48 protein-coding genes and 5 pseudogenes (1 of these 53 cut by a window edge) are annotated in these 56,803 nt (G+C 67.6%); 19 read left to right on the top strand and 34 right to left on the bottom strand.

Annotated features, from left to right (window positions below):
* On the top strand, nt 1–1,483 hold the 3' portion of the coding sequence (locus B0B01_RS11640) for a thiamine pyrophosphate-requiring protein (protein ID WP_076650235.1). It extends 281 nt beyond the left edge of the window; 1,483 of the gene's 1,764 nt are visible here — the last part of the coding sequence; the start codon falls outside the window, past its left edge; the stop codon is at nt 1,481–1,483.
* Nucleotides 1,484–1,514: 31 nt separating this feature from the next.
* Here the strand turns inward: B0B01_RS11640 and B0B01_RS11635 are convergent, their stop codons facing one another.
* The 13 genes from B0B01_RS11635 to B0B01_RS11575 all read right to left on the bottom strand — a co-directional run bounded on the left by B0B01_RS11635 (nt 1,515) and on the right by B0B01_RS11575 (nt 14,574).
* Nucleotides 1,515–1,865, bottom strand: a complete 351-nt coding sequence (locus tag B0B01_RS11635; protein ID WP_076650234.1) for a cytochrome C oxidase subunit IV family protein — start codon at nt 1,863–1,865, stop codon at nt 1,515–1,517.
* Nucleotides 1,862–2,494 (bottom strand): cytochrome c oxidase subunit 3, encoded by a 633-nt coding sequence (locus B0B01_RS11630; RefSeq protein ID WP_076650323.1) that lies wholly within the window; start codon nt 2,492–2,494, stop codon nt 1,862–1,864. The genes B0B01_RS11635 and B0B01_RS11630 overlap by 4 nt, the downstream gene beginning before the upstream one ends.
* Entirely contained in the window at nt 2,491–4,194 is a 1,704-nt protein-coding gene (ctaD, locus tag B0B01_RS11625) for a cytochrome c oxidase subunit I (RefSeq protein ID WP_083946319.1), read from the bottom strand. The genes B0B01_RS11630 and ctaD overlap by 4 nt, the downstream gene beginning before the upstream one ends.
* Nucleotides 4,191–5,144 (bottom strand): cytochrome c oxidase subunit II, encoded by a 954-nt coding sequence (gene coxB, locus B0B01_RS11620; RefSeq protein ID WP_234967794.1) that lies wholly within the window; start codon nt 5,142–5,144, stop codon nt 4,191–4,193. Before coxB ends, ctaD begins: the two co-directional genes overlap by 4 nt.
* On the bottom strand, nt 5,141–5,869 hold the full coding sequence (locus tag B0B01_RS11615) for a thioredoxin domain-containing protein (RefSeq protein WP_076650233.1): 729 nt from the start codon (nt 5,867–5,869) through the stop codon (nt 5,141–5,143). Before B0B01_RS11615 ends, coxB begins: the two co-directional genes overlap by 4 nt.
* On the bottom strand, nt 5,866–6,195 hold the full coding sequence (locus B0B01_RS11610; RefSeq protein ID WP_143733091.1) for a hypothetical protein: 330 nt from the start codon (nt 6,193–6,195) through the stop codon (nt 5,866–5,868). Before B0B01_RS11610 ends, B0B01_RS11615 begins: the two co-directional genes overlap by 4 nt.
* A complete protein-coding gene (locus B0B01_RS11605; RefSeq protein ID WP_083946318.1) occupies nt 6,186–7,190 on the bottom strand; it encodes a hypothetical protein in 1,005 nt (334 codons plus the stop codon). Before B0B01_RS11605 ends, B0B01_RS11610 begins: the two co-directional genes overlap by 10 nt.
* Nucleotides 7,187–7,720, bottom strand: a complete 534-nt coding sequence (locus tag B0B01_RS11600) for a c-type cytochrome (RefSeq protein ID WP_076650231.1) — start codon at nt 7,718–7,720, stop codon at nt 7,187–7,189. The genes B0B01_RS11605 and B0B01_RS11600 overlap by 4 nt, the downstream gene beginning before the upstream one ends.
* Nucleotides 7,717–8,232: a DUF3341 domain-containing protein gene (locus B0B01_RS11595; protein WP_076650230.1), complete on the bottom strand. Its 516-nt coding sequence runs from the start codon at nt 8,230–8,232 to the stop codon at nt 7,717–7,719. Before B0B01_RS11595 ends, B0B01_RS11600 begins: the two co-directional genes overlap by 4 nt.
* Nucleotides 8,229–9,566, bottom strand: a complete 1,338-nt coding sequence (gene nrfD, locus B0B01_RS11590) for an NrfD/PsrC family molybdoenzyme membrane anchor subunit (RefSeq protein ID WP_076650229.1) — start codon at nt 9,564–9,566, stop codon at nt 8,229–8,231. Before nrfD ends, B0B01_RS11595 begins: the two co-directional genes overlap by 4 nt.
* Nucleotides 9,563–12,343, bottom strand: coding sequence for a 4Fe-4S dicluster domain-containing protein (locus tag B0B01_RS11585; RefSeq protein ID WP_076650228.1), 2,781 nt, complete (start codon nt 12,341–12,343; stop codon nt 9,563–9,565). The genes nrfD and B0B01_RS11585 overlap by 4 nt, the downstream gene beginning before the upstream one ends.
* Nucleotides 12,340–12,996 (bottom strand): cytochrome c3 family protein, encoded by a 657-nt coding sequence (locus B0B01_RS11580; protein WP_076650227.1) that lies wholly within the window; start codon nt 12,994–12,996, stop codon nt 12,340–12,342. Before B0B01_RS11580 ends, B0B01_RS11585 begins: the two co-directional genes overlap by 4 nt.
* Nucleotides 12,997–13,101: 105 nt before the next feature.
* On the bottom strand, nt 13,102–14,574 hold the full coding sequence (locus tag B0B01_RS11575) for a magnesium transporter (RefSeq protein ID WP_076650226.1): 1,473 nt from the start codon (nt 14,572–14,574) through the stop codon (nt 13,102–13,104).
* A gap of 323 nt (nt 14,575–14,897) precedes the next feature.
* Between B0B01_RS11575 and B0B01_RS13070 the strand changes: the two genes are divergently transcribed.
* The 6 genes from B0B01_RS13070 (at nt 14,898) to B0B01_RS11545 (ending at nt 23,174) form a co-directional block, all read left to right on the top strand.
* A complete protein-coding gene (locus B0B01_RS13070; RefSeq protein ID WP_076650225.1) occupies nt 14,898–15,314 on the top strand; it encodes a DUF2946 family protein in 417 nt (138 codons plus the stop codon).
* Between the two features lie 152 nt (nt 15,315–15,466).
* Nucleotides 15,467–15,991: a YcnI family copper-binding membrane protein gene (locus B0B01_RS11565; protein WP_083946316.1), complete on the top strand. Its 525-nt coding sequence runs from the start codon at nt 15,467–15,469 to the stop codon at nt 15,989–15,991.
* A 72-nt stretch (nt 15,992–16,063) separates the two neighbouring features.
* Entirely contained in the window at nt 16,064–16,615 is a 552-nt protein-coding gene (locus B0B01_RS11560; RefSeq protein WP_076650223.1) for a copper chaperone PCu(A)C, read from the top strand.
* 204 nt (nt 16,616–16,819) lie between these two features.
* Nucleotides 16,820–18,073 (top strand): efflux RND transporter periplasmic adaptor subunit, encoded by a 1,254-nt coding sequence (locus B0B01_RS11555; protein ID WP_076650222.1) that lies wholly within the window; start codon nt 16,820–16,822, stop codon nt 18,071–18,073.
* Nucleotides 18,066–21,221, top strand: coding sequence for an efflux RND transporter permease subunit (locus B0B01_RS11550; RefSeq protein WP_076650320.1), 3,156 nt, complete (start codon nt 18,066–18,068; stop codon nt 21,219–21,221). Before B0B01_RS11555 ends, B0B01_RS11550 begins: the two co-directional genes overlap by 8 nt.
* A 150-nt stretch (nt 21,222–21,371) precedes the next feature.
* Nucleotides 21,372–23,174 carry a serine hydrolase domain-containing protein gene (locus B0B01_RS11545; RefSeq protein WP_143733085.1) on the top strand — a complete coding sequence of 601 codons (1,803 nt, stop codon included), beginning with the start codon at nt 21,372–21,374 and terminating at the stop codon, nt 23,172–23,174.
* Between the two features lie 70 nt (nt 23,175–23,244).
* Here the strand turns inward: B0B01_RS11545 and B0B01_RS13195 are convergent, their stop codons facing one another.
* From B0B01_RS13195 to B0B01_RS13525, 7 genes are all read right to left on the bottom strand, one after another.
* Nucleotides 23,245–23,421: a hypothetical protein gene (locus B0B01_RS13195; protein WP_159438979.1), complete on the bottom strand. Its 177-nt coding sequence runs from the start codon at nt 23,419–23,421 to the stop codon at nt 23,245–23,247.
* Between the two features lie 228 nt (nt 23,422–23,649).
* Complete coding sequence (locus tag B0B01_RS11540) at nt 23,650–24,159, bottom strand: superoxide dismutase family protein (protein ID WP_076650220.1); 510 nt, start codon at nt 24,157–24,159, stop codon at nt 23,650–23,652.
* A 144-nt stretch (nt 24,160–24,303) separates the two neighbouring features.
* Entirely contained in the window at nt 24,304–25,026 is a 723-nt protein-coding gene (locus tag B0B01_RS11535) for an LrgB family protein (RefSeq protein WP_076650219.1), read from the bottom strand.
* Nucleotides 25,023–25,397 (bottom strand): CidA/LrgA family protein, encoded by a 375-nt coding sequence (locus B0B01_RS11530; protein WP_234967793.1) that lies wholly within the window; start codon nt 25,395–25,397, stop codon nt 25,023–25,025. The genes B0B01_RS11535 and B0B01_RS11530 overlap by 4 nt, the downstream gene beginning before the upstream one ends.
* Before the next feature lie 147 nt (nt 25,398–25,544).
* Entirely contained in the window at nt 25,545–26,210 is a 666-nt protein-coding gene (gene ric, locus B0B01_RS11525; protein ID WP_076650217.1) for an iron-sulfur cluster repair di-iron protein, read from the bottom strand.
* 517 nt (nt 26,211–26,727) lie between these two features.
* Nucleotides 26,728–31,164, bottom strand: a complete 4,437-nt coding sequence (locus B0B01_RS11520; protein WP_076650216.1) for a glucoamylase family protein — start codon at nt 31,162–31,164, stop codon at nt 26,728–26,730.
* 205 nt (nt 31,165–31,369) lie between these two features.
* On the bottom strand, nt 31,370–31,498 hold the full coding sequence (locus B0B01_RS13525) for a hypothetical protein (RefSeq protein WP_268802046.1): 129 nt from the start codon (nt 31,496–31,498) through the stop codon (nt 31,370–31,372).
* Nucleotides 31,499–31,595: 97 nt separating this feature from the next.
* On the opposite strand from B0B01_RS13525, the gene pgi reads away from it, so the two are divergent.
* Together pgi and B0B01_RS11505 are read left to right on the top strand one after the other, a co-directional pair.
* Nucleotides 31,596–33,221, top strand: coding sequence for a glucose-6-phosphate isomerase (gene pgi / locus B0B01_RS11510; protein WP_076650214.1), 1,626 nt, complete (start codon nt 31,596–31,598; stop codon nt 33,219–33,221).
* Nucleotides 33,218–34,897 carry a phosphohexomutase domain-containing protein gene (locus B0B01_RS11505; protein WP_076650213.1) on the top strand — a complete coding sequence of 560 codons (1,680 nt, stop codon included), beginning with the start codon at nt 33,218–33,220 and terminating at the stop codon, nt 34,895–34,897. The genes pgi and B0B01_RS11505 overlap by 4 nt, the downstream gene beginning before the upstream one ends.
* 10 nt (nt 34,898–34,907) lie before the next feature.
* On the opposite strand, the gene gnd is transcribed toward B0B01_RS11505, so the two are convergent.
* Entirely contained in the window at nt 34,908–35,816 is a 909-nt protein-coding gene (gene gnd, locus B0B01_RS11500; protein WP_234967792.1) for a phosphogluconate dehydrogenase (NAD(+)-dependent, decarboxylating), read from the bottom strand.
* Nucleotides 35,817–35,909: 93 nt separating this feature from the next.
* Between gnd and B0B01_RS11495 the strand changes: the two genes are divergently transcribed.
* Nucleotides 35,910–39,752, top strand: coding sequence for a GH36-type glycosyl hydrolase domain-containing protein (locus tag B0B01_RS11495; protein WP_076650212.1), 3,843 nt, complete (start codon nt 35,910–35,912; stop codon nt 39,750–39,752).
* 11 nt (nt 39,753–39,763) lie between these two features.
* Here the strand turns inward: B0B01_RS11495 and B0B01_RS11490 are convergent, their stop codons facing one another.
* The 4 genes from B0B01_RS11490 to repA all read right to left on the bottom strand — a co-directional run bounded on the left by B0B01_RS11490 (nt 39,764) and on the right by repA (nt 44,756).
* Nucleotides 39,764–41,050: a glucoamylase family protein gene (locus B0B01_RS11490; RefSeq protein ID WP_076650211.1), complete on the bottom strand. Its 1,287-nt coding sequence runs from the start codon at nt 41,048–41,050 to the stop codon at nt 39,764–39,766.
* Nucleotides 41,051–41,219: 169 nt separating this feature from the next.
* The gene (gene repC, locus B0B01_RS11485; protein WP_076650210.1) at nt 41,220–42,416 is read right to left on the bottom strand and encodes a plasmid replication protein RepC; all 1,197 of its coding nucleotides are present in this window, start codon (nt 42,414–42,416) and stop codon (nt 41,220–41,222) included.
* 175 nt (nt 42,417–42,591) lie between these two features.
* Nucleotides 42,592–43,581 carry a plasmid partitioning protein RepB gene (repB, locus tag B0B01_RS11480; protein ID WP_076650318.1) on the bottom strand — a complete coding sequence of 330 codons (990 nt, stop codon included), beginning with the start codon at nt 43,579–43,581 and terminating at the stop codon, nt 42,592–42,594.
* Nucleotides 43,581–44,756, bottom strand: coding sequence for a plasmid partitioning protein RepA (repA, locus tag B0B01_RS11475; RefSeq protein WP_076650209.1), 1,176 nt, complete (start codon nt 44,754–44,756; stop codon nt 43,581–43,583). Before repA ends, repB begins: the two co-directional genes overlap by 1 nt.
* A gap of 445 nt (nt 44,757–45,201) precedes the next feature.
* On the opposite strand from repA, the gene B0B01_RS11470 reads away from it, so the two are divergent.
* Together B0B01_RS11470 and B0B01_RS11465 are read left to right on the top strand one after the other, a co-directional pair.
* Nucleotides 45,202–45,480: a hypothetical protein gene (locus tag B0B01_RS11470; protein WP_076650208.1), complete on the top strand. Its 279-nt coding sequence runs from the start codon at nt 45,202–45,204 to the stop codon at nt 45,478–45,480.
* Nucleotides 45,477–45,794: a type II toxin-antitoxin system RelE/ParE family toxin gene (locus tag B0B01_RS11465; protein WP_076650207.1), complete on the top strand. Its 318-nt coding sequence runs from the start codon at nt 45,477–45,479 to the stop codon at nt 45,792–45,794. The genes B0B01_RS11470 and B0B01_RS11465 overlap by 4 nt, the downstream gene beginning before the upstream one ends.
* A 38-nt stretch (nt 45,795–45,832) precedes the next feature.
* On the opposite strand, the gene B0B01_RS11460 is transcribed toward B0B01_RS11465, so the two are convergent.
* Nucleotides 45,833–46,741 (bottom strand): recombinase family protein, encoded by a 909-nt coding sequence (locus B0B01_RS11460; protein ID WP_076650206.1) that lies wholly within the window; start codon nt 46,739–46,741, stop codon nt 45,833–45,835.
* A gap of 297 nt (nt 46,742–47,038) precedes the next feature.
* Between B0B01_RS11460 and B0B01_RS11455 the strand changes: the two genes are divergently transcribed.
* Nucleotides 47,039–48,064, top strand: coding sequence for a hypothetical protein (locus tag B0B01_RS11455; RefSeq protein WP_076650205.1), 1,026 nt, complete (start codon nt 47,039–47,041; stop codon nt 48,062–48,064).
* Nucleotides 48,065–48,244: 180 nt separating this feature from the next.
* Here the strand turns inward: B0B01_RS11455 and B0B01_RS11450 are convergent, their stop codons facing one another.
* Together B0B01_RS11450 and B0B01_RS11445 are read right to left on the bottom strand one after the other, a co-directional pair.
* Entirely contained in the window at nt 48,245–48,544 is a 300-nt protein-coding gene (locus tag B0B01_RS11450) for a CcdB family protein (protein WP_076650204.1), read from the bottom strand.
* On the bottom strand, nt 48,544–48,804 hold the full coding sequence (locus B0B01_RS11445) for a type II toxin-antitoxin system CcdA family antitoxin (RefSeq protein WP_234967791.1): 261 nt from the start codon (nt 48,802–48,804) through the stop codon (nt 48,544–48,546). Before B0B01_RS11445 ends, B0B01_RS11450 begins: the two co-directional genes overlap by 1 nt.
* Nucleotides 48,805–48,827: 23 nt before the next feature.
* Here B0B01_RS11445 and B0B01_RS12925 point away from each other — a divergent pair.
* Nucleotides 48,828–49,073: pseudogene (locus B0B01_RS12925) on the top strand (transposase domain-containing protein); the annotation flags it as partial.
* Nucleotides 49,070–49,699 (top strand): plasmid pRiA4b ORF-3 family protein, encoded by a 630-nt coding sequence (locus B0B01_RS13585; RefSeq protein ID WP_456107096.1) that lies wholly within the window; start codon nt 49,070–49,072, stop codon nt 49,697–49,699. The pseudogene B0B01_RS12925 and the gene B0B01_RS13585, both read left to right, overlap by 4 nt.
* Before the next feature lie 224 nt (nt 49,700–49,923).
* Here B0B01_RS13585 and B0B01_RS11430 read toward each other — a convergent pair.
* Nucleotides 49,924–50,088: pseudogene (locus B0B01_RS11430) on the bottom strand (transposase); the annotation flags it as partial.
* Nucleotides 50,089–50,116: 28 nt separating this feature from the next.
* On the opposite strand from B0B01_RS11430, the gene B0B01_RS11425 reads away from it, so the two are divergent.
* Entirely contained in the window at nt 50,117–50,377 is a 261-nt protein-coding gene (locus B0B01_RS11425) for a PIN domain-containing protein (protein WP_234967790.1), read from the top strand.
* A 121-nt stretch (nt 50,378–50,498) separates the two neighbouring features.
* Here B0B01_RS11425 and B0B01_RS11420 read toward each other — a convergent pair whose 3' ends face one another.
* The 5 genes and pseudogenes from B0B01_RS11420 to B0B01_RS13520 form a co-directional block, all read right to left on the bottom strand.
* Entirely contained in the window at nt 50,499–51,389 is an 891-nt protein-coding gene (locus B0B01_RS11420; RefSeq protein ID WP_234967789.1) for an alpha/beta hydrolase, read from the bottom strand.
* A gap of 312 nt (nt 51,390–51,701) precedes the next feature.
* Nucleotides 51,702–52,744 (bottom strand): annotated as a pseudogene (locus B0B01_RS12920) (IS3 family transposase).
* Nucleotides 52,745–52,893: 149 nt separating this feature from the next.
* A pseudogene (locus B0B01_RS11400) lies at nt 52,894–53,260 on the bottom strand (transposase family protein); the annotation flags it as partial.
* A 103-nt stretch (nt 53,261–53,363) separates the two neighbouring features.
* Nucleotides 53,364–53,531 (bottom strand): annotated as a pseudogene (locus B0B01_RS11395) (ATP-binding protein); the annotation flags it as partial.
* Between the two features lie 417 nt (nt 53,532–53,948).
* On the bottom strand, nt 53,949–54,146 hold the full coding sequence (locus B0B01_RS13520; protein WP_407675282.1) for an ATP-binding protein: 198 nt from the start codon (nt 54,144–54,146) through the stop codon (nt 53,949–53,951).
* 144 nt (nt 54,147–54,290) lie between these two features.
* On the opposite strand from B0B01_RS13520, the gene B0B01_RS11380 reads away from it, so the two are divergent.
* The 3 genes from B0B01_RS11380 to B0B01_RS13055 form a co-directional block, all read left to right on the top strand.
* Nucleotides 54,291–54,593, top strand: coding sequence for an H-NS histone family protein (locus tag B0B01_RS11380; protein WP_076650201.1), 303 nt, complete (start codon nt 54,291–54,293; stop codon nt 54,591–54,593).
* A 463-nt stretch (nt 54,594–55,056) separates the two neighbouring features.
* On the top strand, nt 55,057–56,112 hold the full coding sequence (locus B0B01_RS11375) for a c-type cytochrome (RefSeq protein ID WP_076650200.1): 1,056 nt from the start codon (nt 55,057–55,059) through the stop codon (nt 56,110–56,112).
* Nucleotides 56,113–56,312: 200 nt separating this feature from the next.
* Nucleotides 56,313–56,803 (top strand): urease accessory protein UreD (locus tag B0B01_RS13055; protein ID WP_234967788.1); only part of this gene is annotated, 491 nt, incomplete at its 3' end.

Below are 56,803 nucleotides of genomic sequence, written 5' to 3'. Positions count from 1 at the left end.
GGTGCTTGCCATCATCGGCCAGCAGGCGCGCGCCGCGCTCGGCGGCGATTACCAGCAGGAGGTGGACCTTGCGTCACTGTTCAAGGACGTGGCGCGCGATTACGTGCAGACCTGCATGGTCCCCGCCCAGGCCCGGCATCTGATCGACCGCGGCATGCGCATCGCCATGGCCCGGCGGATGCCGACGGCGCTGATCTTTCCCAATGACGTGCAGGACGAAAAGGCGGTCGAGACGCCGCCGCGCGAACATGGCACGATCCATTCCGGCGTCGGGTTCTCGGCCCCCTGCACCCTGCCGGGCGAGGCCGACCTGCTCCGCGCCGCCGAAGTCCTGAACGCCGGCAGGAAGGTCGCGATCCTCGCCGGGGCCGGGGCGCTCGGCGCCGCGGAGGAACTGGTGCAGACCGCCAATGTGCTGGGCGCCGGTGTCGCCAAGGCGCTGCTCGGCAAGGCGGTGCTGCCGGACGACCTGCCGTATGTCACCGGGCAGATCGGGCTTCTGGGGACCGAGCCGACCGACTGGATGATGCGCCATTGCGACACGCTGCTGATGATCGGCTCGCGCTTTCCCTATTCGGAGTTTCTCCCCAGGGAGGGAAAGGCCCGCGGCGTGCAGATCGACATCGACCCCTCCATGGAATCGATCCGCTTCCCGATGGAGGTGAACCTGGTCGGGGACGCCGCCGCGACGCTGCGCGCGCTAATGCCGCATCTCGAGCCGCGCGAGAACCGCCGCTGGCGCGAGGACATCGAAAGGCGGGTCGCGAAATGGTGGGCGGGGGCCGAAAAGCGCGCCCACAGCAAGGCCGACCCCATCAATCCCGAACGCCTGTTCTGGGAAGCCTCCCGGCAGATGCCGGACGGGGCCATCATCTCGGCCGATTCCGGCACCGCCGCCAACTGGTTCGCACGCGCGATCAGGGTGCGCGCAGGCATGAAGGCATCCCTGTCGGGAACCCTTGCCACCATGTGCCCGGCGGTGCCCTATTCCACCGCGGCCAAGTTCTGCCACCCCGACCGCGTGGCGGTCGGCTTCATCGGCGACGGGGCGATGCAGATGCTCGGCATCAACGGGCTCATCACCATCGCGAAGTTCTGGCGCGAATGGGAGGATCCCCGGCTGGTCATCGCGGTGCTGAACAACAACGACCTCAATCAGGTCACCTGGGAGCTGCGCGCGATGGGCAACAGCCCCCGCGTGCCGGAAACGCAGGAGGTGCCGCCCTTCGACTATGCCGCCTATGCCCGGGCGCTCGGCCTGCGGGGGATCCGCGTCACCGCCCCCGACCAGATCGCCCCGGCGTGGGAGGCCGCCTTTGCGGCGGACCGCCCGGTGGTCATCGACGCGCTGACCGATCCCGATGTGGTCACCCTGCCGCCCCATGTCACGCTGAGCCAGGCCCGCAGCTTTGCCTCGGCCATGGCCAAGGGCGACCCGGATGCGGGCGGCGTGCTCTGGCAGACCTTCAAGCGGATCACCTGAGGCACCGCAGCCCGGGGCTTTCCGCCTTTCCTCACCAGCGGCGCGGGCCCGGATCCTGGATGCCGCGATCGTCGCCAAAGCCCGGCGGAAGCTGCTGGCGGGCGCCGCGGTCGGTCATGGCAAGCGCGATCAGCAGCACGACCCAGAGCAGGCCGCAAAGGCCGGCAATCCGGGCCGCGCCCCCGGCCCGCCCGAACTCCATGAAAAGCAGGATCACGATCCCCGCCTTGACGGCCGCGATGCCAAGCGCAAGCAGCAGCTTCACCGCCTCGCCCCCCGGCCCGTAGGCGCCGATCACCGTTGCGGCCAGAAACGCCATGAGCGCGATCCACACCAGCGCCGCCCGCCGCCACGGCCGGCCGGTTTCCCGCGGCGCGCTCATGTCCCGCGCCCCATCAGGTAAAGCAGCGGGAAAAGCACGATCCAGATCAGGTCGATCAGATGCCAGTAAAGCCCGAGCACATGCAGAAGCCCGGTCCGCTGCCAGTCGAACCGCCCGGCCCGCACCCGCCAGAAGGTGATCGCGACCGCGCCGATACCGATGCAAAGGTGCACCGCATGGACGCCGGTCATCGCCCAGTAGAGGCTGAAGAACACCTGCGCGCCGGCTTCGCGGATCGGGAAGCCGGACGCGCCGGGATAAAGCGATTCACCGATGTCCTTGGCATATTCCACCCCCTTCACCCCCATGAAGGCGAGCCCGAGCAGCACCGTAAGCCCAAGCCCCAGCAGCACGTGGCGGCGCAGGCCGATCCGCCCGGCCCAGACCGCCGCCGCCATGGTCGCGCTCGAGGTCAGCAGAATGACGGTATTCGCGGTTCCAAGCCAGACCGCCGTCTGCGCCCCGGCGGCGGCGAATGCCTGTGGAAACGCATGACGATACAGCGCATAGGCCGCGAACAGCCCGCCGAAGAACACGAGCTCGGACGCCAGGAACACCCACAGCCCCAGTTCGGCGGCGCTGCGCTGGCGCGCAAGATCATGGAACGGTTCGTGGCGCGCCTCCATCATCGCGGCCACCCGGACTCGTCCTCACCCGGCGGGGGCCGGCGCCCGGGCGTGCTGTCGCGGTGCATCGGTTCGGCCGTGGCGGCGTGATAGCTGTAGGGGTCGGTATCCACCACCGGCGGAACGGTGAAATTCTCGCGCGGCGGCGGCGATGGCGTGGCCCATTCGAGCCCGGTCGCCCGCCAGGGATTGTGCCCCGCCCGCCGCCCGTAGCGCAGCGAAAGCCCCATATAGACCAGCGGGATCAGATAGGCCGCGGCAAGGATCACCGCCCCGGCCGAACTGAGGATGTTCCAGAGCTGATATTCCGGCGGGTAGGAATGATAGCGGCGCGGCATCCCGAGATAGCCGAGGATGAACTGCGGAAAGAAGGTGAAGTTGAAGCCGACGAACATCAGGATCGCCGCCAGCCGCGCCCATGTCTCGCTGTAATGGCGGCCGGTCACCTTGGGCCACCAGTAATGCAGCCCGCCGAAGAAGGCGGTCACCATGGCGCCGACCATGATGTAGTGGAAATGCGCGACCACGAAATAGGTGTCGTGCACATGCACGTCGATCGGGATCGAGGCCACGAACAGCCCGGTCAGCCCGCCGAGCGTGAACAGGCCCAGGAAGCCGAGCGCATAGAGCATCGACGCCTCGAAGGTGATGTAACCGCCATAGAGCGTCGCCGACCAGTTGAACACCTTGATCGCCGAGGGCACGGCGATGACGAAGGACAGGATCGAGAACACCAGGCTCGCCCAGGCCGACTGTCCCGAGACGAACATGTGGTGGCCCCAGACGAAAAAGCTGAAGATGGCGATGCCGAGGATCGCGAACACCATCGCCTCATAGCCGAACACGCGGCGGCGCGCGAAACAGGTGATGATCTCGGTCACCACCCCCATGCCGGGCAGGATCATGATATAGACCGCCGGGTGCGAATAGAACCAGAACACATGCTGGAAGATGATCGGGTCGCCGCCCTGCGCGGGGTCGAAGATCGCCAGCCCGAACACCCGGTCCGCCACCACCATCAGCAGCGCCACGGCGAGCGCCGGCGTTGCCAGCACGATGATGATGGAGGTCGCATAGATCGACCAGACGAACAGCGGCAGCCGCCGCCAGGTCATGCCGCGCGCCCGCAGCAGATGGACCGTCACGATCATGTTGATCCCGGTGGCGATGGTGCCGAAACCGGCGATGAACACCCCGGCCGCCGCCAGCGAGACGTAGCTGTTGGAATAGAGCGTCGAATAGGGCGTGTAGAAGGTCCAGCCGGTATCCACCCCGCCGATCAGCAGCGCCGCAAGCGCGACGATCCCGCCGCCGAGGGTCAGGTACCAGCTGAGCAGGTTGAGCCGCGGAAAGGCGACATCGCTGGCCCCGACCGCCATCGGCAGGATGAAGTTTCCGAATGTGCTCGGGATCACGGGCACCAGAAAGAACCAGACCATGATCACCCCGTGCAGGGTGAACAGCTTGTTGTAGCCGTCCGCGCTCACCAGATCGCCGGCCGGGGTCAGCAGTTCGATGCGCATCAGGGTCGCGGCGGCGCCGCCGATGAAGAAAAAGACGGTGAGGGTGACGGCGTAAAGAATGGCGACGCGCTTGTGATCGGTGGTGAACAGCCACGATGCCACCGTCGTTCCGGCGCCAAGGTAGCTTTCGCGCCGGTCGGGCACGGGCGGCGTGCCGGACAAGGGGGTGTAATCGGTCATGGGTTGTCCTCCGCGGGCGTTGCGGCCGCTCCCAGGTGGCGCAGATAGGCCACGAGCGCCGTCACCTCGCCGCTGTTCAGGATGTTGCTGAAATCCGGCATGATCGGGTCGTATCCGGCAACGATGTCGCGCTCCGGCAGCAGGATCGAATCGCGCAGATAGGCATCGTCGGCGACGACCACCCGGCCATCGGCCAGCGCCACCCGCCGCCCGGCGAGCCCGCGCAGATCCGGGGCGTGGACATTCGATCCCTCGGCGTGGCAGCCGGAGCAGCCAGCGCTGGTGAAAAGCGCGCGCCCCTCGGCGACCAGGGTTTCGCCTTCGGGGCGGTCGGCCAGCCAGCGCGCGAAATCACCCGGTTCCATCACCACGATCCGCCCGGTCATCTGCGCATGCGAGGTGCCGCAGAACTCGGCGCAGAACAGGTGATAGATGCCCGGTTCGGTGGCGGTGAACCAGGCGGTCGCGGTCCGCCCCGGCACCACGTCCTGCTTGAGCCGGAAGGCCGGGACAAAGAACGAATGGATCACGTCCTGACTGTTCAGGTAGAGCTTGACCGGCTGCCCGGCCGGCACGTGCAGGGCGTTGATCTCCCGCGCGCCGCCCGCATGGCTGGCCTTCCACATCCATTGCTTGGCCTCGACATGCACCTCCATCGCATCCTCCGGCGGGTCGAGCTGGCGCACCATGAGCGAACCCGCGACCCAGAAGAAAACCATCGCCGCGAAAAAGGTGAGCGCGATCCAGAGCGCCTCGATCTGATAGGCCAGCAGGCGCGGCACCCGCTTGCGGGACACCTTGGAGCCGCTGCGGAACCGGACCGAGAACACCACCACCAGCACCCCGACCAGCAGCACGATCCCGGAGGAAAACAGCACCAGCACGAGAAACAGCATGTCGAAGCTGCGCGCGCCCTCCGACGCCTGTGCAAGCCGGGGAAGCCAGGTCACGGGCCGCCCCCCTTCCGTTCGCGGCGCAGCAGCAGCGCGATGAAGCCGGCCAGAGCAAGCCCGAAGCCGAACATGAGCACCATGAGAATGCGCGAGATCGCCAGCGAATAGCGCCCGCTCGCCGCGTCGAATCCATAGCAGAGCAGCGCGAGCCGATCCCCGAGCGATCCGGTCCGGCCCGCGCCCGCCTCGACCAGCGCAAGGCGCAGGTCGCCCGGCTCCGCGCGAAAGGCCGGCAGCACCCGCGTCACGGCGCCCTCCCGGGTCAGGACATAGCGCGCCGCCGGATGCGCGAAGCGGTCGTTTTCCCCGTCGAACGCAAAGCCGTAGCCAAGCGCCTGCGTCATCCGGGCAAGCTCGCGCGCATCGGGCCGCAGAAGGCGGGTAGAAGCGGCGATCGGGGGCGGAAGCTGTGCGGCGGCCATGCGCTCCGCCGCCCCGGCCGGATCGCGCGGGTCGATACCGATCGCGACCAGTTCGAAATCGCGGCCGGGCGCGAGCCCCGAATCGAGCAGTTCCGCCGCCGTCTGCGCAAGGATCGCATCGCAAAGCTCGCCGCAGTCGAAATCGACGAAGACGACCACCATGGGCCGCGCCGCGCCAAGGTCGAGCGCCGCGCCCGCGGGCGGGGCCGCCGCCACCCGGTCGAGTTCGGCCTGGGTCAGCGCCGCCCCGGCGGGACGCGCCGCCAGCAGCACGATAAGGACAAGCAGCGCACGGGTCATGGCCGCTCTCCCACAGGTGCAAAGGCATCCTCGCCGCGCGCCGCGATCTGCGCCATCGCCCTGTCGATCGGCATCCGCCCCCCCGCCCCGGCCAGGTCGGCGCGCTGGCGGGCCAGAAAGGCCGCGTGACCGGCGACGGGGGCGGTCTCGAGCTCCGGTCCCGCAAAGACCTGCGGCGGGCTCCACCTCGTTGCGCCGGACGGCAGCATCAGCCAGGCCACGAGCACGCAAAGGGCGCAAAGCAGGGCAAGCCCGGCGATCACGGCCAGCACCCTGCGTTCGGGAATGGCGGCTGGTTCGCGCTCGGGGGCGTCGTTCATGGGCATGGGCACCTCCCTGTGGCGAGAATCCGCAGCCAGGCGGGGGCCAGCAGCGCCGGGACCGAGAGCGCGGCCAGCAGGCCCGCCCCCGCACCGCCGGGCGCGCAAAGCCAGACCAGGTAAAGCATCCCTCCCCCCAGCACCGGCAGGGCCGCGCGGCGCAGCCACACCGGATCCGCGCGGTTGCGCGACGGCAGCAGCAACAGGAACGGCAGCACCACCCCGCCGAACAGCGCGACCCCCGCCACCGCCGTGCCCGCGTCGTCGAGCCTTGGCAGATACCACGCCGCGTTCTGCGGCAGGTTGCCCGACCAGATCACCAGGACCTCCATCGCCACGAGGTAAAACACGCCGAGCACCGCGGCGAGCATCAGCCCGCCCCAGTCCGCGAGCGCCTGCGGATCCTCGCGCCGCAGCGCCAGCGCCGCCGCATTCAGCGCCAGCGCAAGCTGCAGCGCGGCGACAACCGCGCCGAATATGGTCGAGCCGAACTCCGGCGCGCGCGACAGGATCCAGTCGAGCCCGGCAAAGCTGACCGCCACGGCGTGAAAGATCAGCCCGATGGTCGCCGCCCCCCGCCCCATCCGCGCGGCAAACAGGCCGATGAGCGACCAGCCGCCAAGCATGACCGCCCCGCGGACCAGAAAGGCCGGCGCGTTCAGGTAAAGCGCCCCGCGCGCCGACTCCGCGCCCGGCCACCAGGGATAAAGCTGCGCCGCCGCCAGCAGCAGCGGCAGGCCGGCAAGGGCGGCAAGCGGCGTGAGCGCGGCCAGCCGGGCAAGCCCCGCCCGCCCGGCACCCAGCCAGCGCCCGCCGGTCACGGCATGGATCATCAGCCAGACCGAGGCGCCGATGCAGCAGCACAGGCAGAACAGCCACCCCGCGAGCCAGCCCGGAACCAGCGCGCGGGGGCCCAGCATCAGCGCAAGCACCGCAAGCAGCACCGCCGCGACCACGGGCGGCAGCCAGATCCGGGCGGCACCTGTGGTTGCCGTGGTCATGGCGCACCTGCGCTTTCCACCGGCACGGCGGCGCGGCCCGGATGGCCGGGGGTGGTTTCGCTCCCGGCAAGCTGCAGCGCCCGGATATAGGCGGTGATGGCCCAGCGGTCGCGCGGCGCGACGCGCGCGCCATAGGGGAACATCACCCCGTAGCCGTTCGCGATCACATCGACGAAATGCCGCGCCGGAGCGGCGCGCAGCCGGGCGGACAGATAATCGGGCGGGGCCGGAAAGCCGCGCTGCACCACCCGCCCGTCGCCGCGCCCGGTCAGCCCATGGCAGGGGGCGCAGAAGATCTCGTACCGCTCCCGGCCCCGTTCGAGCAGCGCCGCATCGACCGGCGGGGGCGTGTCGCGCTGGCGTTGCCGCGCCAGGTCGCCCCGCGCCATGGTGCCCTCGACGAAGGGCCGGGCCGAGGCATCATCTTCCCAGACCGCGGATTCCGAATAGGTGCGGTTGCTGGCCTGATCGACCATGTCCTGCCGGCAGGTCGCGACCAGAAGCAGCGGAAGGAGCACGAGCCGCATCATGATCCGACCTCGATGATGCGCAGCGCCCCGGTCATCCGTTCAAGCGCAAGCCGGTCCGGCGCATCCCCCGCCGGGAGGCTGAGCAGGAACCCGTCATCGCTCGCCGCCTCGGTCGCGACATGGGCAAAAAAGGGATGGTTGAGCCGCGGCAGCCCGCACCCCCGCAGAAAGGTCAGCAAACCGGCGAAGGCGGCGGCCAGCACTCCGGTCTCGAAGGTGGCGAACATGTAGGAGGGCCAGGAGGCAAGCGGCCGCCCGCCCGAATCGACCGGATAGCCGATGGTCGAATTCCACCATTGCAGGAACAGCATCGCACCCCCCGCCGCGAGCCCCGCCCAGAGCATCACCGGCCGGACCCGCGAACGCGGCAGGTCCAGCAGATCGTCAAGTTCGGTCACATGCCAGGGCGTATGGGCGTCGATGCCGGTGACACCGCTTTGCCGCAGCGTCCGCGCCGCCTCGATCAGCGCGTCGCAATCGTCGAACACGAGGATCAGTCGGGGGGCGCTCATGATGCGGCCTCCGCCCGGATCGCTTCCTTGATCTCGTGGATCGAGGCCGCCGGCACGATGCGTATGAACAGGAAGAACAGCAGCGAAAAGAACCCGAGCGAGCCGAACAGCACCGCCCAGTCCCAGAGGGTCGGCACATAGCTGGCCCGCTGCGAGGGCAGGAAACCGAGCGAAAGCGTCTGCGTGACGATCAGCACCCGTTCCAGCCACATGCCAAGGTTGATCAGCAGCGAAACGCCCACCACCACCGGCACCGAGCGGCGCAGCGCCCGCCGCCAGAACAGCATCGGCACCAGGCAGTTGCAGACCAGCATCGCGGCATATAGCGGCGCCCGCGGGCCGGTGAACTGCGCCCGGGTGAAATCCAGATCGGCCGGATCCTGCGAATACCAGGAATAGAACCATTCGGTCGCATAGCTGAGCGTCATGACCAGCGAACAGAACAGCAGGATCCGGGCCATCACCTCGAAATGCGCATCGGTGATCAGGAACGGGATCGACAGCGCCCGGCGGAAGATCGCCGCCAGCACCACCACCATGGCAAAGCCCGAATACATGGCGCCGACGACGAAATAGGGCGGAAAGATCGTCTCGGCCCAGCCGGGCATCAGCGCGGCCGAGAAATCCATGCCCACGACCGAATGCACCGACACCACCAGCGGCACGCCGAGCGCCGCGAGCGCGCCGTAGTAATCCCGCCAGATCCGCCAGTGCCGGGCCGAATTGCGCCAGCCCATGGCCAGCACGCCGTAGAACAGTTGCCGGCCCCGGGTGCGGGCGCGGTCGCGCAGGCTGGCGAAATCGGGCAGCGCGCCGGCATACCAGAACATCATGCTGAACAGCAGGTAGCTCGCGATGGCGAAGAAATCCCAGACCAGCGGGCTGCGCCACTGCGGCAGCAGGCCCATGGTGTCGGGATAGGGCACGAGCCAATAGAACAGCCAGGGCCGCCCCAGGTGAAGGATCGGCATGAGCCCCGCCATGGCGGCGGCGAACAGCGTCATGGCCTCGGCAAAGCGGCTGATCGAGGCCCGCCAGCGCTGCCGCGTCAGCAGAAGCAGCGCCGAGATCAGCGTGCCGGCATTGCCGATGCCGATCCACCAGACATAATTCGCGAGCGCGAACCCCCAGATGTTGGAGGTATCGACGCCCCAGACCCCGACCCCCCGATAGAACAGCCAGCCGACGGCAACGACGAACAGCAGCGTGAGCGCCGCCGACACCCCGAAGCCGAGCCACCAGCGCCAGCCCCATGCGGGCTGCAGCAGCGGGCGGGCGACGGCCGCGGTGATCGCGGCGGGTGCCATGTCGGGAAGGTAGGGGCCGCGGCTCATGTCGGCTCCTCCCCCGGGTCCGGCTGCGGGTCTGCCTGTAGGTCAGTCTCCGGGTCCGGCTGCGATTCGGGCGCCTCGTCGTGCGGGGGGATGACCCGGGCCAGATAGGTGGTGCGCGGTCGCGTGCCGAGATGCCCGAGCAGCGCGTAATGGCGCGGATCCTGCCGCTGCCGGCGCACGCGGGAACCGGGATCGAGCAGATCGCCGAAACTGATCGCCCCGGTCGGGCAGGCCGCCTGGCAGGCGGTCACCACCTCGCCGTCCCGGATCGCGCGCTGCTCCTTGCGGGCATTGATGCGGGCGGCCGAGATCCGCTGCACGCAATAGGTGCATTTTTCCATGACGCCGCGGGCGCGAACGCTGACGTCGGGGTTGCGCAGCGCCGCCAGAAGGTCGCTGCCCTGTTCCTCGACGGTCTGGCCGCCGGCGTAATCGAAAAAATTGAACCGGCGCACCTTGTAGGGGCAGTTCGCCTGGCAGAACCGGGTGCCGATGCAGCGGTTGTAGACCTGCAGGTTCAGCCCCTCGCTGTCGTGGACCGACGCGGCGACCGGGCAGACCGGCTCGCAGGGGGCCTTTTCGCAATGCATGCAGGGCACCGGCTGGAACAGCTGCGCGCCCTCCGGTGCCCCCTCCGGCGCCTCGTAACGGTCGATGCGCAGCCAGTGCATGCGCCGGCCCCGCGCCACCTCCGCCGCGCCGACCACGGGGATGTTGTTCTCGGCCTGGCAGGCGATCACGCAGGCGTTGCAGCCGATGCAGGCGTCGGTGTCGATCACCATGCCCCAGGCGCGGGCCGGATCCTCTGCTCCGGGGCGGTCGGGGTAAAGGCTGGCCGGGATGTCCCCGACGCTTTCGGCGCGGCCCTGCCGGGCGGGCACCACCTGCGCGAAATCGCGGCCCTGCTGGTCGAAATCGCTCTGCATGCGCAAAAGCGTGACCGGCGCATCCGCGCGGCGCAGTTCCGCGCGCGGGCCAAGGCCGGTGGCGCGAAAGCCGATCCCCGTGCCGATCGGACCGGCGGCCTCGCGCCCGTGGCCCCGGTGCAGGCCGACGCTGCCCGCGGCCTGCAGATCGCTGACCAGCGCCGGGCCGGTGACGCGGCGGCGCCCGGCAAGTTCCACCGCATCGCCGGTCTTTATGTCAAGCCGCGCGGCATCCGACGGCGCCAGCCGGATCGCATTGCCCCAGACCTGCTTGCTGAACGGGTCGGGGCATTCCTGCAGCCAGGCATTGCCGGCGAACGACCCGTCCCAGAGCGTCGGCGACGGCAGGAGCGCAACCTCCAGCCCGCTGTCCCCGTCCCCGCGCGCCGGCGGGCCGGTGGCCGCCGGCGGGGGCGCGGCCGGGGTAACGGGCGGGGTAACGGGTGACGCGATCTGCTCGGGCCCGGTGCCGCCGACCACCCCGTCATGCAGGGCCTGCGGCCAGCGCTCATCAAATTCCGCTTCCCAGCGGGCGCGCCAGGTGGCCTGAACCGCCCCGAGCGCATCGCCCGGTGGATCGCCCGCCACCATCCCGAGCACCTGATGCGCCGAGCGGCTGTCATGAAGCGGGGCGATCACCGGCTGCTGCAGGCCGATCGTCCCCTCGACCGCCCGCAGATCGGACCAGTCCTCGAGCGGATGATGCAGCGGCCCGTGCCAGCGGGCCGCCTCGGCCGTCTCGTCGATCTGCGTTCCGAAATGAAAGCTTTCCGGCAGGCTGCGCATGAGCTCGGCAAACCCGGGGCCGTATTCGTAGACCGGGTTGCAGCCGATCACGATCAGCCCGCGGATATCGCCCCGCTCCATGGCGGCCACCAGATCATCGACCGAACCGGGGTCGAGCCCGGGCCAGTCCCAGAACGGGCGCAGCCGGCGCAGCCGGCTGCCGAGCCGCTCGTTGAGCGCCGCGACCTGCGCCTGTGCTTGGGCGGGCAGGTCGGGCCCCGGCAGCACCAGCCCGCCCGCCTCGTGCAGCGACCGGGCAATCGCCTGCGTTTCCTGCGGCAGGTCCGCCTTTGGCACCGCATCGCCGGCCAGCGCGGCGGCCACCTGCGCAAGCACCGAGGGGCGGACCGCGAACCGCCGGTCGCTCGCCGCGCCGGTCAGCGTCGGCTGCGCCTCGAAACACGCGCTGCGCATCCCCGCCCGGCGCGCCATGGTCCATGCCCGCGCCAGCGCCAGTTGCGCCGGCCCCGGCCCGAGCGGATCGGCGCCGAGGCTGACCACCATGCCGCTGCCGGGAAAATCGGGCCAGAACTGCGCCCGGGCATCGGCCAGCGCCGGGCGCAGCGGCTGCGACATGAACCACTCCGCCCCCACAGCGCCAGGAACCGCGCGCAACTGCCGCGCCAGCGTCGGCGACCCGACCGGGCCGGTCAGCAGCGCAAGCCCGCCCTGCTGCCCCCTGCCGGCCCCGGCCAGCGCGGCCTCGAGCGCCGGCCAGCCGGCGGGGATGCCATCGCGGCGCGGCGCGCGCGAGCGATGCGGGTCGAAAAGGTCGAGCACCGCCGCCTCGGCAAAGACATCGCTCGCGCCGCCGCTGGCGGGGTGATCGGGGTTGCCGTGGATCTTGGTCGGGCGTCCCTCATGCGTTTCGACCAGCACGCCCCGCCCCGCCCCGCCAAGCGGCAGGGAGGTGGCAAAGAACACCGGGCGGCCGGGCACCAGCCCCTCGGGCATGGCGCGGTAGGGCAGGCTCGCGCCGCCCGCCGGGCGGGACCGGGCAATGAGCGCCGCCGCCCCCGCGGAAAACAGGCGCAGCGCGCCGCGGCGGGTGACCCCGCCGCTCATCGGTGACAGGCCGAACAGTCGGTGAGCCCCCGGGTGTCGATCCCGTATTCCTCGAGCAGCGCATGGCCCGACCCGGCCGATTCTCCGCCGGTGGGCGGCAGGGGGGCGAAAAGCGCGCTGCGCGGTGACAGGCGGGGTGCGGGGTCGCGGTGGCAGGACAGGCACCATTCCATCGTCAGCGGCGCCTCCTGCCGGGTCAGGCGCATCTCTCCGACCGGGCCGTGACAGGTGGTGCAGGCCACCCCGCCGGCAAGGTGCACCGAATGGTCGAAAAAGACGTAATCGGGCAGGTCATGGACCCGGGTCCAGCGCAGGCGCTCCCCGCTGGTCCAGCTCTGGCGCAGCGGGGCGAGCATGTCGGCCTCGGTGAAAAGCTGGCTGTGGCAGGTCATGCAGGTCTCGGTCGGGGGAATGCCGGCAACGGCCGATTCCTCGACGCCGCCGTGACAGTAGCGACAGTCGATCCCGACCTCGGAAACGTGGTGGCGATGGCTGAACATCACCGGCTGCGGCGGGGTCCGGTTGCGGCCGGTCATGTAATCCGACCTTGCCAGGACGAACAGCGCGGCGACCGATCCCGCAGGCACGACAAGAGCGAGCACAAGCAGCGCCCTGAACACCGTATCGGCACGGGGAAGAAAGATCTGAGCCATTGCACGTCGCTGTCCCCGAATGCGGATGCACCAGTGTCCCAACGTTCGGGGGTCGCGTTCGTTCCAGCCCGCATTGCGGGCGGCGCCGGGGCCGCCCGCCCGCGGTCAGCTGATCTTGTCCACCATCAGCGTCGCCAGCCCCAGGAACACCGCGAATCCCACCACGTCCTGAAAGGCGGTTTCAAAGGGCCCGGCGGTGGTTGCGGGATCAAAGCCCAGCCGGCGCGACACCATGGGAATGAGCGTGCCCATGAGGCCGGCGGTCAGCATCGAAAACACCATGGAAATCGCGATCACCGCCGCCAGCATCACGTGGTGCGACCAGACCATCGCGATGGTCCCGAGAAAGAGCCCGCAGACCAGCGCCATCAGCAACGCGGTGGCGGTTTCCTTCAGCAGCGCGCCGGGCAGGCTGCTCAGCCGGCCGGTGTCCAGCGCGCGCACGGTGATCGCAGCCGCCTGCAGGCCCACATTCCCCGACACGGCCGAGATGACGGGCATGAAAGAGGCCAGAAGGATCACCCGTTCGAGAACCTCGTTGAAATGCGCGATCACGAGCCCCGCGCCCAGTTCCAGGACGATGGTGCCAAGCAGCCAGGGCACGCGGGTGCGGGCGGCCTCGGCCGGGCTCATGCGGGCCATGGCCTCGGCGTCGCCGCCGACCGATTTGGCGTAAAGCCGCCGCAGGCGCGCCGCGACCACCCCGATCGCGTCGTCGGCGGGAATGATGCCAAGCAGCATCCCGTCCCGATCCGTGACCGGCAGCGCCAGGAGCTTGTCGCGCGACAGCAGCGCCGCCGCCTCGTCATCGGCGGCTTCGGGCGCAAGGGTGACCAGATCGGTTTCCATGACCTCGGACACAGGGCGCCCGGCGTCGCTCATCACCAGATCCCGCAGCGAGATCGCGCCGAGCAGACGCTCCCGCCGCACCTCCGGCGGCCCTTCGGACGGCCCCTCGGGCGCAACCACGTAAAGGTTGTTCGGCATGTCGTGAAACGGATCTGTCCGGCGCATGCGCTCGATCGCCTCGGCAACCGACATGGCCCCGTCCAGCCGCACGAAATTCGTGGTCATCAGGTGCCCCGCGGTGCCCGGCGCGTGCTTGCGGCGGCTGCGGGCATCCGCTGCCATGGTCGCCGGGACGTAATGGCGCGCCAGCATCTCTTCGGCCAGGTCGGGGGCGGCGCTGGCGATGACGCTGGCCGCATCGCGCGGCGGCATCACGTCGATCACGGCGCTGACATGTTCGGCATCCAGCCCGCTGACGGCCTCGGCTTCTTCCTCGGGGGCGAGATTGGTCAGCACCTCGGCGCAGATGTCGGGATCGAGCAACGCGCAGATCCGCTGGATCTGCTCGGCCGGCATGTTGCTGATCGCCTGGCTGATGCTGTCTGCATCCTCATCGGCCAGCGCGGCGGTGATCTCGGCGTCGTTGTCCCTGGCGGCGAGCAGCCGCTCGAGCCGTTTTCGGACCTCGCCGTCATCCCCGCCCGGGTCGCGGTCCGAATCCCGGTCCGAATTCCGGTCCGAAGCTCCGCCCGAATCCTTGCCCGATTCCTTGCCCGTCACGTTCTGCATCGCCTGCCTCCGGTTTCCGTTCGCGTAAGAACCGGGCCGGAACCGCAAAAGTTCCCCGACCCCGCACGCCCCGCACAAGGTTACGGAGGGTGCGGCCCGGGATCGGCCCCGCGAACCCGGAAATGATGCGGATATGGTCTTTGCCGGATTTCGGGTGCATCATGCCGGCAGGCGGAGGACACGAGAGAATCGTCATGCGGTTGCGGAGCGCGACAAAGTCCGGCCACCGGCGCCACGGGCGGCGGGGACATATGCCGCGCGGCCGGCCTGCGCAGCGGGGGCGCCACCCCGCCGTCCGGCCCGGCCCGGCGGGGACGTAACCGATGGCCGCACGGCGTTCCCCGCGCAGCCGTCCGCCCCGGCATTGGTGGCGGACAGGCCGGGGCGTCGCGGTCCTTTTCATCTTCAGCCTTCTGTTCAACTCCCTCGCGGTGACGGCCGGGGCCGCGGTCGCCCGTGGCGGCGGCACGGGCGCGGGGCTCGTGATCGAACTCTGCACCAACGGGCAGGTCGAACAGGTAGTGATCCGGGACGGTGTCCCCGCCCCGGCACCCGCGCATGACTGTGCCGACTGGCGCTGCATGCTCTGCGTATCGGTGCTGCCGTCCGTGGACACGGGAGAGGCGGCTGCGCGCGTCCCGGCCCCGCGGGCCACGCGCCTTGTCCTGCCGCCGGTCCCGGACCTGCCCGCATGGCGGGTGCAGGGCCGCTCTGCCAATCCGCGGGCGCCGCCGGCGTGATCTGAAACGCGCGCCCGCCCCCCGATCGGTTCGATCCGGGCAGGGCCGCGGGCGCATCCCGACAGCCACCAGATCACCGGCCGCCGATTGGCGGCGCGCGCCCTCCACCGGCCGAACCCGGCCGTCCGGCGCGATTTCAAAAGGCAGAATTGATGAAAACCACCATGACGATCGCGGCCGCTTCGGCGGCGCTCCTGCTCGGGGCCGGCGCGGCCCCGGCCCATATCACGCTCGACCCGCCGGAGGCGGCCGTGGGCACGACCCACAAGGCGGTGTTCCGCGTGCCGCACGGCTGCGCCGGCGCGGCCACCAGCCGACTGCGGATCCGCATTCCCGAAGGGGTCATCGGCGTCAAGCCGATGCCCAAGCCGGGATGGGAACTGGAAAAGCTGCACGGCACCTATGCGCAGCCCCATGACCTTTACGGCACCCCGGTCAGCGAGGGTGTGACGGAAGTCGCATGGAGCGGCGATCTGCCCGACGACGAATATGACGAATTCGCCCTGCTCGCCTATCTGAGCAGCGACCTGGAACCCGGCACCACGCTCTATTTCCCGGTGGTGCAGGAATGCCGGGACGGCAGCACCGCGCGCTGGATCGAGATCCCCACAGCGGGACATGACGCGCATGACCACGCAACCCCGGCCCCCGGGCTGGACCTTACGGCCGGCCGCTGAGGCCGGCGCGGCGCCCCGGGGCCCGGGGCGTTGCAATCCCGATGATCAACTCGAACACCAAAGGAACAGACCATGATGCCCATTCGGAGCACCTTCATCGCCGCACTCGCGGCCCTTGCCGTCACCCCGGCCCTTGCGCAGGACCATGACGCGATCACCGTCGAGGATGCCTATGCCCGGGTCTCGCCGGGCAAATCGGGCGCGATCTTCCTGACCCTTCACAATCACGGCGATCAGGACGACCGGCTTGTCGGCGCCTCGGTCGCCGGGGACATCGCGGAGCGGGCCGAGCTTCACACCCATGTCGAGGATGACGGTGGCGTCATGCGCATGATCGAGGTCACGGAGGGCTTTGCCCTGCCCGCGGGGGAATCGCTGCGGCTCGAACGCGGGGGCGCCCATGTCATGCTGATGGGGGTAAAGGATCTGCAGGACGGCGACAGCTTTCCGGTCGTGCTGAGTTTCGAACACGCCCCGGAGGCCGAGGCCGACGTGACCGTCGATAACGCCCGCGCCCCCGAGGGCGACGCGCATGATCACGACCACGACCATGACCATGACCATGACCATGACCATGACCATGACGACGATCATGATCACGAGGGTCATGGCGAAAGCCACTGATCCGGGCTGACGCCCGCGGTGCCCCCTGACGGGGCGCCGCAACCGCCCGAAAGGCGGGCGCCATCCGTTCGGCCCCTGCCCGGGTGGCGGTCTTTCCGACTGCAACAGATGATCGCGCCCATGTGATCCCCACATGACTGTTGTTCGGCTTCAAGGTATCAGAGAAAGCGCTTGAGGTGGCACCGGCACGAGGAACCGTTCGGAATGAACAGGCGCAGATGGATTTCGGGCATTCTGGTGCTGCTGGCCACCGCTGCCGTGCTGGCGTTCATCCTTTACCGGCCGGGCGAAACGCCCCCCGGCACCGCGCCGGCCGAGGATCAGGCCCCGGTCGAGGTCGGGGTGGTCACGCTCGAAAGCCGGGCGGTGCCGTTCACCAGCGAACTGCCGGGACGGGTGCTGGCCTCGGCCACCGCGGGGATCCGCCCGCAGGTCAACGGGATCGTGCGGGAACAACTGTTCCAGGAGGGGTCCGAGGTTGCCGCGGGCGATGTGCTCTACCGGCTCGAATCCGACACGTTTCAGGCCGCGCATGACCTGGCCGCCGCGACGCTGAAAGGGGCCGAGGCGGCGCTGGCCGGGGCGCAGGCGCGGTTCGACCGCACGCGGCGGCTCGCCGAGACCAACACCGTCAGCAGCCAGGCGCTCGACGATGCGCGGGTCGATCTGCTCCAGGCCGAGGCGAACGTGGCCTCGGCGACGGCGGCGCTCACCTCGGCGCAGATCGACCTCGACAACACCACCATCCGCGCACCGATTCCGGGGCGGATCGGAATTTCGGCGGTCAGCGTCGGTTCGCTCGTGACCGCGAACCAGAGCGAGGCGCTGGCGACGATCCGCCAGATCAACCCGGTCAATGTCGATCTGATGGACAGCAGCGCGAACCTTCTGCGGCTGCGGGCGCAGATCCGGGCCGGAACGCTTGGCCGCAACAGCGACGGGCGCCCCTCGGTGCGGCTGATCCTCGAGGACGGGTCGGAATACGACGAGACCGGATCCGTCTCGCTGGCCGAGATCACCGTCAGCGAGACCACCGGGAGCTTTGCGCTGCGGGCGCATTTCGCCAATCCGCGCCGGATCCTGCGCCCCGGCATGTTCGTGCGCGCAACGGTCCATGTCGGCAGCACGCCGAACGCCTTTCTCGTGCCGCAGCGCGCGGTGACGCGCAATGCCGCCGGCGAAGCGACGGCGTTCTTCGTGTCCGACGACGGCCGGGCCGAGACGCGCGTCCTTTCGGTCGGGCGGTCGGTCGGCAATGACTGGGTCGCGACGCGGGGGGTTGCCGACGGCGACCGGCTGATCGTGGACGGGCTGCAGAAAATATCGGACGGCACGCCGGTTGCGCCGGTCGAGGTCGAGATCGACAGCAACGGCGTGGTGCGGCAGGACATCGTGCTGCCGCTGGCCGGCAGCGAAGAAGGCGGTGGCGGCGCACCGGCGGGGCCCGCCGATGACTGACCGGACCCCCGCACCCCGAGCGGCCAATCCGCTTGCCAGTTTCTTCATCGCGCGCCCGATCTTTGCCATCGTCCTGGCGATCGCGACCATGCTCGGCGGGATACTGGCCATCACCATGCTGCCGGTGTCGCAGTATCCCGAGATCGCGCCGACCACGGTGCGGGTGACCGCCAGCTATCCCGGGGCCACCGCGCAGGCGGTGGAGAACTCGGTCACGCGCGAGATCGAATCGGCCATGACCGGGCTCGACGGCCTGCTTTACATGGAGGCGTCATCGAGCACCGGGCGGGCCACGGTGACGCTGACCTTCGACAACGCGGTCGATCCCGACCTCGTGCAGGTGGATGTCCAGAACAAGGTGTCGCCGATCCTGACCCGGCTGCCGGAATCGGTGCAGCGCGAGGGGGTGCGGGTGTCGCGCTCGGCCTCGGACATCATGATGATCGGCAACATCATCTCGACCGACGGGCGCTATTCCACCTTCGAGCTTTCGGACATCATGTCATCGACCATCGAGGACAATATCGAGCGGGTCGAGGGCGTCGGCGGGATTCAGGTGTTCGGCTCGGGCTTTGCGATGCGGATCTGGCTCGATCCCATGGCGCTGGCGCAGTTCCAGCTTACGCCCGCTGACGTGATCGCCGCGATCCGGGTCCAGAACGTGCAGGTGACGGCGGGGGCGATCGGCAACTCGCCCACCGGCCCGGGCCAGCAACTGCGGGCCAATATCACCGCCCAGAGCCAGTTGCAGACGCCCGAGGAATTCGGCGCCGTGATCCTCAAGTTCGACGAGAGCGGCTCGACCGTGCGGCTGCGCGACGTGGCCCGGGTCGAGATCGGGCTCGAATCCTATGGCCGCAGCTCGACCTTCAACGGCATGCCCGCCGCCGGCTTCGGCGTGCAGCTTGCCAGCGGGGCCAACGCGCTCCTGACCGCCGATGCGGTGCAGGCCGAATTCGCCCGGCTGGCGGATGCCCTGCCGCCGGGGGTCGAGATCGCCTATTCCTACGAAACCGCGCCTTTCGTGCGGCTGTCGATCCGCAACGTGATCATCACCCTTGTCGAGGCGATGGTGCTCGTCTTTCTGATCCTGCTGCTGTTCCTTCAGGATCTGCGGGCGACGCTGATCCCGATGGTCGCGGTTCCGGTGGTCCTGCTCGGCACCTTCGGGGTGCTGGCGATCTTCGGCTATTCGATCAACATGCTGACCATGTTCGCCATGGTGCTCGCCATCGGCCTTCTGGTGGATGACGCGATCATCGTGGTCGAGAACGTCGAGCGCATCATGACCGACGAGGGCCTGTCCGCGCGCGAGGCCGCCGAGGCCTCGATGGGAGAAATCACCGGGGCGCTGATCGGCATTGCGCTGGTGCTTTCCGCCGTGTTCGTGCCGATGGCCTTCTTTCCGGGGTCGGTCGGGGTGATCTACCGGCAGTTCTCGATCACCATCGCCACGGCCATGACGCTTTCGGCGCTGGTCGCGATCATCCTGACGCCGGCGCTCTGTGCGATCATGCTGAAACCGGCGCGGGGCGAAGCGACGGGCATGCGCTGGTTTTCCTGGTTCAACCGCGGATTCGACCGGATGGTCGGCGGCTATGTGCGGCTGGTCGGCATGTCCCTGCTGCGGCCGCTGCGCCTGCTTGTCCTTTTCGCGGCCTTCAGCGGCGGGGCCTATGTGCTTTACCTCCAGCTTGCCGAATCCTTCCTGCCGGTCGAGGACCAGGGCAGGCTGATGACCCAGATCACCCTGCCGCCCGGGGCGAATGCGGCCAGAACCCAGGCCGTGGCCGATATGGTCAGGGATTACTACCTGACCCAGGAAACCGAGGCGGTGGAGAGCGTCTTCATGAACCTCGGCTTCGGTTTCGGCGGCACCGGCGGCGAGAATGCGGCCATGGGGTTCGTGCGGCTCAGGGATTTCAGCGAACGCGGCGATCCGCGCCTGTCCGCCGCGGCGGTGGCCGAACGCGCGGGCGATCATTTCCGCCAGATCCGCGATGCCGAGATCTACGTGCTGATGCCGCCGACCATCCGCGGGCTTGGCCAGTCGGACGGGTTTTCCATGTATCTCGAGGATACCGGCAATCAGGGTTACGGCGCGCTGATGGAGGCCAGCAACCGGCTGGCCGACGTGGCCGCCGAAAGTCCCCGGATCGACAACCTGCGCGGCAATACGCGGACGCTGGAAAGCGAATTGCGGGTGGTCATCGACCAGGAAAAGGCCGGGGCCTTCGGCATCGACCTCCAGGCCGCCAATTCCCTGCTCGGGACCGCCTTCGCCGGCAGCTATGTGAACGATTTCATCCTGAACGGCGAGATCAAGCCGGTCCATGTGCAGGCCGATGCGCCCTACCGGATGCAGCCCGAGGACATCAACCGCTGGTTCGCGCGCAATTCGCTTGGCGAGATGGTGCCCTTCTCGGCCTTTGCCACCACCCGCTGGGAACAGGGCTCGCCCGCGCTCACGCGGTTCAACGGCTCCTCGGCCATCTCCATGCAGGGAACGGCGGTGTCGGGCGCAAGCTCGGGCGATGTCATGGACCAGATGGAGCGGTTCGTGGCCGAGCTTCCCGGTGCCTACGGCGCCTCGTGGTCGGGCCTGTCCTATCAGGAACGGCTTGCCGGTGCGCAGGCGGTGTTCCTCTACGCGGTTTCGCTCCTTGTGGTCTTTCTGTGCCTTGCCGCGCTTTACGAAAGCTGGTCGATCCCGTTTTCCGTGATCCTCGCGGTCCCGGTCGGGATCTTCGGCACGGTGCTGGCGTCATGGCTGCTCGGGCAGGACAACGACGTCTATTTCAAGGTGGGGATGCTGACCACCATGGGGCTTGCCGCGAAGAACGCGATCCTGATCGTCGAGTTCGCAAAAGCCCTGCACGAACGCGGCCAGGGGCTGATCGACTCCATCCTCGAGGCGGCGCGCTTGCGCCTGCGGCCGATCCTGATGACCTCGCTTGCATTCAGCCTCGGCGTGCTGCCGCTCGCCATCGCGACCGGCGCCGGATCCGGCGCGCAGAACGCGATCGGCATCAGCGTGCTGGGCGGGATGATCGCGACAACGGTGCTCGGCGTGTTCTTCGTGCCGATCTTCTTTTTCATCATCATCCGCCTGTCCACCCCCCGGCGCGCCCGGCCGCCCCGGAGCTGACCCCGGGCCCCGCAACAGCGCATTTCCTGCAGCGGCGGTGGACATATGCGCCGCGGTGGAAATATGAATGTCGGCAGGTTGGTCCGGTGCGGGTGGACAATGGATCGCGGGCGGCAGCGCCGTCTGCGGCGGAAACAGGGGACGAACATCATGATATTCCATGGAAAACGGATTGCCGGTGCCGCGGTCGGGGTGATCCTGTCGGCGGCGCTCGGCTGCTCGGCGGCACTGGCGCAGGGGCGGGATGCGCTTTCGCTGCAGGTGCTGCAGGCCGGGGAAACCGCAGGGCTCGTGCAGAACGATGCTTTCCTGCCGGCAGAGAACAGCACCGATGCGCACGAGCCGTTCAACGGCACCCTCACGCTCGAGGCCACGGAGATGTCCATGGAACCCGCGCTCGAGACGCGCGAGGTGATGGGGCGGGACGCGGCCGTCTTTCCGGGGGTGACGCTCGAATTCTTCAGCCACGAGGGCGAACTGGTGCCGGTGACGCAGGAGGTCATCACACCCCCCGAGGACACCGCAGCAAACAGCTTCTGGCAGATCCTCGTCCAGCCCGGCCGCATCTGGGCCGAGGAGGGCGATGACGGCTGGTCGCGGGCCTCGTTTCCCTTCCTGCTGATGAACCGGCTGGAACAGGATTCGCACAACGGCGTCGCAAGCTTCGCCTACAAGGGCGACGAGGTGACCGGCGTCACCTTCCAGATCGTCCAGCAGACCGCCCCCTATTACGTGCCCGAACATTTCCGCGCCTGGGGCACCCTGCCCGCAAGCCATGACGCCCGCGACGCGGGAACCTATGACGAGGCGCGCGAGGGCTACCGTGCCGAACTGGCCGCGCGGCTGCCCATCGAGGAGTGGGACGAACTCGCACAGAGCGGCGACGGCGAGGCGATCGAGGGTTTCGAGGGCGAGACCAGCGACGACTGGGTGGTGATGCACGCGCTGGTGAAGGACGGCACCATCTATTACCAGCCCTCGCAGACCGGACAGGGGCCCTATCCCTATCCGGCCGCGATGCGTTTCGGCGTCTGGTCGGTGACGAAATCCATCGGGCCCGGCATCGGCATGCTGCGCCTTGCCGAGAAATACGGCGACTGGGTCTATTCGCTCAAGCTGCTCGATTATCTGGACATCGACCCGCCCCATGACGGCTGGACCGGGGTGACCTTCGGCGATGCGGTCAACATGGCCACGGGTCTCGGCGGCAAGGAATTCCACGCCAATCCGAACGATTTCTTTGTCGATTACGACTTCACCGGCACCTATGACGACTGGTATGTCGCCCGTTCCGCCGCCGAAAAGGTCGCCATGCTGAACGAGGTCGGGAATTACCCCTGGGGGCCGGGACTGGTTGCCCGCTACCGGGACCGGGACATGTTCGCGCTCGGCGTGGCGATGAACAACTTCCTGAAATCCATGGAAGGCGAGGATGCCGACATCTGGGACATGATCGCGGAGGAGGTCTTCGCCCCGATCGGCATTTCCCATGCGCCGATGAACCGCACCTTCGAGGAGGACGGCTCGCCCGGGCAGCCGATCATGGCCTGGGGCTGGTTCCCCACGCTCGACGACATCGCCAAGGTCGCGACGCTGCTGCATGAGCGCGGCGCACATGACGGCGTGCAGATCCTGCACCGCGCCCGCACGCAAGCGCTGTTCTCGGTCGAGGGCACGCTCGATCAGGGCCCGGCGAACGCGCTGAAATACGGCAATCCGCGCTACAAGATGGGCACCCATTACATGCCGTTCCGCCCCGCCGAGGATGCCGCGACCATCTGGATGCCCTTCATGAACGGCTATGTCGGCAACCGGGTGGTGCTGGTGCCGAACGGCATGACCGCGATCCGCATCTCCAAGGCCTGGCCCGCGCCGGACGAAGCCGTGGCCGCGGTGGAAGATCCCTCCTCCATGGTCGAGGCCCTTTATCGGCTCGAACCGTTCGGCGAATGAGGCAGACGCCCTTGCCAGGACACACCGGTCGGCCGGATCAAATCCGCCGGCCGGTGCTGTCGTTGCAGGGTCAGGGATAGAATACCCCGCCAAGGGCCCGCCGCGGCTTCGTGCCGTTTGCGGGCAGGGGGAATTCGGCCTCGTCGTCCGGCACGGTTTCGAAGCGCCCTTGCCGCCAGTCCTCTTTGGCCACGTTCCCCGCGCCGCCGGTGCCGGTGTGGGCCGCACCGGCCGCGCGGGGACTCAAACGGGCAACGCCTGGGCCGGTGCATGGTTCCAGGGCGCCGAAATGTGCCTTCCCGCCCCACCCGGGAGCGCATATCCGCGCAGGACGGGAAGACCCGGGCTGTGCCGGTGGCAGCGGCCCGGCTTGCGGGCCCCTTCGGCACGTGTCGATCAAAGGACGATAAGCGGCCTTGGCCCGGGTTCAGCAGAACCCGCGGGCAGGAAATAGGTTCCCGGCCCGCGCGGTCCTTTATTCCGCCGCCTGTTCGGTGAACTCACCGCAGGCGAGCCGGTCTCCGGCATCGCCGGAGGGCTGGCTTTCGTAATCGTCCGTGCCGTCATGGATGACCAGCGCCGCCCCGTCCTCGTCCAGAAGGTCACGGCTCACGTCCAGATTGGGCAGGAACACGTCACCCTGCGCGATGCCGTCGGACCTCACCGTAAGGTTCGGCATGTCGCCGGGATGCGGGCCGCCCTCGACAAGAACGCCATGTTCACGGTCCCCGGCCACATGCCCGCCCGCCGATTCGAAATCATCGGCCGAGCAATCCCCGGTTTCATGCAGGTGGATCGCATAGTCGCCCTCGGGAAGGCCTTCGAGCGCGAGCGTCGCCAGCGCCACCCCGGAAGGCGTATCGCGCACGGTGACGGTGCCGAGCGGGTCTCCCTCGCGGTTCTCGACCTGCGCGGACACCTCGGCGGCGTGAAGAGCGGGCGCGGCCAGACTGACGAGAAGAGCGGTTGCAACAAGTGTCTTCATCTCATCCCCTATCGGTTGCAGAGCGTGGAAAATGTCTGTGCCTGCTCAACGACGCCCCGCGGGGAATGTTCCCGGTCAATTCCGCGCCCGCCGCCGCGGCCGGCCGGAAACCGCGCGACTGCGTGCCCCGGCACGGCCCCGCCCTCACCGCAGTCCGAGCAACCCGAGCGGCAGCAGCACCGCGGTCAGGACCGCGCTCAGCGCCATGGCCATGCCGGCATAGGCTCCGGTGCGCGCGCTTTCATCAAAGGCGGTCGCCGTGCCGATGCCGTGGGCGCTCACCCCCATGGCCAGGCCCCGGGCCCGCGGATCGCGCACCCGGCAGAGATCAAGCACCGGCCCCGCGATCACCGCCCCGAAAATCCCGGTCAGAATGACTATGATCGCCGTCAGCGTGGGTTCGCCGCCGATCTTTTCCGAAATGCCCATGGCGATCGGCGTCGTCACCGATTTCGGCCCGAGCGACAGGATGGTCGACAGCGATGCCCCCATCATCGCGGCGGCACCCATCGCCACGGTGCTGGCGGTGGCCGACCCGAGCAACACGCCCAGCAGGATCCGCCGCCAGTGCCGGCGCAGGTCGGCAAGCTGCTGATACAGCGGAACCGCAAGCGCCACCGTCGCCGGGCCGAGCAGGAAATGCACGAACTGCGCCCCCTCGAAATAGCGCCCGTAAGATGTATCCGTCAGCCAGAGCACGAGGATCAGCAGCGCGACGGCCAGCACCACCGGATTGAGCAGCGCCCGGCGGCCGAAGCGCAGGTGGATCCAGTCCGCGGCGATGAAGGCAAGCAGCGTGAGCGTCAGCCAGAGCAGCGGCGTCCCGGCAAGATAGACCCAGAGATCATGAACATTGCCGGGGGTCATGGCGCGTCCTGCGGTGCCGGGCGGCGCAGCAGCCATTGCAGCGCCAGGCCGGTGACGATGATGGCCAGCACCGTGCTTGCCACCACCGCAACCGCGATCGCCACCCCGTCGCTGCGCAGGTCGGCAAGATACTGGATGATGCCGACACCGGCGGGGACATACAGCAGGCTGAGCCGCGCCAGAAGGCCCCGCGCCACCGTGTCGAGCGATTGCGGAACGCGGCCGCGCCAGCAGAGCCAGGCAAACAGCAGGATCATTCCCATGACCGGCCCCGGAACCGGAAGGCTCAAGAGCCCCGACACGACCTCGCCCGTCAGTTGCAACACCAGCAGTATTCCGATGCCCTGCAACATCGCCTGTCCTCCGCGCATGATTCAGTCATTGGCCTCAATCGACCATCATTGCGCCGGACAATCCACAGGCGCCAAGCCGAATCCGCGCGAAAGTCCCCGTCCGTGCGGCGCGGAAAAGGGGTGGCGGCGGTCGGGCCCCCGCCCCTCTGCCCCGCCGGAGGGCGTTCAGGACGCGAGCGCGCGGGGAAAGAGGTTCGTTTCCTCCAGGTGGATATGGGCCACCACGTCATCGCCCAGCTTGCGCAGGCCCGCATAAAGCGCGCTCCAGGATCCGCAGGCGTCTTCGGGCAGGCGGAGCCCGTGGGTGACATGTTCGATGCGCGCCAGAATCCCGGTGGTGTCGGCATGTTCCTCGGTCATCACCCGGATCGGGCCGGCCATCTTCGCGCCCGCCCCGTGCAGGATCGCCGGAAACAGCACGCGTTCTTCCTTCACCATGTGCGATTCGAGGTCGTCGCGCAGGGCGACCAGCGCCTCGGCCAGGCCAAGCGGCGCCTCGGCGTGGCTGCCATGCACGCGCTCGACCCGCTCGGCCAGCGGAACAAGGGTATCGAGCTCCTCGCGGTGGGTCGCGTGATAGCGCGTCAGGATATGGTCGATCAGGCCGGGGAAGTCCTGCGGCGCATCAGCGTTGGCGCGGCTGCTGCTGTCGCGAAGCCGCGCGATCAGGGCCGAGGGATCGACCCCGGCCTTTTCGGCCGCCTGCTGCAGGCTCAGATCGCCCCCGCAACAGAAGCCGATGCCGGCATCGCGCAATATCGCCGCCGCGCCGGGCAGCGTTGCGGCAAGGTCGCGGATGGTGGTTTCGGGGGCAATGGGCGTGTCGGTCATGGGTTTTCTCCGGTCGGTCGGCGGCCCGCATCGGCGCCGGATGGTTGGCGGCAGAACGATGGCGCGGGAATCGGCAATCAGGCGGGCGGCGCGCCACCGGCTGGACGCGAACCAGACTAGGGCCGATTCGCACGATGCCCTTGACTTCGGTTAACCGGATGGCGGTTCCTGCGGCTCGGCGCACGCGGATCTGCGGCGATCTACGGCGCCGCCGGGGGCTGGCGGGGCTGGCGGTGCATGATCGCCGCTTCGACCGGGCGCCCGCCGTGAAAGCGAACGCACACCGGGGCCGGCCGGGGCCGGGGTTCTCCGCTGCAAACGGTGCAGGTTCCTGTCGGCGGATGAAACCGGAACCTCCGCGCATGACTGGCTCGCCGTGGCGATTCCCCGGCCAGAGCCTTCTTCTGGCCCGAAATATCCCCGCCGGAGGCGTAAAGTTCACGACACAATGGTGCTCATGAGGCGACCGGGGCAGGTCAGGACGCCACTCCATCAGCCGCTCTCGCATCGACCGGTGTCAGGCGTGGCCGGCCCCGGCCCGCGCCTCGCCGACGACCGGGGCGACCGGCACTTTTTCATGCAGCAGGATGTCATGGGCGCGGAACATCGGCTCGCGCAGGAAACGGCGCTGCATCGGCCGGTCGTTCAGCAGCGCCGAAAGCGCCAGCAGAACCATGCCCTGATGGTGGGCCATGTGGCTTTTCACCATGGCGAAAAACGCCTGGTCCCGCAGGCGGGCCGGGGTGAAATCCAGCGCCTCGTAAAACCCCGCCTCCGCCAGCGCGCCGAGTTTCTCCAGCCGGCGCAGATTGGCCAACGCCGCGCGCGGCCGCAGCATGAGCGCAAGCGCCGAGGCATAGGGCGCCACCACCCGGTCCCGCGCCAGCCCGCGCCGGAACCCGAGCCCCGGCACGCCAAAGCTGCGATACTGGTAGAATCCCTTTTCGTCGACCCGGTCATAGGCCGATTCCGACACGCCCCAGGGCAGGCCCAGCCGGCGCCCGTGGGCGATCTGGAACGCCACCGCGTTGCGGCAGCTTCGCGTCAGCAGGCTGCCCGTGACTTCGGGCATGAACAGTTGCGGCATCAGGTATTCGAACATCGTGCCGCCCCAGGACACGAGCGTCGGGCTGCCCTCGACCGCCACCAGCGGACGGCCGAGCGCCAGCCAGTGATCACGCGGCAGGCGCCCCTGCGCGATGGCGACAAAGCTTGCAAGCCGCGCTTCCGAGGCCAGCAGGTCATAGGAACTCGCATCGCGCTCGCCGCGGGTCACATCGAAGCCGATGCTCAAAAGGCGCTGTTCGGGCTGCCACAGGAAATCGAAATCCATCGCCGCAAGCGCCCGGCAGCGGCGGGCGAGGTCGCGCCCTGCCCTGCCTGCGGCATCGCCGCCGGCCCCGTCGCCCAGGTGGGTCTGCCACGCCTCGACCTGCGCGCGCAGGCGGCGCAGCCATCGGGCGGCCTCGGCCGGCAGCGGCGCACCGGGCCGCGTGCCGTGCGCAAACGCCCGGTCCAGGTTGTCGGACAGCCGCGCAAGCCGCTGCATCTGTTGCGCGGGCGGCGCATCGGCCGTCAGCGGCTGTTCCAGAGCGGCAGCGACAGCCGCCCATGGCGCGGCCTTCACCACTCTTGCACCCCCGTCGCGGACCAGCGCCTCGGACAGCACCTGCCAGCCATCATGCAGCCCGGACCACATGCGCGCGGCGACCACGGCGGGGGGCGGTGTTTCCTCAAGCCCGCGCGCCACCACCAGCAGGCAGGCCAGCAGATTGCCGCTGTCCACGGTCGAGACATAGGCCGGCGCGAGCGGCGCCAGATCCTGCGTGTCATACCAGTTCAGGAAATGCCCGCGAAAGCGGGGCAGTCGTTCGAGCGTATCGAGCGTTTCACCGATCCGCGCCTGCATCGCGGGCTCGGTCAGGTAACCGAAATCCCGCGCCGTCAGCACCGCCGCCAGATAAAGGCCGATATTGGTGGGCGAGGTCCGATGGCTGCGCAGCCATTCCGTGCCCCCGGCCCCTTCCGGCCCGTCGCCTTGCGGTCCGCCGCCCGCGCGCTTCTGCAGGTTGTCGCAGGGCAGGCCGTGATCGCGTGGCCCGACCGCGAGTTCGAAATAATGCCAGTGCCGCCGTGCAAGCCCGCCCAGCCAGCGCTGCCCGCCGCGGTCGGGCAGCACCCGCCGCTCCCGCCCCGGCCTGCGGCCGAGCCAGAGCGCAAGCGCCGGCGTCCCCGCCCAGACCAGCAGGAAAGGCGCCGCCACCGGCAGGGCCGCCCCGCCCTGCACCAGCAGCGCACACCCGACCGCCAGTGCCAGCGCCGGCCCCGGCCACAGCAGCCGCACGAATCCCCCGAGATCGGTTTCGGCGCGGCGGGCGGCGGCGCTCGCGGTCTGCCACTCCAGCAGGCGGCGGTGGCTGACCAGAAGCCGCCAGAGGCTGCGGATGATGGCATCGAGGCTGAACACCGCCTCGCAGGGCAACATCGCGAGCGGCAGCGCCGCCTGCGCCAGCCGGCGCCGGGTGGCCTCGGCCGTAAGGCGCCGGTGCAGGGCGCGGTCCATGCGCGGATCGCGCCGCATCCAGTCATGCAGACCAAGAAGGAGCGGCGGCGCGAACAGGATCATCAGCACGGTCATCGTCCAGTAATCCGGCCGCGCCCCGGCCAGCCAGCCATGCAGCAGCAGCACCAGAAGCGCCACCGGCACCAGGCTGCGGCGCAGGTTGTCGAGGATCTTCCAGCGCTGATGCGCATCAAGCGGGTTGCGCCGCCAGGTGCCCCCCGGCCCCGGGACGAAAGGCAGCAGCCAGGGGGCGATCTGCCAGTCACCGCGCGTCCAGCGATGGCGCCGGCGCAGGTCGGTGGCATAGCTTTCGGGATAGTCCTCGTGCAGGTCGATATCGCTGACAAGACCGGCACGGGCGAAATTGCCCTCGAGCAGGTCGTGGCTCAGGATCATGTTCTCGGGAAAGCGCTCGCCGGTGGCGCGGGCGAAGATGTCGATATCATAGATGCCCTTGCCGATGAAGGACGCCTCACCGTAAAGATCCTGATACACGTCCGACACCGCGCCCGAATAGGGGTCGAGCCCGACCTCGTTGGCGAACAGCCGCGCCAGCCGGGTTGCGCCCTTGTAGGCCCCGCTCATCGACACGCGCGGCTGCAGCACGCCGTAACCCGCCACCACCCGGCCCGCGTTTTCGTCCCAGACCGCGCGGTTCATCGGATGCGCAAGCGTCGCGACCAGCCGGCGCCCGGTCTCGGGCGGCAGGGCGGTATCGGCATCGAGCGTGATCACGAAGGCGCAGCCGCGCAGGACCGCCGCATCCCCCGCCAGCAGCCGGCAATCCGCGTCCTGCCGCCCGCGCAGAAAGCGGTTCAGCGCGATCAGCTTGCCGCGCTTGCGCTCCCAGCCCATCCAGCAGCCCTCGGCCGGGTTCCAGCGCCGCTCGCGATGAAACAGCGCGAAACGGGGCGGGCCATCGCCGGCATGGCGGGCATTCAGCGCCTCGATGGCATTGGTCGCGGCGGTCAGCAATGCGCCGTCCTGCGGCATCTCGCGCGCGGCGGCATCGCCGAAATCGCTCAGCAGGGCAAAGAACAGGTTGCCGTCGCGGTTCCCGAGACAGCGCAGCTCCAGCGCCTGCGCCAGGTCCGCGATGCCCCGGGGCGAGGTCAGCATGCAGGGCACCGCGACCAGCGTGCGGCAGGCATCGGGGATGCCCTGCGAAAGGTCGAGCCGCAGCAGCGCGCGCGGCGCCAGCAGGAACGTGACCGCCGCGTTGACCAGCGCAACCGCAAGGTGGCTTGCCCCGATGGCCAGCGCCAGCGTGACCAGCACCGCGGGCAGCGGATGCAGCCGCCAGATCACCGGCAGCGCGGCCGCGACCATCAGCAGCGTGATCAGCCCGATCGGGCCAAGATGGAACCCGAGCACATGCCGCCGCGCAAAGCGGGCCGCGCGCAGCCGCAGACCGGGACGCAGGCCAAGGGCGTCCTCCAGCGCGGGCCGCCCCTCCCCGATCAGCCAGTGGGCGACGAGCGCGGGACCGCCGGCGCCGGGCCATACGTCCCGTTCCGGGGCATCATGGATGGCCGCCGCGGCGGCATCGGCCTGCGCAAGCGCGACCTCGGCCGCCTGCCATTCGGGGATGCCGGCGCGCCGCGCCAGTGCCGCGACCTCGCTGCGCAGCCGGTTGCGCCCGGCCGGATCGGTGCGCGCATAGACCGCGCCCGGATCGCGGCGCAGGATCGCCTCGACCACGCTCAGATCCTCGACCGTCCGGCTCCAGTCGGTATGGGCAAAGAGGCGCAGGCTGGCAAAGGCGGCGCGCGCCCGGTCGAGCGCTTCCTGCTGCAGCGCCGAAAGCGATTCGCCGCCCGCCACGGCACCGCTTTCCACGGCACCGCCGGCTTTGGATCTGGCCGCCACCGCCCGGGCCACCGGCGCCAGCCGCACCAGCACCGCAAGCCGCAGCATGAGCGGCACCGCCCAGAGTTCGCGCAGCGCAAGGCGATTCTGCGGCCCCGCCTCCTGCGCGGCGCGAATCCATCCGCGCAGGCGCGCCATATCGACGGGCACCGCGAGATCGCCGACCAGATCGCGCATCAGCAGATAGATGCGCGGGCAGGATTCGCCGTCCCCGTCCCGGCTGAGCGGCAGACGCAGCGGCGCGCCCTCGTCCCCGAGCGCCTTGCGGCAGTCCCGGATCTGTGCCTCGATGATATAGAAGTTTTCCTCGAACCAGATCCGCGCAGGCTCCGGCCCCCGTGCGGCGGGATCGCCCGCGCCGCCCGCAGCCGCAACGGTGCCGAAACTCCGCTGCGCGCCGTGCAGCACCGCCGCCGCCCGCTCGAGCCGGCGCAGCAGCGCCTGCGCACCGCCCTCGCCGCCCGACAGCGGATAAAGCGCGCCCGGCCCTCCGTGCCCGGCCGGATGACCGGCAGGGGCCACGGCGCGGCCGTCCTTCCCGCCGCAGGGGCGCGCGGGTGCACGGGCAGGCGGTCGAAACATTTTTGTGACATCCGGCAATTCCGTCGCAGGAGCGGAACGCCTGCCGCCCCGGAATGGTTCAACCCACGCGGGCGCAATCCGCTTTGGTGACCACGATCCTGCCACGACAGGGCCATTATGCGCGGAAACCCTTGCCGGGGGTGATTCAACCGGCGACTCCACCGGCGGCGGCGCGCCGGATATCATCATCGACAGTATCGGCGGGCTTGCCGAGAATGCCCGCTTGCGCAATCTGGTTGCAGCCCTTGCGCCCGAAAAGGAGGATCCATGACACCGACCGCCGCCCTGCATGACTTCGCCCCGATTCACAGGCCGGGCAGTTCCCGGTGCGGCCGGCCGGCCCGGATCGCGCCCCGGCGGGGGGCAGGTGCATGAGCGCGCCGCTCACCCGACTGCCGGAGTGGCAGGCGCTCACCGCGCATCGCGACGCGCTGGCCGGGCGCACGCTTGCGGACCTCTTCGCCGCCGACCCGGCCCGCGCGGACCGGCTTGGCCTTGAGGGCGCGGGGCTGTTTGCCGATTTCTCCAAACAGCGGGTGACGGAGGAAACATTGCGCCTGCTGCTTGATCTTGCACGGGCGCGCGATGTCACCGGGCGGCGCGATGCGATGTTCGCGGGCGAGGCGATCAACGTCACCGAAAACCGCGCGGTGCTGCATGTGGCGCTGCGCGCGCCGAAGGGCGCCACCATCCTGCACGAGGGCGAAAACGTCGTTCCCGCCGTGCATGACGTGCTGGAGCGCATGGCCGATTTCGCCGATGCCCTGCGCGAGGGGCGCTGGCGCGGCCATTCCGGCGCGCGTATCCGCAACGTGGTCAGCATCGGCATCGGCGGTTCCGACCTCGGGCCGGTCATGGCATATGAGGCGCTGCGCGGCTTCAGCCGCCGCGACATGGTGTTCCGCTTCGTGTCGAACGTCGATGGCAGCGACCTTGCCGAGGCGCTGCATGACCTCGACCCGGCCGAGACCCTGTTCATCGTCTGCTCCAAGACCTTCACCACGCTTGAAACCCTGACCAACGCCCATGCGGCGCGGGAATGGTGCCTTGCCGCGCTCGGGGACGACACCGCGATCGCCCGCCATTTCGCCGCCGTCTCGACCAATGAATCCGAAGTGCGCAAGTTCGGCATCGAGCCGGCGCAGATGTTCGGCTTCTGGGACTGGGTCGGGGGGCGCTATTCGATGGATTCGGCGGTCGGGCTGTCCACCATGATCGCCGTGGGGCCGGAGAACTTCGCCGCCATGCTGGCCGGGTTCCACGCCATGGACGACCATTTCCGCACTGCCCCGCCCGAACGCAACCTGCCGCTCATCATGGGGCTGATCGGGGTGTGGAACAGTAATTTCCTAGGGGCGGAAACGGTCGCGGTGCTGCCCTATGCGCAGTATCTGAGCCGCTTTCCCGCCTATCTCCAGCAGCTGACGATGGAGAGCAACGGCAAGGGCGTGACGCTTTCCGGTGCGCCCGTCGATCATGACACCGGCGCGATTTTCTGGGGCGAGCCGGGCACCAACGGCCAGCATTCCTTTTACCAGCTTCTGCACCAGGGAACGCGGCTCGTGCCCTGCGATTTCATCGGCTTCTGCGAACCTCTGAGCGCGCGGGCCGACCAGCATGACCTCTTGATGGCCAACATGTTCGCCCAGGGCGAGGCGCTGGCCTTCGGGCGCAGCGCGGATGATCTGCGCGCCGGGGGCACCCCTGAATGGCTGATCCCCCATCGCCTCTGCCCCGGCAACCGTCCCTCGACCACGATCCTTGCGCAAAGGCTCGACCCGGGAACGCTCGGCGCGCTGGTCGCGCTTTACGAACATTGCGTGTTCACGCAGGGCGCGATCTGGGGCATCGATTCCTTTGATCAATGGGGGGTCGAACTGGGCAAGCAGCTCGCGACCCGCATCATCGACGAAATCCGCTTGGGCGAAGCGGGCGGCCACGACCCCTCGACCGACGCCCTGATCCGCCGTTATCTTGCAGGAAAGGCCCGCACATGAGCCAGACCATCAGCCCGCTGGCCGGGAAACCCGCGCCGAAATCCATCCTGACCGACATCAAGGCGCTGATTGCGGCCTATCACGACCGCAAGCCCGATCCCCTGGCGCCGCAAGAGCGGGTCAGCTTCGGCACCTCGGGCCATCGCGGAACCTCGGTGAACGGCAGCTTCAATGAACATCATGTGCTCGCGATCACCCAGGCGATCTGCGATTTCCGCCGCAAGGAAGGCATCACCGGGCCGCTGTTCCTTGGCATCGACACCCATGCGCTTTCCGCCCCGGCGGCGGGGACCGCGGAACAGGTGCTGGCCGCGAACGGGGTCGAGCTGCGCATCGCCGCGCCGGGCGAATACACGCCGACGCCGGTGATTTCCCACGCCATCCTGACCCATAACCGGGGCCGCCGGGACGGGCTTGCGGACGGGATCGTCATGACGCCCTCGCACAATCCGCCGGGTGACGGGGGTTACAAATACAACCCGACCCATGGCGGGCCGGCGGATTCGGCGGTGACCGGCTGGATCGGGGCGCGCGCCAATGCCTATCTGGAACGCCGCCTTGATGGCGTGCGCCGCATGACGGCCACCGCCGCCGCAGGCGCAGCCACCACGCGCCGGCACGATTTCATGACCCCCTATGTCGCCGACCTTGGCGATGTGGTCGATTTCGACGCGATCCGGGGCAGCGGCATCCGCATGGCGGTCGATCCTCTGGGCGGTGCCGGGGTGCATTACTGGCCCCGGATCGCCGAACGCTACCGCCTGGACCTGACCCTGCTGAGCGACGCGGTGGATCCGCAATTCGCCTTCATGGCCGTGGACTGGGACGGACAGATCCGCATGGATCCCTCATCGCCCCACGCCATGGCGCCGCTGGTCGCGCAGAAGGATCGCTTCGACGTGAGCTTCGCCTGCGACACCGATCACGACCGCCACGGGGTGATCGCCGCAAGCTGCGGGCTGATGCCGTCGAACCATTACCTTTCGGTGCTGGCCGATTACCTGCTGGCGCATCGCCCCGGCTGGCCGCGTGGCGCGATGCTCGGCAAGACGGTGGTGACGACGGCGATGCTCGACCGGATCGCGGCCAAAGCCGGGCGCGCGGTCTATGAGGTGCCGGTCGGTTTCAAGTGGTTCGCGCAGGGGCTGCATGACGGCCGGCTGGTGTTCGGCTGCGAGGAAAGCGCCGGCGCCTCGGCCCTGCGGCGCGATGGCACGGTCTGGACCACCGACAAGGACGGCATCGTTCCGGCGCTCCTTTCGGGCGAGGTGATGGCGCGCAGCGGCCGCGACCCCGGCGAACTTTACGCCGCGCTCGAAACCGGCTTCGGGGCGATCCATGCCGACCGGGTCGAGGCCGCCGCGAATCCTGACCAGAAACGGGCGCTTGCGGCGCTCGCCCCCGAGGCCCTGTCCATCAGCGACCTGGCCGGAGAGCCGGTCGGCCGCGTCATCTCCCGCGCCCCCGGCAATGCAGAGCCGATCGGCGGCATCAAGGCGTCCTCGGCCGGCGGCTGGTTCGCGGCGCGCCCCTCGGGGACCGAGGATATCTATAAAATCTATGCCGAAAGCTTCCGCAGCCGGGATCACCTTGCGCGGCTGCTGGCCGAGGCACAGGACATCGTGGACCATGCGCTGGCGGGTGCGGCCCGGAGTGCGGACAAGGCCGGGGCCTGAACGCACCGGCTCAGGCCGTTTTCACCGGGTGGCCGCCGAACTGGTGGCGCATCGCCGCCAGCAGCCGGTCCGCGAAGGCCTCGCCGTCGCGCGACTGCAGCCGCGCAATCAGCGCCTGGGTGATGACCGGGGCCGGCACATCGAGGTCGATCGCCTCGGCAACCGTCCAGCGCCCCTCGCCCGAGTCATCGACCCAGGGCTGAAGCCCGGCCATCGACGGATCATCGGCCAGCGCCCGCGCCGTCAGATCCAGCAGCCACGAGCGCACCACGCTGCCCGTGCGCCAGCTCTCGGCCACCTGCGGCAGGTCGAGCGCGAAATCCTTCTTGTGATGCAGGATCGCGAAGCCTTCGGCATAGGCCTGCATCAGGCCGTATTCGATGCCGTTGTGCACCATCTTGGTGAAATGCCCCGCGCCTACCGGGCCGACATGGCCCCAGCCCTGATCGGGGGCGGGGGCGAGCGCCTCGAAGATCGGGCGCAGGCGCTCCACGGTTTCGGCCTCGCCCCCGACCATCATCGAATAGCCCTCGGCCAGCCCCCAGACGCCGCCGCTGGTGCCGCAATCGACGAAATGCAGCCCCGCGTCTTCCAGCCGCCGGGCACGGCGCGTCGTGTCGCGATAGTTGGAATTGCCCCCGTCAATGATCGTATCGCCCGGCCCGAGCAGCGGCAGCAGCGCATCGAGCGTCTCATCGACCGCCGCCCCCGCCGGCACCATCAGCCAGAGCACGCGCGGCGCTGCCAGGGCCTGCACGAGCGCGGGGAGGTCGGCCACGCTGCGCAGCCCCTCGTCCTCGATGCGCCGGCGGGCCTGCGGATCCGGATCCTGCCCGATCACGGAATGCCCCTGCCGCGCGAGCCGCTGCGCCATGTTCGCACCCATCCGCCCGAGGCCGACCATACCGAGTTCCATCATGCAACCTTTCCGTGATTTGGGGCGTTTCCGCCTATATCGCGCACGATACGCCGATCCGACGCCCTGCGCATTCACATTGCCCGGAGCGTTGCCATGCTGCGAGACGATCCCCGAAACACCGCGCCCCGCCGGGCTCATCTGCTTGGCGGCAAGGGCTGGACCGTGATGCTGACCCGCGACGGCTGCGGCTTCAGCCGCTGGCACGGGCGCGCGATCAGCCGCTGGCGCGAAGACGGCCCGGTGGACGAGAACGGCAGCTTCCTGCTGCTGCGCGATATCGACACCGGCACCTGTTGGTCGGCGGGCGCGCAGCCGCTCATGACCGGGCAGAGCACCGGTTGCAGCGTGGCCTTCCTGCCCGGCCTTGCCCGGTTTTCACGCAACGAATCCGGCATCCGAAGCGGGATGGACATCGCCCCCCTGCCCGAGGGAGACGGTGAATTGCGCCGCATCACCCTTGCCAATACCGGCCCCGCCCCGCGCCGGATCGAGGCGGTGTCATATATTCCGCTGGTGCTCGGCGGGGCGGTGGGCGATGCGGCGCATCCGGCCTTTTCCAAGATGTTCGTGATGACCGAAGCCGCCGCGGACGGCACGCTGCTGGCCTGGCGGCGCCCGCGCGATGCGGGAGAGCCTGCGATCATCGCCGCGCATCTGGTCACCGACGACGGCGCGGCACCGGCAGACCCCGGGTTCGAGACCGACCGGATGCGCTTTATCGGTCGCGGCAACAGCCTGCGCGCACCCGCCGCGCTGCGCGGCGCGGGACCGGCGGGCCATGCGGGCACCGTGCTCGACCCGATCCTTTCGCGCCGCGCCACGGTGACGCTTGCGCCCGGTGAATCGCGGACGCTGGATTTCTGGACGCTGGCGGCGGCATCGCGGGAGGACCTGTCAGCGCGCATCATGTCCTGCCGGACACCGGGGCGCGCCGAGGCGGTGCTGGTTGCAGCCCGTCAGCAATCCGAAGCGGAAGATGAACCCGCGTTCCAGACGCTTGCGGCGCCGCTCCTTGTGGATAATCCGCTTTGGCGGGCCGATGCGGAAACGCTCGAACGTGCCGGGGGCGGCGCGCGGCATTGCCTCTGGCCGCATGGCATCTCGGGCGACCGCCCCGTCGTGCTTGTGCGGTTCCACCCCGGAGACGATACGGACGGCGACACGAGCGGCGACACGGGCCTGATGGCACAGCTTTGCCGGGCGCAGAACTGGTGGGCATGCCACCAGATCCCGGTCGATCTGGTCGCGGTCGCGGCGGATGACGACAGGCGCGCGGCCCTTGCGGAACGCGCCGGAAAGGCGGCCGAAGGCACCGGGATTTTCGTGCTGGGCGGCCTTTCCGATGCGGAGTGGACCGGGCTTGCGGCGGCGGCGCGGGTGGTGCTTGACGGCGCGCAGGGCGATCTGGCGGCGCAATGCGCCCGCCGCGCCGTGCCCCCCTCCCCGGCCATACCGAAGGCACCTGAACCCGCGTCCCCCCTGCCCGCTCCCGCGGGGTCGCCCCTCTCTGGCGCGGACGAGCCCGACCTTGCATATTTCAATGGCGTCGGTGGCTTTCGCACAGACGGGCGGGAATATGAGATCCGCCTTGAACAGGACCGCCTGACGCCGCAGCCATGGGTCAATATCGTCGCTCACGAGGGGTTCGGCTTCATGGTCTCGGCCGAGGGCGGCGGCTATGCCTGGGCCGGAAACAGCCAGACCAATACGCTGACGCGCTGGTCGAACGATCCGGTGCGCGATCCGCCCGGCGACATGATCTTCCTGCGCGACACGGACGACACCCCCGGCGCCGGGCTCTGGACCCCGACGCCGGCGCCGCTGCATGGGCCCCGTGACTACACCGTGCGGCACGGGTTCGGCTACAGCCGCTTCCTGCATGTTCGGGACGGGCTGGAAAGCGATCTGGTGCAGTTCGTGCCGCTCGATGCCAGCGCGAAGGTTTCGCATCTGCGCCTGCGCAACGGCGGCGACCGGGTGCGGCGGCTACAGGTCACCGGGCTTGTCAACTGGCATCTCGGGCCGAACGGCGCGGTGACGGTGCCTCATGTCACCACCGCGCATGAGCCTGACACCGGCATCCTGACCGCGCAGAACCGCTGGCGCGATGCCTATGCCGGGCGCGTGGCCTTCGCCGACCTTGGCGGGCGGCAGCGGGGCTGGACCTGCGACCGTGCCGAGGTGCTGGGCCCCGCGCTCGACCCCGCGCGCCCCGCCGCGCTCATGCAGGGCGCACCGCTTTGCGGACGTTCCGGCACCGGCCCCTGCCCCTGCGCGGCGCTGCAGACGGAAATCACCCTCGCCCCCGGAGAAGAGACCACCGTCACCCTTGCCTTCGGCGAGGCCGAAAACCTCGAGGCGGCGCGCGGCCTTGCCCTGCGCCTGCGCCGCGCGGATCCCGGGGAACTGCTTGCCGCCGTGCAGGCGCACTGGCGCCGGCAGGCGGGCGCGGTGCAGGTCGAAACCCCCGATGGCGCGCTGGACCTCATGGTGAACGGCTGGCTGCCCTATCAGGTGATCGCCTGCCGCCTGCTGGCGCGCACGGCGTTTTATCAGGCAAGCGGAGCATGGGGATTCCGCGACCAGTTGCAGGACGCAAGCGCATTGGCGGTGATCGCCCCTGCCCTTGCGCGTGCCCATCTGCTGCGTGCGGCCGGGCGGCAGTTTCCCGAAGGCGACGTGCAGCACTGGTGGCTGCCGCCCGACGGGGCCGGCCTGCGCACGCGCATGGTGGATGACCGATTGTGGCTGCCTTATGTGCTGGCGCATCACGTTTGCGTGACCGGTGACAGGGCGCTGCTGGACGAATCCGTGCCGTTTCTCGACGCGCCTCCGCTCGCGGCCGACCGGATCGACGATTTCCGCGTCCCCGGCCGGGGCGAGATGGCCAGCGTTTATGAACACGCGGCCCGCGCGATCGACGCGAGCCTTGCCACCGGGCGACATGGCCTGCCGCTGTTCGGCACCGGCGACTGGAACGACGGCATGAACCGGGTCGGCTGGAAGGGCGCGGGCGAAAGCGTCTGGATGGGCTGGTTCCTCTTGCGGGTGATCGCCGATTTCGCACCCCTGGCCGAGGCACGGGGCGACACGGCGCGTGCCGCGACCTGGCGCGCCCATGCGGACCGGGTGGCGCGGGCGCTCGAAGAACACGCATGGGAGGTCAACCGCTGGCTGCGCGGCTGGTATGACGACGGCACGCCGCTTGGCACGAAAGACGCCGATGAGTGCCGCATCGACGGGATCGCGCAATCCTGGGCGGTGATCTCTGGCGCTGCGGATCCGCAGCGCGCGCGGACAGCGATGGAGACGCTGGACCGCAAGCTGATCGACCGCGACGCGGGGCTCGTCGCCCTGCTCGCCCCGCCCTTCGACATGGACGGCCGCGACCCCGGCTATATCAAGAGCTATCCGCCCGGCCTGCGCGAGAACGGCGGGCAATATACCCATGGCAGCACCTGGGCCGGGGTCGCATTCGCCGAACTCGGCGACGGGGCGCGCGCGCATGAGGTGTTTTCCATGCTCTCGCCCGTTTCTCATTCCTCCACCCCCAAGGCCCTCGCCCGCTGGCAGGTCGAACCCTATGTGGCCTGCGGCGACGTCTATACCGCCCCCGGCCATATCGGGCGCGGCGGCTGGACGTGGTATACCGGATCGGCGGGCTGGCTGTATCGGCTGGCGGTCGAGTGGATCCTCGGCCTGCGGGTGCGGGGCGGAGAATGCGTGATGAGGCCCTGCATCCCGCCGGACTGGCCCGGGTTTGCCCTGACGCTGCGGCGCGGCACGTCAAGCTGGCGCTTTGCGGTCGAGAACCCGCACCATGTCTGCACCGGCATTACTGCGCTGACGCTGGACGGTGAGCGGCGCGCCCCCGAGGATGCGGTGCCGCTGGTCGATGACGGGGGCGCGCATCAGGTGCGGGTGGTGCTTGGCTGATGCCCCGCGGTTCAGCCGAGCCAGCCGCCGCGGAACCCGGCCTTCGCAAGGCCCCGCACAACGGGGGCGCAGCCGCGCATCAGATCCCAGACGAATCCGTCGCGGTGGTTTTCAACCATCAACACGACCGGCCCCTGGTTGAGCGCCACATGCCATTCGCAGACCCAGCCGGAATCGCCGGGCTCCAGGTGAAAGCTCGGGTTCAGGGATCCGTAGAACCCGAAGGTCGAATGCTGGCACTGTGCCCGGTGGGCCAGGCAGTCGATGGCGCTTTCGACGATCTCGGGCGCGAAGGGCAGCGAGGCGATCGAGGCCCAGGGCGACACCGTGCCGTCATCGGGGCCGAAGGGGGCGCCGCGCGCGCGGTAGCCGTAGAAGTCGCGCTCCTCCCCGTTGCTCAGCAGGTGGCGCGCCGGCCCGGGGCCGTTGCTTGCGGTCAGGCCCCAGCAGTCACCGGAATAGGATTCCCAGCCGCGCGGATTGCGGATCGCATATTCGCGGTGAATGATCGTGGCGCGGCGGCTGTTCTCGAAATAGTCGATGCCGCGTTCGGCCATGTAGCGGTCGAAAATGCCGCGAAAGTCGATCCAGATATGCGAGAACTGATGGATGAACAGCGGCCCGGCATAGAGATATTCGATGTCGTAGACCTTTTTCCAGCGATAGCCCGACAGCCATTCGTCATAGCTTTCGGTGCTGGCCGGATGGTCGGGCGCGCCGAGCGCGAGCGCATAGAGAATCAGCGCCTCGCTGTAGCCGATCCAGCGCCAGGGCAGGAAGCCGCCCTCGGGTGTCCAGCCAAGGCTGATCGCGCCGCCGCCGTTCTGCGCCCAGTCCCATTCGACCCGTCCATAGATCGCATCCGCACGGCGGCGCAACTCGGCCTCGGCCTCGCTGTCGCCGGTAAAGAACCGGGCGGTGAAAAGAATGCCGGCGATCAGCAGCGCGGTGTCGATGGTCGAAAGCTCGCTCTCCCAGGCGCGTCTGCCGGTGGTCATGTCGAGGAAATGATAGAAGAAGCCGCGATAGCCGCTGGCCTCGGCCCCGCCGGACAGATCGGCCTCGTCGAAGAAACGCACCGCCGCGAGGCAATGGCCAAGTGCCACGTCATGCGACATCCAGCCCCGCCGCACCGCCACCGGGTAGCAGGTCAGGGCGAATCCGACCGCGGCGATGCTGGAGGGGGTGAAGGGTTGCGTGGAATCATGCACGAGCCCGTTCAGCGGATTGGCATGGGCCGGGAAGAAATGGAACGCGTCGCGCTGGACCTTTTCAACGAGGCAGGACAGGGAATTCATGGCATCTCACATGATGACGGGAGCGTGCCGAACCATTGGCGGTCACCCCGAGGATGCGCCGGTGGCAGTGCGCAGACAATCCCTTTCTGTCCGGGATCGGCCGCCTTGCCAGCCGCATTGGTCGGATTGTATAGGTTATCACATTGATATTGCATAGTAATATGATTTGTCAGCTGACAATTTCCATGGTTTTCCCGCGCCCGAGCGCATTCAGCAGCGGCAGGATCGCGAAGCGGCCGGCCTCGGCCTTGTGAATCAGACTGCGCAGATAGGCCCCGGGGCTGCGGATATGCTGATGCCGCTCCAGGATATAGACCAGCGCCAATGCCGCCTGCCGCGTGCCCATGGTGCGGTTGGCCTGAAGCAGCACCGGCTGGTCGATCCCGAGCATCGGCGCGAGACGGCTGACAATCTCGAAAAGCGTGGCCCAGTCGCGAACCGGCTGCGGGAACAGCGCCCGAAGTTCGCTGCAGGAATCGAGCACATCGGGCAGGTTCGGCTCCCCTGCCCTTTCATGCCTTTCATGGCAGTGCCCTGCCGGTGGTTTTTCCGGCCCTTCCATCTGCTGTCCGCCTGATATCTTCTCGGGCCTTTCAGAGTCAGAAACAGGTTTATCTGAATCCTGTATGTGCCGCCCATTCCGGTCGTCATTGGCGCTTATAATGGCGGAAAACAGGCCGTCGGCAGACGGGTTGTCCGCCGGGGCGCGCTGTTCCAGTTCCGCATCAAGCGCGCCGCGCAGCCGGGTCAGCGCCGCTTCGTCGGGCTTGCGGCGCAGGGCAAGGCGCGCCTCTTCCATGAGCGCGGGGGGGGCGCCCTCCCCTGCCCGCTCGATCAGCTGCTGGCGCAGCACGGCAACCTCGTCGCGCAGGATCGCCAGCCGGGCCTCGCGGGCCCGGGCTGCGCGCGCCGCGGCACGGATCCGCTCGCCGTGCTGCCGCAGCGGCGTCAGATCGAACCCGAAGACGAGCGCGACGCGCGCATCACCGCCCTGCCCCGGGCCGCCCCGGCGCGCATAGCGCTTGCGGTTCGGGCTGTCGTGACGGCTGACAAGTCCAAGCTCCACCAGCCGCGCAAGATGCCGGCGCAGGGTGCTTTCGGGCATCCCGTTCAGCCGTGCGGACAGCGTGCGGTTCGCGGGAAAGACGATCGCTTCGGCGCGATCCGCCGGGATTTCAGGCCCCGGCAGAAAGCTGAGCAGCGCGCGCAGCACATTGAGGGTGCGGTGATTGAGCCCGAGATCCGCTGCTGCCACGGTCAGGGCATCGAGCAGATCCCATTTGGCGGGCCGGGGCTCCGGCGGAGCGCCGTTCGGCTGGACAGCCGCCATCGGCCGCCCGAACTGGTCGCGGGACGCATGTTGCATGTGGTTTTCACGAAAAAGACAACAAAATTCACGCCCCACCCGCATGGCGGAGTTGACAGGGTTACGGAAATGGCGCTATCTCAAGCTTGCAATGATCGAGAAGGGCCTTCCGGGAATGTTCCTGGGGGGCTTTTCTTTTTGTGGTCCTGCGGTCGTGCCTCCTCTTGTTTCCTCGTCAGTCGTCTTCCGCGCGCTCGTCCTGCCAGCGGGCGTGAAGGTCGTTGATGATCGTCTCGGCCTGGTCGTGCAGCCAGCGGTCGAAACCCCCGGACTCGCGGGCCGGAACCCGCAGCGTCACGCCGCCCGTATTCGCGCGGATCTCGGCCAGCACCTTGCCGTCGGGGGCGCGCAGCGGCTGCGCCCTTGCCGGGGCCTTGCGTGCGGGGGCGGGTTCGGGCTTGCGGCTTGCGCGTTCGAACACGGCCTCGAATCTTGCATCGGAATCGAGCCCGCAGAACTCCGGCCGGCGGGTGAAGATGCCCGCGCGCGACTTCGCCGCCTGATCCTCGAACAATTTCGCAAGCGCCAGCCAGCGGTCGCGCCCGATGCCGGGGGCCGAGCCGATCTTGCGCAGGAAGGCAAGGTCGAAGGCCGCGCCGACCCGCAGCATCCGGCTGAGCATCGGCTGATCGGTCGAAAGCGCCGCGGCGATTGTCGCCCGGTCATAGCCGGCATCCTGCAACTGCGCCGCAAAGCTTGCCTTTTCGATGAAGGACAGATCCTGGCGCGAGGTGTTTTCCTGCCCCTGTGCCATCACCAGCGCATGGTCGTCAAGCTGGCGCACCATGGCCTTGACCGGCATGCGAAGCTCGCGCAGGGCCTTGAGGCGGCGGCGCCCGTAGACGATTTCATAGCGACCCTGCCGCGTGGCATGGGGGCGCAGCAGCACCGGCACCTGCTGGCCATAGGTCGACAGGCTTTCCTTGAGCTGGGCAAAGGCGGCGCTGTCCTGGCCGAGCCGGTCCTCGAACCCCGCATCCTCGATCAATCCGGGGTCGATCTCCTGCACCGCGTTTTCCTGAAGCCGCGTGAGCGAGGATTGCAGCGCCCCCACGGCCCCGCGCCGTGCCGGGACGCGCTCCGGTGCCGGATCCGGCGGTGTTTCCTTGTCTGTTTTCTTCCCGGTGCCGTCGTTGCCAGCCGTCAGAATGCCCTTGCGTGCCATCATCGCCCCCATGCGTCTTGCAGCAGAGACTCGATCTCGTCGTTGACAAGATCGAGTGAATGCACCGCACGGTCGTAGGTGTTGCGGTGGAACTGCGTGCGGTCGATTTCATAGATCGTCTGGTGGGTCAGCCCGGCGTCGGAAATCGCGGTGGACTTGAGCATCGGCGCCACCATCACCTCGTCGGCGAACAACTGGCGCAGAAAGGCGACCACCTGCTGCTGCGGCCCGTCGTTCGGCTCGTATCGGTTGATCAGGAAGCGCAGGAAGTCGAACTCCATGCTGGCGCCGGCATCGGAAACCACGTCGAGCAGGTCCGAGCTCATCTGCAGGAACTGCGACATCGAGGCGATGTCGAGCATGTTCGGAATCACCGTGATCAGCACCCCGGTCGAGGCGCAGAGCGCGGCCATGGTCAGATAGCCAAGCTGCGGCGGACAGTCGAAGATGATCACGTCGTAATCCGCCTCGACCTCCTGCAGGGCGGCGGCCATGCGGGCAAAGAACGGCGGCTGGATATTGGCGATCAGCGCGCGGGGGGTTTCGTGTTCGAATTCCTGCAGCAGCAGCCCGCCGGGCGCGAGGTCGATATTGGTGAAATAGGTCTTCTGCACGATCTCGGAAAAGGGCAGGGGGTCTTCGTAGCGGATCGCGTCGTAGATCGTGCCGGAATGAAGGAAATCATACTCGGGCCGGTAGCCGAACAGTGTGGTGAGCGAAGCCTGCGGATCCACATCGACGCAGAGCACGCGATAGCTTTTCAGCGCGAGGCGCTGCGCGGTGTGGATCGCGCTCGTGGTCTTGCCGCTGCCGCCCTTGAAGTTCAGGAACGACAGCACCTGCACCTTGTCACCCGGCCGCCGTCCGCGCAGATAGGTGCCGGGCGTCTTGGCCGAGGCCTCGAGCACGCGGCGGATCTCCATCAGGTCGGTGGCGGAATAGTGGCGCCGCCCGCCCGGTGTGGTATGAACATCGGGAATCCGGTTGTCGAAATGCAGCTTGCGCAGGAAGCCCGGGGAAATGCCGAGCAGCGAGGCCGCCTCGCCGGCGCCGAACAGGCGCAGCTCCTTGCGGGCATCGGGCGCGAAGACCTTGAGCATGTGGCCCTGGAGGGCAGCACTCAGGTTTTCGGCGTTCTCCCGGACGCGCCGATTGATGTGAATCGCGTCTGCCACGATCTGTCCTCATATGGTAACGCCGTTTTCCGTCGGCGCTGTTATTACCGTTTCTTAAAGCAAGAAGGCAGGGCTTTGGCAACCGTCTTGAATGCGGACCGGGTTCGCGGGGGATTCCACATCTTGTGGTTGGAACGGAAAGACACCACAGCGGAGAAGTCAACCTGTTGTTCAGGCGGGATAATCCGCGGGCTGAAGCCGGGGCGCGGCTGTGTGGCGCCGCGCCGGCGGGGCAGGGGGCGGCACAGGGCGCAGCCGCCCTTTCTCCAGGCCGGGGCGGGAATCGCGGCGGGGGCAGGGATGGATTCGCGCCGGCGCAGAAGAAACTTTCCGCCTCCGGCGGGGATATTTCTGCCAGAAGAAGACATGGGGCTGCCTCGGCGCTTGTGACCGGGGGCGGCGGCGTTATATGATAAAGTCATACTTTGGGCCGAAGGGGATCGCCATGACTGTCAGGACCACGCTCAGTTTTACCGAGCGGCATCACAGGTTTCTTACGCGGAAGGTGGGGCAGGGGGTGTTTGCCTCGCAGAGCGCGGCGGTGGCGGCGGCGCTCGAGCAGATGATCCGCGACGAGGAGGAGCGCGAGCACGCTCTCGATGCGCTGGCGGAGGAGGTCCGCGCCCGGTTGGAGACGCCGCGCGGTGATTACCTTGACATGGACGAGGTCTTTGCGGCCGCCCGCGCGCGGCTGGCCGACCGTTGCGCCGCGCCGGAGGGATGAATTATCGCATCCGCCTGCATCCGGCGGTGGCGCGCGACCTTGATGCCATCGCGCGCTGGATCGGCGACTATGCCGGCCCGCAGCAGGCGCGCACCCGGCTGGACGAGATCGAGCGCGTGATCGCCGGGCTTGGCGAGTTGCCGCACCGGGGCAGCCTGCGCGACGAGATCGCGCCGGGGCTGCGCGCCATTCCGGCCGGGCGGCGGACGGTCGTGGCCTTCAGTGTCGATGATGCGGCGCGCGAGGTCTTCGTGCACGCGATCAGCCATGCCGGCCGCGACTGGATCGCCAGTAGCCGGGCCCGGCGGCGGTGACTGCCTGCGGCGGGTGATCGCGTCCGGGGGAGGGCGTTTCAGAGCAGGCCCAGCCGTTCCGCCCGCTCCAGCAGCATTTTCACGCTCGAGATCTGCCAGCGCTGGCCGCCGCGCGGGGTGCGTTCGCGCATGGATTCGAGCCGCGCGCAGATGCCGCGCAGGGTGATCTGCGGATCGGCGCCCCGGATCGCGGCGATGATCGCCACCAGCCGGTCGTCGCCGCTGCGCGCCGGGGCGCGTTCCAGCACGACCGTATCGAGCAGCCCCTCGCGGACATAGGCTCGCGCGGCCCGGACCAGGCGCGGCGTGGTCCAGCGCGGCTTTCCGGGGTCGAGCCGGGCGTTCACATGGGCCGTCACGTCCTCCCATCGCATCGCCGGGCGCAGGCGGCGCACCTCGGGCAGCCAGTCGGCGGCGGTTTCCTCGAGCGCGGCAAAGCGGGCTTCGGCGCGTCCGCGCGCGAGCTTGCGCAGCGCCGCCGGATCGCCCGCGCGCAGCCCCGGATTGCCGCCGATGCGTCCCTTTGCGCGGGCACTCGCCAGCCCGGCGATGGTGCGTTCGCGGATCAGCGCGCGTTCGAATTCGGCCGCCGCGCCGAGCACCTGCAGGGTGAATTTCCCTTGCGGGCTCGCGGTGTCGATCGGATCGCGCAGCGAGCGGAAGAACGCGCCCCGCGCCTCCAGTGTCTCGATCACCTCGAGCAGATGCGACAGCGACCGCGCGAGCCGGTCGATGCGCACCACGACCAGCGTGTCGCCGGGGCCGAGCCGTTGCAGCAGGCGGTTCAGCACCGGGCGCGCGCGGCTCGCGCCGGAGCCGTGTTCCTCGAGAACGCTGGTGCAGCCGGCGGCGCGCAGTTCGGCCACCTGTGCTGCGGTGCTCTGGTCCTCGGTCGAGACCCGGGCATAGCCGGTCGCCCGCCCGCCCGCCGCGGTCTGCTGTGGCATGATGCGCGCTTCCTTTTGTTTTGGCCGCGAATACGCCCAGATTAGCGGCCCTGGCGTGATGTTCAATTGCGGATGTTACTTCCAAACGACCGTTTGCATATGGGGTCACATGCGCTGTGCCCCGGAAAATACCGCGTCTATGCGGGGCTTTCAGGTGCGGAAGCGGGGCAGGGCAGGGCCGGTGGCGGCGGAATCGGCGGGTTTGCGTGGTGCCTGAAATCTGCTTGCGAAAGATCTGTCAGTGCTGGTTATAATCGTTGGATAATGACCATAATGCGCCTTATAAGGCGGATAAAAATGCGATGTTTTCAAAAGGCCGAACAGATGGACCAAAGCCATCGGATCCCCGCATCCGCGCCCCCGGAGGGCCGGGCGGATTTGCCGGTTGCCGACTGGGCCCGGGCCGAGGCGGGGCAGGCGGCACGGCTGGCGCGGGTGGCCGGACAGCTTGGCGCGCTTGACGAGCGTCTGCATCGCGGCCCCCGGGGCTGGCGGCAGCGGCTGGCGCTGACCGAGGCCGCCGGGCTCGGCTGGCTTTGCGGGGAGCGGGTCACGCCCGACCGGCTGGCGCTCTGGGCGGCGCTGCGGATCGCCACCGCGCGCGACGCCGATGACGACGGGCGGGCGCTGGCGCGGGTGGGCTGGGCCATGCGCCGGCTGGGCGCGGGTCCGGGGCCGGAGGCGGGCCTGGTTGCCTTTCTTGGCCGGCACGAGCCGGAAACCGGCCCTGACACGGGGGAAACGGCCGGTTTTCCGCAGCCCGACGCGGAGGGCCCGATTGCGGAGCGCGCCGCGCAATGGGAGCGCACGATGGCGCAGGGGTGCGAGCTGCACCCGATCACCCGCGCCTGCATGGGGTTCCGGCTGTGGTTCCTCGCGGGGCTCGGTGTGCGGGGCGAGCGGATCGAGGCGGCGGTGGCGGCGGCGCGGATCTGCGCGGGCGAAAGCCGGGCGGCGGTGTTTGCGCCGCTCGCCACCGGCGGGGGGCAGGCGCTGCGCGGCAGCGGGGATGCGGACGCGCGGCTGGCCTGCTGGCTCGAGGGGCTGGCCGCCGGCCTGCGGACGATGATGCGCGCCCTTGACGAAATCGAAGCCTGGGAGGACCGCGCCCGGGTGCGGATGGCGGGGCTTTCGGGGCGCACGCCCGCGCGGCTTTGTACGGTGTTCAGTGAATGGCCACTTGTTTCCGCCCCCATGGCCGAGGCGCTGGCATCGGCAAGCCGCGCCACCGTGCAGCGCAATCTTGGCCGGATGGAGGCGCTTGGCCTCGTGCAGGAAATCACCGGCCAGAGCCGCTTTCGCATGTGGCGCGCGGCACTGTAACGGCGGGGGTGAAAGATCCGGGCGGTCAGACTTTGCTTTGCCGGGCGCGCTTTCGTTCAAGAGCCAGAGTAAGCACCTAACCGGGCCCGATGATGAGACCGCCCTTCCGACGGCATCTGTGTGCCAGGGTGAGTCCGCAATGATCCAATGGTTTCAGCAAGACACCCTGTCAGCTGGAGCTCAAAAGCCAACCAGAGCCATGTCCAGTGCCGCCATGATTTCGCTGTCCTGTTCGGCCAGACTGGAAACGGGGCGGCGCAGCAGGGCGCGCGGAACCGCCGCCATGAACTGTGTGACCATCACATGCTGCTCGGACCCGACCTCGAACACGGGGTTAAGCCGTTTTGCGGGCGCCGGGGCGTCGGATAGGGGAAGAAGCGGTACAACAATGCGCGTGTTCAGCCCGCTCAGAATATCGGCCTGGACATCCAGCACATAGCCCGTGCCGCCAGGGCGGGTGTAAACATCGAAGCGGGCCATCAGAATTGGCGATACTGATCAAGAGGCAGGCCGTGCGCGTCGATCCAGGCGTTCGAACTGGCAAGGGCAGCGGCATTTTCGCGCTGCCATGCTTGCGCCTTGGCTTCGGCCACAGCGCGGCGCAACCCTGCCTCGGCGGCTTGGGACAGGTTCACACCGAAGGATCGCGCTTCGATGAGAAGCGACGGATCCAGCGTCAGATTCGTGGGTTTTCGGGGAGCTGACCGGGCCTGCATGATTCCACCTTGTTTCATGAGCATGATATATGCGCATCCCAACGACAGGCAAGTGGCTCAACGTGTTCGGCCGGATCCTTGACGACGGCAGGGGCTGCCTGTCGAACAACGCCGCAGAGCGGGCGCGGCGGTGACTGCGCCGCGTTCATGTATTTCTTGGCGAAGATGAATGACATTGATCCGCGGGCCGGGTTTCCGATGTTCTCGCCCGGCTGCCCGGCATAACAGCCTCCCGGGTAACAGATCTCCTGCCCTGGAATTGGTCCCCGACACGACAAATAATAGCCGCATGACCCTGATCGCCCGCCCCCGGATCATCTTGAGCGATGTCGACCCCATGCCGATGCGCCATATCGAGGTGCCGCTGAAGATCAGACTCGACCGGCTGCATGAGGTCATCCAGGCGGCCATGGGCTGGACCGATACCCATCTCTACGAGTTCCGGGTGGGGGATGGCAGTTGGGGTATGCCCGACCCGGACGGGTTCTACGACGGCCCGATGGACGCGATGAAGATGACCCTGGAAAAGTTGATCGACCAAACCGGCACGAGAGCAATCCAGTATATCTACGACTTCGGTAATGACTGGGACCACAACATCCGTATCGAGCGAGGGGGTGAGGCCATCTCCGGTGCGTCCTATCCACGCCTGCTCAAGGCCTGTCCATCAGAGGACGTCGGCGGGCCTGGGGCTACGAGGAGTTCCTCGAAGTGCTCACCGATCCCGATCATGAGCAATACGAGGACTTGGTTCATTGGTCGGGTGGCGACTTCGACGCCGAAGATCCCGCGATCGACAGCATCATCCAGCGCTTCGAGCGGCTTGCGAAGAAATGGGCCCCGCGGCCGCGCAAACCCAAGGCTACGATCTGAGAGACACCAGCAACCGCGGCTTAGGCCGGCTTGCAGTTACCCATAAGTGGCCGGCGGCGACGTTGCGATGCGGGCCCCCTTCATGAGGTCGGCGAGTCGGAAGAAACCTCGCCATAACGGTTGTCCCCGGCGGCGCGTCTGAAGCTCGGTCGAGATAGCCTCCGGGCCGCGCGACCGCCTTTACATAGAAGGCAAGATCGCGCGGCGTCTGGCGTTTTCTTTCTGGCGTTGCCTGTTCGAGCAGGTGACGTTCTACGTCGGTGAAGGCCGCAGCGGGTTCGGCGCGACACCATTGCGGCAGGCAACCACCGAGATACTGGCGGTCTCGTCCAGCGTCTCCTCTATGATGCGCAGCTTCTCCGACGCCGACCAGCGACGCCGACGGCCGCCATCGGTGATAATTGCATAGTCAGACATAAGCACGCGCTTAGGGATAGACCTAAGCCTCCATGGTTATGCCCGGGTGTCCGCTCGAAAGGGGGGCCAGTTCAAGACGCTGCGACTGCTCTTCGCTGATCTGCCCATCATCGACTTCGACCGCGAGGATGCGCGAGTCGCCGGTGAGATCAGGGCCGATCTGGCGCGACAGGATACGCCGATCGGCCGCTATGATGTCCTGATCGCCGGGCAGGCGAAAGCGCGCGGGCTGATCCTGGTAACCAACAATACCGGGGAATTTGAGCGGGTGGACGGGCTGAAGGTCGAGGACTGGACTGTAGCGTGATGTGTCGGGTGGCAGACGGTCTCCCGCCACAGGCGTGTTCTCTCCAGTCGCGCCAAATAGCGAATCATTTCAGCTTGAGGGAAAGCAGATTGAAGGTAGTGCGTACCGACCGCGCGTTTTATCAGCCATGTAAACGGCCCAGATGCAGATCCAGCGCCTCTGCGGCGGCGGGGTGCATCAGCGAGCCATGGTTCTCAGTCGGATGGGGGCGGTGGATCAGGTCAAGCCCGGGCAAATCCGCCAGCACGTCGAGGATCTCCGGGTGGCGGTCACCCGAATTCGAGACGAGCAGTGGCCGTTCCGGCGCAAGCCGGCCGCCAGCAGCAAGCACACCGCCGCGAAAGGCAGCCGCCTCGCGCAGGGCTTCGCCGGCATTCCACCAGGTCGATGGATCAGCTGCGGCATAGCGGCTGAAAAGCTGCGGTTGGGTAAACAGCACATTCAGAACAAAAAGCCCACCCAGCGAGTGACCGAAGAGTGTCAGCGCCGAAGGTTCCAGCGGAAGCTCGCGTGTCAAGCGTGGCAACAGTTCATCGGCGATCATCGCCAGAAACGTATTCTGGCCGCCGGTGGGGCGATCACCAGGACCGCGCAATCCCTCTTTTGGCGGTACCGGCTGCTTGCCGGGCGATGTCAGGTCAAACCACCGGCGGGTGGTATCGTTGCGAACCTCGATCGGATAGCCGACCCCGATCAGCGCCACCGGCGCGTGCGGCGCGGTTTCCTCGCGCAGATGCCAAAGCGTGGGAAAGCTTGCATTGCCATCCAACGCGATTATCGCCGAATAACCAGCCGCAGGGGGCGGTGAGACGGGCAGACCCACGAAGATCCGCCAGGGCTTGTCGGCGGGGCCGATTTCGAATTGCGTCACGCGGGGATCGACGATGCGCTCGGCCGGCTGTGCACCACGCGGGCGACGATCCTGGGCGCGGGCAGTCGCGGCAACCATACCGACAGCAGCTGCGCCAAGAATCAGGCGGCGGCGAGGCATATGGTTCGTCTGGTTGTTCATGAGACTTCCTGTCATTCCATCCCGAACTGGCGGAATATGGCTGGCCTCTATGGCGATCCGTTAGCGGAAATAGACCGCAGGAGCAACCAGAAGGAGGACTAACAGGCCGCCGAAATAGTCGCTCCTCGACGCAGTTCGCCGCTAAGCGCGGTCTTGATCAGCAGGTAGTCCCGGTTGCCCGTCGCCCGCCCGATAACACGCAGGAGCTGATAGGACATGAAGCGGAAGAAGCGCGACGTGGTGAAACTGTGGTTCTCGGCCGCGACGATCTGCGAAGCGGCCCATTGATCTTGCCCTGAAAAAGTGGACGGTTCAGGCCGCTGTTTTTTCCTTGTCGGCCGGTGATCGGCAGCCTATCGCGGAATGCATGCGGCGTGAATTGTAGAATCCCTCGCTGTATGCAAACAGGTCGCGGCGCGCCTCGGCTCTGGTGGCGTAGGTGCGGTGATGAACGCGTTCGACCTTGAGGGTGTGAAGAGAAACGCTCGAAGGTTCGTGATGCCCTGAGGGGCGGCATATTATGGCGGCGTTCACCACGGTGCGCCAGGCGATGATTTCGCGGTCATGAGCATCGATGAGGAAGGCGCCGCGAACAATGTCGCCGTTCCAACAAGTGAACTCGAACCCATCCGAGCACCAGCGCAGGTTCGAGCGCATGACGATCACCTTGTCATCGTGAATATGCTCCGAGCGCTCCGTGTATTTCCGCGCCAAGAGCAGGTTGTGGGCCTGCATGATCCGATAACCGGCTTGTGATTCACCGGGGCCAGGCCATCCGACCGAAGCTGGCGGTTCAGGATCGCCGTGATCCGCCGGTAGCCGTAGGTCGGTCGCGCGGTCACCAGCACGGTGATCAATGGCACCACCGCCGCGTCTTGCGCTTTATGATAGCGCCGACGCGGCTTCGTTCTCCCGTTCAGACGATCGGTCAGGTTCGAGACGGCCACGCCCAGGGTTTCCGCCACCGCCTTCACTGGAAATCGCCCTCCAGCAGCGACCGCGCGAGCAAGGTCTGTTTTTTTGAGCTTGACTTGTCCAGAGCTTCACGCAGGTTCTCGGCCTCCAGTATCTTGCGCCCGAGCTGACATTCGAGCGTCCTCCGTCTGGCGGACAACCTTGTTGCTGGTGACGTCATCGTCCTCGGGCACGGTGACACTTCCTCCTTCGAGCATGAGCCGCCGCCAACGATACAGCAGATTGGGCGCGACGCCATTGCGACGGGCGACCACCGAAATGCTGGCACGGTCATCCAGCGTCTCTTCAACGATCCGCAGCTTCTCAGCTGCGCTCCAGCGACGCCGACGGCCGCCATCGGGGATGATCTCTATCTCTGACATAAGCATGTGCTCAGGCATATGCCTAAGCCTCCATGGTTATGCCCAACTGTCCGGTCGAAAAGGGGCCAGTTCATCATTATCGGCTACGGCTGCCTCTAGTACAGCGATGTGGATCTTGTGCATTGTCATCATTGCGTTACTCGGTCACTTTTCGCGGCCTCCGCTGTATTCCGAATGCTGCGCAGAAAGGTATCCTTGCTGACCGGTAATAGAAGCCGTGTGGCAAGCGCTTGTGCTGGGCGCCCGCCGAGTGCCAGACCAAGGTGCTGGATCAATCCTTGCAGACGGGAGGTGCGGCGCGCATGCGGCCGGGTCACATTCGGTGGAAAACCGCTCCGCGAATATCTTGGCTGGACAATACAAAGCACGACAACGAAACTGGCGGGCCCGCAAAATCAGCTCCACCTTCCGGCCATGTGCAGGAAGATCAGCCGGGCGGCGCTGACACCTGCTGTGGATGTGGCGCGAAACCGTGCCACAGCGAAGACACGCAGCTGCGGTTTTAGCGGATCGGGAATGGATCCGGGTAATGTTCGCCAGACCCCAATGTTGACCCCCTCTGGTGCTGAGCTGGCCCGCCGTTGCGTAGCCCTCATGTAACGCAGCGGCGGCGGGCCAGTGTGACTGCTTCCTGGCGTTACGCCCGGTTCTTGAAGCGCCAGCTTTCGTTGCCGGTTTCGACGATCTCGCAATGATGCGTGAGCCGGTCGAGCAGCGCGGTGGTCATCTTGGCATCGCCGATCACGCTCGGCTATTCGCCGAAGGCGAGATTGGTTGTGTCGATGATCGAGGTTCGTTCGTAAAGCGTATCCGTCCGTTGTGACTGCTCTCACGATGGGGTCTGTGGTCGATAATGTACATGATCGATAATGGACATCGTGAGGCACTCGATGGCGGGGAAGAAGGGGTAGAGGAAGCGGTTCTGGTCTGATGAGGAGAAGCGCTCGATCTGCCGGCAGACACGAGCGCCTGGTGTGTCCTTGGCGCAGGTTGCGGGCCGGTAGGCGATGAACTCGAACCTGATCTTTACGTGGCTGCATGATCCGCGTTTCACCCCAGCCGAAGTTGATGCGCCCGACGATTCTGGAGATAGCACATTCTTTCTGCCGGTTGAGATCGTCGGCTCGGCCGCCGAACCAGACCCACATCGCTGATCACAACATCAACCGCATCGACGAACTCGCTCCCTGGAACTGGCAGCCAAGTTGAACTTCAACCGCGGTCACGCCGGACGGATACCGTAAAGCTTGCTGATAAGATGGAACAGAAGCTGGCCGCCGGTCTGTCCAAAGGGCAAATATCTCAACTCGTCCAGGATCAGGAAGTCGAGACGGGAGATCAGTTCATACCTTATTCTATCTTCGGTGGAAGCAGTGCGAAACACCTGTGAAATGCGACTGACACTGCTACGGCAGCGCATTCGAATCGAAATCATAATTTTAAAGGACTGGTGCAGTATCGCAACCCAAGAAGACAACTTTCCAAAATTTAAAGATCTTGCTGTTAATATACCCTTCCTGCTTTATAAAGGCAGACACAGTTTCATAGTTATGAGGAAAGCTTTATGGACAGACTTGGCGAAATGTCGCGAGAAGAGCTGTTGCAGTTACAATCAAAAGTGAAGAGGGCTTTGAAGGAGGCTGACAAACGAGATCGACAGGAGGCTAAGATCGCAGCCCAACAAGCTGTTGCGAAGTATGGATATCAATTGGAGGATCTGGTTAATTTTTCTGGGAAAGGTGGTGCGTCTCCAAAATATCGCAATCCGGAAAATCCCACCCAGACTTGGAGTGGTCGGGGCCGCAGGCCGAGATGGGTGCATGACGCCATAGCAAACGGCAGAGACATATCTGAGCTTGAACTCTGACTGAGTTATCTCAGGCCTGACCTGCGAGCATAGATCTTTTCAAAGAAATAAAACCAAAGGGCGCGACGGGGCGCGAGGTGAAGTGTATGGCAGCACACGACTGAAACTCTATTGCGATGTGGTATTCAGAACGGATCCTTGTCAGCCCAATATCGACCTCACTTGGCAGTAAGCAAACTCGGTGCTAAGCATGAAGGCACTTGAACTTCTGGCCAACGACTGGCTCATACACAAATACGTTACTGCGATCGGCCGATCGGTACAACACAGTATCTCCATTCCGAATTAAGTTCCATCTAAGATAGCGTGTCACTTGCTGGGTTCTTGGGCAGTAGCTTAAGGCGCGCTACCGGATATGTGCCGGAAACGCCGTGACAAGCGCCACGCATTTCCTCATGATCGGCTTGGCTAAAACATTCCTGGTGCCGGAGAGGTACCAGCGTGACATGCCACAGGAGCAGCCATGAGCCCGAGATTCACACCACTGATCACCGCTTCCGCGACTGTGCTCGCTTTCAGCATCGCGCCCCTTCCGAGCGCCGCGCAGGAGGATAACAGCCCGACCGGGCCAGAGGACATGCCGCAGGAAGTCGACCTGAATGACTGGTCCGTGGGCGACATTGACGCCCTGCCCGATGACGAATACGGGCGCGCTGTGCGCTATGGCCATGCCCTTACGGTCGAGACCCATGCTCATATCGGCCCCGAGGTCGAAGACGAATCCATGCGCTATTCGGGCAATAATCTGGATTGCGCCAGCTGCCATCAGGACGCCGCGACCAAGCCCTTTGCCATGCCCTGGACCGGGGTTGCCGCCACCTTCCCGCAGTACCGGGGCCGCGAAAACACCCTGCAGACCGTCGAGGACCGCGTGAACGGGTGCATGGAACGGTCGATGAACGGACGGGCGCTGCCGCTCGACAGTGCCGAGATGCGGGCCTTTTCGGCCTATATCCATTTCCTGTCCGCAGGCATCCCGGTCGGCGCAAAGGTGACCGGCGCCGGCACCATCCCCGATCCGGCGCCGGACCGTGCCGCCGATCCGGTCGCCGGAGAGCAGGTCTATGCCGAACAGTGCAGCGTCTGCCACGGCGATGACGGCCACGGCATGCGCAACGGTGAACCCGGAGACGGCGAGGGATATCTTTATCCGCCGGTGTTCGGCGATGACAGCTACAACGACGGTGCCGGCATGTATCGGATGCTGATGGCCTATCGTTTCATCCTCGCGAACATGCCGCAGGGTGTCGATCACGAGGATCGCATCCTGACACCGGACGAGGCCTATGACGTGGCGGCCTATATCAATTCGCAGCCACGCGGCCACAAGGAAGGAATGGAAAGCGACTTTCCCGACCGTCTGCGCAAGCCTGCCGACATGCCCTTCGAGCCCTGGGCCGGGGATTTCCTGCCTGAACAGCACAAATACGGCCCGTTCAAACCCATCGCCGATTGGCTCGTGGCCGAGCGTGCCGCCCGCGATGCCGCAGAGGAAGAGGGTCCGCAGGCGGATGAATGAGCGGTACACGACCGGCGCACATGCCGGGTTTGCGGCACTGCACGCGCGGCAGCCGTCATCCGGGCTGTCGCGGAACTGGGTGCGAGTTATGCTGTTGACAGCCTCTTCGAGGTGGCTCTTTAACCGGGGAGGCGGGATCGCGTCGATCCTGAAGGACAGACTGCGTGACGGCGGGCCAGGCCTGCCGACCAGAGGGGAAATTGCTCGAAGCCGTCGCAAATGGAGACCAGACCGGCACAGGCACCTTGCCGCGCTCCTTCGGCCATGCGCGGATTTCATTCACGCAGGGAGACGACGGAAGAACCCGGGCAGGAACCCTGTTCCAGGAAGGTTGTCTCAAGCTGCGCCTGCCGCGTGTCGAGCCGGATGATACGGAACTCGTGATCATGAATACCGCCGGCGGAATGACCGGCGGCGACGTGACCACGACCGAAGTGACGGTCGAGGAAGGCGCGCGGGTGACCGTTACCGCGCCCGGATCGGAACGCATCTATCGCGCGCTTTCCGGCAATGCGGTGATGAATCAGCGCCTGCGGGTGGATCGTGGCGGGCGGCTTGACTGGCTGCCGCAGGAGACCATCCTGTACGATCGCGGCCGCCTTGCCAGGCGGACCGAAGTGGACCTGCAGGAGGGGGCCGTGGCGACGATCGTCGAATCGATCCTGCTGGGGCGCGCGGCGATGGGTGAAAC

Origin of the sequence: Pontibaca methylaminivorans, assembly GCF_900156525.1 — a bacterium.
Classification (GTDB): domain Bacteria; phylum Pseudomonadota; class Alphaproteobacteria; order Rhodobacterales; family Rhodobacteraceae; genus Pontibaca; species Pontibaca methylaminivorans.
The sequence above is the reverse complement of the archived record's forward strand: the minus strand, read 5'-3'. Positions and strand labels throughout refer to the sequence as shown.

Bases quoted from the DNA above. Each gene is read 5' to 3' on its own strand.
- repB (WP_076650318.1), bottom strand. From the start codon at position 43,581: ATGGCACGCAAGGGCATTCTGACGGCTGGCAACGACGGCACCGGGAAG.
- gnd (WP_234967792.1), bottom strand. From the start codon at position 35,816: ATGATGGAACTCGGTATGGTCGGCCTCGGGCGGATGGGTGCGAACATG.
- B0B01_RS11580 (WP_076650227.1), bottom strand. From the start codon at position 12,996: ATGGCTCAGATCTTTCTTCCCCGTGCCGATACGGTGTTCAGGGCGCTG.
- B0B01_RS11575 (WP_076650226.1), bottom strand. From the start codon at position 14,574: ATGCAGAACGTGACGGGCAAGGAATCGGGCAAGGATTCGGGCGGAGCT.
- B0B01_RS11375 (WP_076650200.1), top strand. From the start codon at position 55,057: ATGAGCCCGAGATTCACACCACTGATCACCGCTTCCGCGACTGTGCTC.
- B0B01_RS11535 (WP_076650219.1), bottom strand. From the start codon at position 25,026: ATGACCCCCGGCAATGTTCATGATCTCTGGGTCTATCTTGCCGGGACG.
- B0B01_RS11380 (WP_076650201.1), top strand. From the start codon at position 54,291: ATGGACAGACTTGGCGAAATGTCGCGAGAAGAGCTGTTGCAGTTACAA.
- B0B01_RS11495 (WP_076650212.1), top strand. From the start codon at position 35,910: ATGCTGCGAGACGATCCCCGAAACACCGCGCCCCGCCGGGCTCATCTG.
- B0B01_RS11420 (WP_234967789.1), bottom strand. From the start codon at position 51,389: ATGAACAACCAGACGAACCATATGCCTCGCCGCCGCCTGATTCTTGGC.
- B0B01_RS11560 (WP_076650223.1), top strand. From the start codon at position 16,064: ATGATGCCCATTCGGAGCACCTTCATCGCCGCACTCGCGGCCCTTGCC.
- B0B01_RS13520 (WP_407675282.1), bottom strand. From the start codon at position 54,146: ATGCGCTGCCGTAGCAGTGTCAGTCGCATTTCACAGGTGTTTCGCACT.
- ctaD (WP_083946319.1), bottom strand. From the start codon at position 4,194: ATGACCGATTACACCCCCTTGTCCGGCACGCCGCCCGTGCCCGACCGG.
- B0B01_RS11630 (WP_076650323.1), bottom strand. From the start codon at position 2,494: ATGATGGAGGCGCGCCACGAACCGTTCCATGATCTTGCGCGCCAGCGC.
- B0B01_RS11600 (WP_076650231.1), bottom strand. From the start codon at position 7,720: ATGATGCGGCTCGTGCTCCTTCCGCTGCTTCTGGTCGCGACCTGCCGG.
- B0B01_RS11555 (WP_076650222.1), top strand. From the start codon at position 16,820: ATGAACAGGCGCAGATGGATTTCGGGCATTCTGGTGCTGCTGGCCACC.
- B0B01_RS11565 (WP_083946316.1), top strand. From the start codon at position 15,467: ATGAAAACCACCATGACGATCGCGGCCGCTTCGGCGGCGCTCCTGCTC.
- B0B01_RS11540 (WP_076650220.1), bottom strand. From the start codon at position 24,159: ATGAAGACACTTGTTGCAACCGCTCTTCTCGTCAGTCTGGCCGCGCCC.
- nrfD (WP_076650229.1), bottom strand. From the start codon at position 9,566: ATGAGCCGCGGCCCCTACCTTCCCGACATGGCACCCGCCGCGATCACC.
- ric (WP_076650217.1), bottom strand. From the start codon at position 26,210: ATGACCGACACGCCCATTGCCCCCGAAACCACCATCCGCGACCTTGCC.
- B0B01_RS11635 (WP_076650234.1), bottom strand. From the start codon at position 1,865: ATGAGCGCGCCGCGGGAAACCGGCCGGCCGTGGCGGCGGGCGGCGCTG.
- B0B01_RS11445 (WP_234967791.1), bottom strand. From the start codon at position 48,804: ATGCTCATGAAACAAGGTGGAATCATGCAGGCCCGGTCAGCTCCCCGA.
- B0B01_RS13585 (WP_456107096.1), top strand. From the start codon at position 49,070: ATGACCCTGATCGCCCGCCCCCGGATCATCTTGAGCGATGTCGACCCC.
- B0B01_RS11505 (WP_076650213.1), top strand. From the start codon at position 33,218: ATGAGCCAGACCATCAGCCCGCTGGCCGGGAAACCCGCGCCGAAATCC.
- B0B01_RS11455 (WP_076650205.1), top strand. From the start codon at position 47,039: ATGCGATGTTTTCAAAAGGCCGAACAGATGGACCAAAGCCATCGGATC.
- repC (WP_076650210.1), bottom strand. From the start codon at position 42,416: ATGCAACATGCGTCCCGCGACCAGTTCGGGCGGCCGATGGCGGCTGTC.
- B0B01_RS11530 (WP_234967793.1), bottom strand. From the start codon at position 25,397: ATGCGCGGAGGACAGGCGATGTTGCAGGGCATCGGAATACTGCTGGTG.
- B0B01_RS11450 (WP_076650204.1), bottom strand. From the start codon at position 48,544: ATGGCCCGCTTCGATGTTTACACCCGCCCTGGCGGCACGGGCTATGTG.
- B0B01_RS11605 (WP_083946318.1), bottom strand. From the start codon at position 7,190: ATGACCACGGCAACCACAGGTGCCGCCCGGATCTGGCTGCCGCCCGTG.
- B0B01_RS11615 (WP_076650233.1), bottom strand. From the start codon at position 5,869: ATGACCCGTGCGCTGCTTGTCCTTATCGTGCTGCTGGCGGCGCGTCCC.
- pgi (WP_076650214.1), top strand. From the start codon at position 31,596: ATGAGCGCGCCGCTCACCCGACTGCCGGAGTGGCAGGCGCTCACCGCG.
- B0B01_RS11610 (WP_143733091.1), bottom strand. From the start codon at position 6,195: ATGCCCATGAACGACGCCCCCGAGCGCGAACCAGCCGCCATTCCCGAA.
- B0B01_RS13070 (WP_076650225.1), top strand. From the start codon at position 14,898: ATGGCCGCACGGCGTTCCCCGCGCAGCCGTCCGCCCCGGCATTGGTGG.
- B0B01_RS11465 (WP_076650207.1), top strand. From the start codon at position 45,477: ATGAATTATCGCATCCGCCTGCATCCGGCGGTGGCGCGCGACCTTGAT.
- B0B01_RS11470 (WP_076650208.1), top strand. From the start codon at position 45,202: ATGACTGTCAGGACCACGCTCAGTTTTACCGAGCGGCATCACAGGTTT.
- B0B01_RS11460 (WP_076650206.1), bottom strand. From the start codon at position 46,741: ATGCCACAGCAGACCGCGGCGGGCGGGCGGGCGACCGGCTATGCCCGG.
- B0B01_RS11545 (WP_143733085.1), top strand. From the start codon at position 21,372: ATGATATTCCATGGAAAACGGATTGCCGGTGCCGCGGTCGGGGTGATC.
- B0B01_RS11490 (WP_076650211.1), bottom strand. From the start codon at position 41,050: ATGAATTCCCTGTCCTGCCTCGTTGAAAAGGTCCAGCGCGACGCGTTC.
- B0B01_RS11585 (WP_076650228.1), bottom strand. From the start codon at position 12,343: ATGAGCGGCGGGGTCACCCGCCGCGGCGCGCTGCGCCTGTTTTCCGCG.
- B0B01_RS11550 (WP_076650320.1), top strand. From the start codon at position 18,066: ATGACTGACCGGACCCCCGCACCCCGAGCGGCCAATCCGCTTGCCAGT.
- B0B01_RS11595 (WP_076650230.1), bottom strand. From the start codon at position 8,232: ATGAGCGCCCCCCGACTGATCCTCGTGTTCGACGATTGCGACGCGCTG.